The sequence below is a fragment of the Desulfobacula sp. genome, from assembly GCF_014237455.1.
In the GTDB taxonomy this organism is placed as follows: Bacteria; Desulfobacterota; Desulfobacteria; order Desulfobacterales; family Desulfobacteraceae; genus Desulfobacula.
On the sequence record NZ_JABZFL010000080.1, the window covers coordinates 1 to 52,617 of the forward strand.

Annotated in this window: 48 protein-coding genes and 1 pseudogene; 30 read left to right on the plus strand and 19 right to left on the minus strand. The window is 40.0% G+C overall.

Annotated elements, in window-relative coordinates; genetic code table 11:
- On the minus strand, positions 1 to 1,262 hold a 1,262-nt coding region (locus HGJ91_RS11710), incomplete at its 3' end, for a retention module-containing protein (RefSeq protein ID WP_291347945.1).
- A gap of 792 nt (positions 1,263 to 2,054) precedes the next feature.
- Between HGJ91_RS11710 and HGJ91_RS11715 the strand changes: the two genes are divergently transcribed.
- From HGJ91_RS11715 to HGJ91_RS11740, 6 genes are all read left to right on the plus strand, one after another.
- On the plus strand, positions 2,055 to 2,732 hold the full coding sequence (locus HGJ91_RS11715; protein WP_291347946.1) for a tetratricopeptide repeat protein: 678 nt from the start codon (positions 2,055 to 2,057) through the stop codon (positions 2,730 to 2,732).
- Entirely contained in the window at positions 2,732 to 3,871 is a 1,140-nt protein-coding gene (locus tag HGJ91_RS11720; protein WP_291347947.1) for a hypothetical protein, read from the plus strand. The genes HGJ91_RS11715 and HGJ91_RS11720 overlap by 1 nt, the downstream gene beginning before the upstream one ends.
- A gap of 195 nt (positions 3,872 to 4,066) precedes the next feature.
- Positions 4,067 to 5,392: a dissimilatory-type sulfite reductase subunit alpha gene (gene dsrA / locus HGJ91_RS11725; RefSeq protein ID WP_291347948.1), complete on the plus strand. Its 1,326-nt coding sequence runs from the start codon at positions 4,067 to 4,069 to the stop codon at positions 5,390 to 5,392.
- Positions 5,393 to 5,407: 15 nt separating this feature from the next.
- Positions 5,408 to 6,556 carry a dissimilatory-type sulfite reductase subunit beta gene (gene dsrB, locus HGJ91_RS11730; protein ID WP_367142602.1) on the plus strand — a complete coding sequence of 383 codons (1,149 nt, stop codon included), beginning with the start codon at positions 5,408 to 5,410 and terminating at the stop codon, positions 6,554 to 6,556.
- A 91-nt stretch (positions 6,557 to 6,647) separates the two neighbouring features.
- Complete coding sequence (locus tag HGJ91_RS11735; protein ID WP_291347950.1) at positions 6,648 to 6,905, plus strand: dissimilatory sulfite reductase D family protein; 258 nt, start codon at positions 6,648 to 6,650, stop codon at positions 6,903 to 6,905.
- Between the two features lie 27 nt (positions 6,906 to 6,932).
- Positions 6,933 to 8,348, plus strand: coding sequence for a cobyrinate a,c-diamide synthase (locus HGJ91_RS11740; protein ID WP_291347951.1), 1,416 nt, complete (start codon positions 6,933 to 6,935; stop codon positions 8,346 to 8,348).
- Between the two features lie 72 nt (positions 8,349 to 8,420).
- Here the strand turns inward: HGJ91_RS11740 and HGJ91_RS11745 are convergent, their stop codons facing one another.
- From HGJ91_RS11745 to HGJ91_RS11755, 3 genes are all read right to left on the minus strand, one after another.
- Positions 8,421 to 8,903, minus strand: coding sequence for a cytochrome c3 family protein (locus HGJ91_RS11745; protein WP_291347952.1), 483 nt, complete (start codon positions 8,901 to 8,903; stop codon positions 8,421 to 8,423).
- A 151-nt stretch (positions 8,904 to 9,054) separates the two neighbouring features.
- The gene (gene tatC / locus HGJ91_RS11750; RefSeq protein WP_291347953.1) at positions 9,055 to 9,858 is read right to left on the minus strand and encodes a twin-arginine translocase subunit TatC; all 804 of its coding nucleotides are present in this window, start codon (positions 9,856 to 9,858) and stop codon (positions 9,055 to 9,057) included.
- A gap of 3 nt (positions 9,859 to 9,861) precedes the next feature.
- Positions 9,862 to 10,227, minus strand: coding sequence for a twin-arginine translocase TatA/TatE family subunit (locus tag HGJ91_RS11755; RefSeq protein WP_291347954.1), 366 nt, complete (start codon positions 10,225 to 10,227; stop codon positions 9,862 to 9,864).
- A 246-nt stretch (positions 10,228 to 10,473) separates the two neighbouring features.
- Here HGJ91_RS11755 and HGJ91_RS16550 point away from each other — a divergent pair.
- Positions 10,474 to 10,548: pseudogene (locus HGJ91_RS16550) on the plus strand (phosphotransferase); the annotation flags it as partial.
- Between the two features lie 50 nt (positions 10,549 to 10,598).
- Here the strand turns inward: HGJ91_RS16550 and HGJ91_RS11760 are convergent.
- From HGJ91_RS11760 to HGJ91_RS11770, 3 genes are all read right to left on the minus strand, one after another.
- Positions 10,599 to 12,023, minus strand: a complete 1,425-nt coding sequence (locus HGJ91_RS11760) for a DEAD/DEAH box helicase (protein ID WP_291347955.1) — start codon at positions 12,021 to 12,023, stop codon at positions 10,599 to 10,601.
- Positions 12,024 to 12,128: 105 nt separating this feature from the next.
- Positions 12,129 to 12,326, minus strand: a complete 198-nt coding sequence (gene thiS / locus HGJ91_RS11765) for a sulfur carrier protein ThiS (RefSeq protein WP_291347956.1) — start codon at positions 12,324 to 12,326, stop codon at positions 12,129 to 12,131.
- A gap of 4 nt (positions 12,327 to 12,330) precedes the next feature.
- Positions 12,331 to 14,469 (minus strand): aldehyde ferredoxin oxidoreductase family protein, encoded by a 2,139-nt coding sequence (locus tag HGJ91_RS11770; protein WP_291347957.1) that lies wholly within the window; start codon positions 14,467 to 14,469, stop codon positions 12,331 to 12,333.
- A 211-nt stretch (positions 14,470 to 14,680) separates the two neighbouring features.
- Here HGJ91_RS11770 and HGJ91_RS11775 point away from each other — a divergent pair, with 211 nt between their 5' ends.
- The 8 genes from HGJ91_RS11775 to HGJ91_RS11810 all read left to right on the plus strand — a co-directional run bounded on the left by HGJ91_RS11775 (position 14,681) and on the right by HGJ91_RS11810 (position 22,434).
- A complete protein-coding gene (locus tag HGJ91_RS11775; protein ID WP_291347958.1) occupies positions 14,681 to 14,980 on the plus strand; it encodes a YggT family protein in 300 nt (99 codons plus the stop codon).
- A 19-nt stretch (positions 14,981 to 14,999) separates the two neighbouring features.
- Positions 15,000 to 15,500 (plus strand): DivIVA domain-containing protein, encoded by a 501-nt coding sequence (locus HGJ91_RS11780; RefSeq protein WP_291347959.1) that lies wholly within the window; start codon positions 15,000 to 15,002, stop codon positions 15,498 to 15,500.
- 68 nt (positions 15,501 to 15,568) lie between these two features.
- Positions 15,569 to 16,651, plus strand: coding sequence for a type IV pilus twitching motility protein PilT (locus HGJ91_RS11785; protein ID WP_291347960.1), 1,083 nt, complete (start codon positions 15,569 to 15,571; stop codon positions 16,649 to 16,651).
- A gap of 35 nt (positions 16,652 to 16,686) precedes the next feature.
- Positions 16,687 to 17,850 carry a type IV pilus twitching motility protein PilT gene (locus HGJ91_RS11790; protein ID WP_291347961.1) on the plus strand — a complete coding sequence of 388 codons (1,164 nt, stop codon included), beginning with the start codon at positions 16,687 to 16,689 and terminating at the stop codon, positions 17,848 to 17,850.
- Positions 17,851 to 17,853: 3 nt separating this feature from the next.
- The gene (locus HGJ91_RS11795) at positions 17,854 to 18,276 is read left to right on the plus strand and encodes a hypothetical protein (RefSeq protein ID WP_291347962.1); all 423 of its coding nucleotides are present in this window, start codon (positions 17,854 to 17,856) and stop codon (positions 18,274 to 18,276) included.
- A gap of 26 nt (positions 18,277 to 18,302) precedes the next feature.
- The gene (locus HGJ91_RS11800) at positions 18,303 to 19,178 is read left to right on the plus strand and encodes a hypothetical protein (protein ID WP_291347963.1); all 876 of its coding nucleotides are present in this window, start codon (positions 18,303 to 18,305) and stop codon (positions 19,176 to 19,178) included.
- Positions 19,175 to 21,175: a penicillin-binding protein 1A gene (locus HGJ91_RS11805; protein WP_291347964.1), complete on the plus strand. Its 2,001-nt coding sequence runs from the start codon at positions 19,175 to 19,177 to the stop codon at positions 21,173 to 21,175. Before HGJ91_RS11800 ends, HGJ91_RS11805 begins: the two co-directional genes overlap by 4 nt.
- Positions 21,172 to 22,434, plus strand: a complete 1,263-nt coding sequence (locus HGJ91_RS11810; RefSeq protein ID WP_291347965.1) for an SPOR domain-containing protein — start codon at positions 21,172 to 21,174, stop codon at positions 22,432 to 22,434. The genes HGJ91_RS11805 and HGJ91_RS11810 overlap by 4 nt, the downstream gene beginning before the upstream one ends.
- Before the next feature lie 76 nt (positions 22,435 to 22,510).
- On the opposite strand, the gene yedF is transcribed toward HGJ91_RS11810, so the two are convergent.
- Entirely contained in the window at positions 22,511 to 23,125 is a 615-nt protein-coding gene (gene yedF / locus HGJ91_RS11815; protein WP_291347966.1) for a sulfurtransferase-like selenium metabolism protein YedF, read from the minus strand.
- A 214-nt stretch (positions 23,126 to 23,339) separates the two neighbouring features.
- Here yedF and HGJ91_RS11820 point away from each other — a divergent pair, with 214 nt between their 5' ends.
- Entirely contained in the window at positions 23,340 to 23,636 is a 297-nt protein-coding gene (locus HGJ91_RS11820; RefSeq protein WP_291347967.1) for a hypothetical protein, read from the plus strand.
- Positions 23,637 to 23,665: 29 nt separating this feature from the next.
- Here the strand turns inward: HGJ91_RS11820 and HGJ91_RS11825 are convergent, their stop codons facing one another.
- Entirely contained in the window at positions 23,666 to 24,691 is a 1,026-nt protein-coding gene (locus tag HGJ91_RS11825; RefSeq protein WP_291347968.1) for a tRNA-dihydrouridine synthase family protein, read from the minus strand.
- A 198-nt stretch (positions 24,692 to 24,889) separates the two neighbouring features.
- Here HGJ91_RS11825 and HGJ91_RS11830 point away from each other — a divergent pair, with 198 nt between their 5' ends.
- The 4 genes from HGJ91_RS11830 to HGJ91_RS11845 all read left to right on the plus strand — a co-directional run bounded on the left by HGJ91_RS11830 (position 24,890) and on the right by HGJ91_RS11845 (position 29,279).
- Positions 24,890 to 25,864, plus strand: a complete 975-nt coding sequence (locus tag HGJ91_RS11830; protein WP_291347969.1) for a FeoA domain-containing protein — start codon at positions 24,890 to 24,892, stop codon at positions 25,862 to 25,864.
- Position 25,865: 1 nt separating this feature from the next.
- Entirely contained in the window at positions 25,866 to 28,037 is a 2,172-nt protein-coding gene (gene feoB, locus HGJ91_RS11835) for a ferrous iron transport protein B (RefSeq protein ID WP_291347970.1), read from the plus strand.
- 23 nt (positions 28,038 to 28,060) lie between these two features.
- On the plus strand, positions 28,061 to 28,519 hold the full coding sequence (locus tag HGJ91_RS11840; protein ID WP_291347971.1) for an SH3 domain-containing protein: 459 nt from the start codon (positions 28,061 to 28,063) through the stop codon (positions 28,517 to 28,519).
- Positions 28,520 to 28,589: 70 nt separating this feature from the next.
- Positions 28,590 to 29,279, plus strand: coding sequence for a tetratricopeptide repeat protein (locus tag HGJ91_RS11845; protein WP_291347972.1), 690 nt, complete (start codon positions 28,590 to 28,592; stop codon positions 29,277 to 29,279).
- A 274-nt stretch (positions 29,280 to 29,553) separates the two neighbouring features.
- On the opposite strand, the gene HGJ91_RS11850 is transcribed toward HGJ91_RS11845, so the two are convergent.
- Together HGJ91_RS11850 and HGJ91_RS11855 are read right to left on the minus strand one after the other, a co-directional pair.
- Positions 29,554 to 30,924: a sigma-54 dependent transcriptional regulator gene (locus HGJ91_RS11850; protein ID WP_291347973.1), complete on the minus strand. Its 1,371-nt coding sequence runs from the start codon at positions 30,922 to 30,924 to the stop codon at positions 29,554 to 29,556.
- A 4-nt stretch (positions 30,925 to 30,928) separates the two neighbouring features.
- A complete protein-coding gene (locus tag HGJ91_RS11855) occupies positions 30,929 to 32,353 on the minus strand; it encodes an ATP-binding protein (protein ID WP_291347974.1) in 1,425 nt (474 codons plus the stop codon).
- 200 nt (positions 32,354 to 32,553) lie between these two features.
- Here HGJ91_RS11855 and pilM point away from each other — a divergent pair, with 200 nt between their 5' ends.
- The 5 genes from pilM to pilQ are packed head-to-tail and all read left to right on the plus strand — an operon-like array spanning position 32,554 to position 37,786.
- Positions 32,554 to 33,612, plus strand: a complete 1,059-nt coding sequence (pilM, locus tag HGJ91_RS11860; RefSeq protein WP_291347975.1) for a type IV pilus assembly protein PilM — start codon at positions 32,554 to 32,556, stop codon at positions 33,610 to 33,612.
- Positions 33,609 to 34,199: a PilN domain-containing protein gene (locus tag HGJ91_RS11865; protein WP_291347976.1), complete on the plus strand. Its 591-nt coding sequence runs from the start codon at positions 33,609 to 33,611 to the stop codon at positions 34,197 to 34,199. Before pilM ends, HGJ91_RS11865 begins: the two co-directional genes overlap by 4 nt.
- Complete coding sequence (locus tag HGJ91_RS11870; protein ID WP_291347977.1) at positions 34,180 to 34,824, plus strand: type 4a pilus biogenesis protein PilO; 645 nt, start codon at positions 34,180 to 34,182, stop codon at positions 34,822 to 34,824. Before HGJ91_RS11865 ends, HGJ91_RS11870 begins: the two co-directional genes overlap by 20 nt.
- Positions 34,825 to 34,848: 24 nt before the next feature.
- Positions 34,849 to 35,508: a pilus assembly protein PilP gene (locus HGJ91_RS11875; RefSeq protein WP_291347978.1), complete on the plus strand. Its 660-nt coding sequence runs from the start codon at positions 34,849 to 34,851 to the stop codon at positions 35,506 to 35,508.
- Position 35,509: 1 nt separating this feature from the next.
- Positions 35,510 to 37,786: a type IV pilus secretin PilQ gene (gene pilQ, locus HGJ91_RS11880; protein WP_291347979.1), complete on the plus strand. Its 2,277-nt coding sequence runs from the start codon at positions 35,510 to 35,512 to the stop codon at positions 37,784 to 37,786.
- Here pilQ and HGJ91_RS11885 read toward each other — a convergent pair.
- The 4 genes from HGJ91_RS11885 to serS are packed head-to-tail and all read right to left on the minus strand — an operon-like array spanning position 37,783 to position 42,817.
- Positions 37,783 to 38,538, minus strand: a complete 756-nt coding sequence (locus tag HGJ91_RS11885) for a tetratricopeptide repeat protein (RefSeq protein WP_291347980.1) — start codon at positions 38,536 to 38,538, stop codon at positions 37,783 to 37,785. The genes pilQ and HGJ91_RS11885 overlap by 4 nt on opposite strands.
- Positions 38,539 to 38,556: 18 nt before the next feature.
- The gene (locus HGJ91_RS11890; RefSeq protein ID WP_291347981.1) at positions 38,557 to 40,026 is read right to left on the minus strand and encodes a hypothetical protein; all 1,470 of its coding nucleotides are present in this window, start codon (positions 40,024 to 40,026) and stop codon (positions 38,557 to 38,559) included.
- Between the two features lie 3 nt (positions 40,027 to 40,029).
- Positions 40,030 to 41,535: a threonine synthase gene (gene thrC, locus HGJ91_RS11895; protein WP_291347982.1), complete on the minus strand. Its 1,506-nt coding sequence runs from the start codon at positions 41,533 to 41,535 to the stop codon at positions 40,030 to 40,032.
- Positions 41,525 to 42,817 carry a serine--tRNA ligase gene (gene serS, locus HGJ91_RS11900; RefSeq protein WP_291347983.1) on the minus strand — a complete coding sequence of 431 codons (1,293 nt, stop codon included), beginning with the start codon at positions 42,815 to 42,817 and terminating at the stop codon, positions 41,525 to 41,527. The genes thrC and serS overlap by 11 nt, the downstream gene beginning before the upstream one ends.
- A 180-nt stretch (positions 42,818 to 42,997) precedes the next feature.
- Here serS and HGJ91_RS11905 point away from each other — a divergent pair, with 180 nt between their 5' ends.
- Positions 42,998 to 43,585 carry a 5-formyltetrahydrofolate cyclo-ligase gene (locus tag HGJ91_RS11905; RefSeq protein WP_291347984.1) on the plus strand — a complete coding sequence of 196 codons (588 nt, stop codon included), beginning with the start codon at positions 42,998 to 43,000 and terminating at the stop codon, positions 43,583 to 43,585.
- Between the two features lie 5 nt (positions 43,586 to 43,590).
- Here HGJ91_RS11905 and HGJ91_RS11910 read toward each other — a convergent pair whose 3' ends face one another.
- On the minus strand, positions 43,591 to 44,598 hold the full coding sequence (locus tag HGJ91_RS11910; RefSeq protein ID WP_291347985.1) for a TrkA family potassium uptake protein: 1,008 nt from the start codon (positions 44,596 to 44,598) through the stop codon (positions 43,591 to 43,593).
- Between the two features lie 107 nt (positions 44,599 to 44,705).
- Between HGJ91_RS11910 and HGJ91_RS11915 the strand changes: the two genes are divergently transcribed.
- Positions 44,706 to 45,362, plus strand: coding sequence for a protein-L-isoaspartate(D-aspartate) O-methyltransferase (locus HGJ91_RS11915; protein ID WP_291347986.1), 657 nt, complete (start codon positions 44,706 to 44,708; stop codon positions 45,360 to 45,362).
- A gap of 15 nt (positions 45,363 to 45,377) precedes the next feature.
- A complete protein-coding gene (locus HGJ91_RS11920; protein ID WP_291347987.1) occupies positions 45,378 to 46,490 on the plus strand; it encodes a DUF368 domain-containing protein in 1,113 nt (370 codons plus the stop codon).
- A 9-nt stretch (positions 46,491 to 46,499) separates the two neighbouring features.
- On the opposite strand, the gene epmA is transcribed toward HGJ91_RS11920, so the two are convergent.
- The 3 genes from epmA to HGJ91_RS11935 are packed head-to-tail and all read right to left on the minus strand — an operon-like array spanning position 46,500 to position 50,410.
- Positions 46,500 to 47,408: an EF-P lysine aminoacylase EpmA gene (gene epmA / locus HGJ91_RS11925; protein WP_291347988.1), complete on the minus strand. Its 909-nt coding sequence runs from the start codon at positions 47,406 to 47,408 to the stop codon at positions 46,500 to 46,502.
- Between the two features lie 2 nt (positions 47,409 to 47,410).
- Complete coding sequence (locus tag HGJ91_RS11930) at positions 47,411 to 48,721, minus strand: histone deacetylase (protein WP_291347989.1); 1,311 nt, start codon at positions 48,719 to 48,721, stop codon at positions 47,411 to 47,413.
- A 15-nt stretch (positions 48,722 to 48,736) separates the two neighbouring features.
- Entirely contained in the window at positions 48,737 to 50,410 is a 1,674-nt protein-coding gene (locus tag HGJ91_RS11935; RefSeq protein WP_291347990.1) for a hydantoinase/oxoprolinase family protein, read from the minus strand.
- A 224-nt stretch (positions 50,411 to 50,634) separates the two neighbouring features.
- On the opposite strand from HGJ91_RS11935, the gene HGJ91_RS11940 reads away from it, so the two are divergent.
- Both HGJ91_RS11940 and HGJ91_RS11945 read left to right on the plus strand, forming a co-directional pair.
- Positions 50,635 to 51,357: an enoyl-CoA hydratase/isomerase family protein gene (locus tag HGJ91_RS11940; RefSeq protein ID WP_291347991.1), complete on the plus strand. Its 723-nt coding sequence runs from the start codon at positions 50,635 to 50,637 to the stop codon at positions 51,355 to 51,357.
- 582 nt (positions 51,358 to 51,939) lie between these two features.
- Complete coding sequence (locus HGJ91_RS11945; RefSeq protein ID WP_291347992.1) at positions 51,940 to 52,428, plus strand: nuclear transport factor 2 family protein; 489 nt, start codon at positions 51,940 to 51,942, stop codon at positions 52,426 to 52,428.
- Positions 52,429 to 52,617 lie beyond the last annotated feature (189 nt).

Here is a 52,617-nt window from a genome sequence, read left to right on the forward strand (position 1 = left end):
AGATTAACGGTAACGGTTGTGTCAGAATCACTTATAGCATCCTGAGTAACAACAAAGTTAACCGTATCGCCTTCGGTTACACCACCGACATCCGCCTCTGCGACAGCGATATGAACCTGCGGCTCTGCATCATTGTCTAAGATCGTTCCAATACCCTGTCCGTCTGCGATGGTGGCGTTTGCAGGGTTGGTCAGGTTCATCTGAAAGGTTTCAGTAGGCTCTGCAATGTCATCATCGGTTATATCAACTGTGATTGTGGTTGTTGTTGAACCGGCAGTTATGGTTCCCGTACCAGATACAGCGGTATAATCCGAACCGTCTAAGGCTGTCACGTCAGCACTTGCATAATCAAAGGTCACATCCTGTGAACTTGGATTACTCAAGGTGACTGTAAATGTCATGGTTCCGGCATCTTCGTTCACTGTCTGATCATCAATGGTTAGGGTGGGCAGTTCAGGTTCGTCATTATCCAGAATGGTTCCAATACCCTGTCCGTCTGCGATGGTGGCGTTTGCAGGGTTGGTCAGGTTCATCTGAAAGGTTTCAGTTGGCTCTGCAATGTCATCATCGGTTATATCAACTGTGATGGTGGTTGTTGTTGAACCGGCAGTTATGGTTCCCGTACCAGATACAGCGGTATAATCCGAACCGTCTAAGGCTGTCACGTCAGCACTTGCATAGTCAAAGGTTACATCCTGTGAACTTGGATTGCTCAATGTGACTGTAAATGTCATGGTTCCGGCATCTTCATTTACAGTCTGATCATCAATGGTTAGGATGGGTAGAATTTCAACAATCTCTTCGGGTTCGATTTCACCGGTCTCTTCGGGTATGACTTCTTCGGGCAAGGCATATTCAGTGCCGAACAGGTAACTGCCGACTTCCCCTCTTGCCTGATCCCCTGGAAGGTATGCAAGATCGTAATCATGGGCTTCATCTTCTTCGCCTGCGGCTGTAGCTTCTTCATCTCCGATTTCTTCGCCGGCTTCCAATGCGGCCTGTAGGCTCTCCACTTCACTGACCACTGCATCACGGGCGTCAACTACGCCGGTGACGGATTCATCAATGAGGACCTGAGCATTTTCAGACAGGTTGATTGTTTTTCCGTTGTCCAGTTCAATGGTGACCCGGGAGCCGTTGGATGTTACAATCAGTTCATTTTCATAAACCATGTCCCCGACGTTAAGTTCTCTAACCTGCCCTGTGGATGTCTGGGCGCTTACCGAACCTGAAATTGCTTTTATGCTTCCTGCTTGTGCCATGATTGGCCTCCAAAAATTTTATATTATTGATAAAGTAATGGCAATTAAACTATTATATTATCCGTTATTATAGTCATCCGGATAAAAAAAGATATTGTACCAAGGTCTAATTTTAAATATTTTCACTCACCCGTGCCGATCCAGGCTGTCTTATCCGTTCTAGTGCCTGAATAATTTTTGAAAGTTTTCAAAGACCTTTCATTGAACGGCAAAAATTCACTCGTTCCTCACTCAAACAATTTGCTATGCTGGTTGGTAGAAGGCTGATTGCCTTACGGGAGCGTTATGGATCCTTGCTTACAAAATCTTGATGGCTTGCGCGTTAAGACCGCCTGGTGTTTGAGCGCCTATGAGAAAGTAAGTCAATAAAAAATAGTTATCCATTAACAAAAAAAATGTTTTTTTGCTTACGGTCTCCTCCTGCTGGTCATCAGTAAACATGTTTTTTCTTACCCAATTAAATCAATTAACACATTTGAGGTTCTACCTCAAAGGAGACCATCTTTCTCATTTTATCGAGGAATGAGTGAGTTCAGGCGGTTAGCGCAAGACATCTTAGAGATTGTTGCAATGGCCATCCAGCGGACGTAAGGTGATCAGCCTGTGACAAACGTGGAGTAATTCAGTTTGGAACATGAGCAGATTAAGGGATATTTCTTATGGCAAATATCCAGTTGTTTTTGAATGGGTCTTGACACAAAGTCGTGTCGGAAATAGTATATTAAGGTTAAAATCAAGGATTTGAAACGGCTGTAAATATTAAAGCTGTAAATATTAAAAAGGATATGAATAATGACAGATGTTGATCAGGGGAAAAATCTTCCAAAAGATGCAGATGAGTATATTGCAAAATTAAAAACCGCGCTTGTTCATAATGATGAATGCGGTACAACCCATTACAATCTTGGGGTAGCCCTTATGGGAAAGCAGGAGTTTGTTGAGGCTGAAAAGGCACTCCATGATGCTATCGACCGCAGCCCGTCGCTTGCTGAGGCCTATGTCCTTTTAGGCGGTATCTGTCTTCAGAGAAATGATTTTGAAGGGTGCTACCGGTTCAACCAGAACGCCACAAAAGCAAGAGCCGGTTTTGCAGAAGGATATGCCAACATGGCATTTGTCCTGCTTCAGCTGATTGACGGCAAAGATCCCAAGGAAGATGAAGAAAAAATGGATAAGGCCATAAAAAATCTTAAAAAAGCCATTATTCATAATAAAAATTTTGTTCAGGCCTTTGCCACCCTGGGGACGGCGTATTTTATGAAAGGGCTTGTAAAAGAAGGGATCAAGGCAAATCTTGAGGCCATTAAAGTGCAGCCTGAATTCCCGGTGGCCCATAATAATCTTGCCGTGGGCTATCTTGAAATCAATGAATTTGACAAAGCCATTGCCCATTGTGATAAAGCTGAAGAATTAGGCTTTCAAGTGGCTCAGAAGCTGAAAGACGAGCTTGCGCCGCACAGAAAGGCATAATGCAGTCCCGTCTTTTCCGGTTTTTTATATCGGGTGAAGAAAAAGAGATTTTCCCTGGCTCTCGATTATGGAAATTTGCCTTGTCAGGGAAAAACACCGAAGATTTTGTTCTAACGATCGGGGATTATTTTTCAGCCGCCCGGCAATTTTTATTAAAAAATGATGTTGCACTATTGAAATCAGGTCTTGAATCTGTTTTCAATGCACCTGTTCAAACGGATCAGATCAGTAAAATTGTGGTTTTTCTTGAAAAGCACGGTGCTTTATATCACCCTTTAAAAATTCAGGTTGCTGTCAGTGAGAGCCAAACCTGTTCTTTTGTCCTGAATGGTGCGGTGTCAAATCCGGGCCTGTCTTTGATTGGAAATGAGCATGACCTGATATCCCGGTTGAATCAGGCGTATTCAAAACACTATCTTCCCCGGGTCTTTGGGATTGATTTCATAAAAACAGACAACGGCAGGGTCGGGTTTTTTTTAGGGGAATGGTTTGACGGCTACAAAGAATTCCATGTTACTGAAAACCAGGATAGAAGACAAATTGTCATATGGGAAGCTGACGGCAGCTGCCACTATATCCTGGAAACAGACGCGCTTGACATTTATCAGGAAATCTCCCGGATTTTGACGTATTATTATGATCTTGAAACCTTTGAGCAGATTTTTCCCTGGCATCATGCTGCCGGAGATTTTATTGTCAGGCAGGAGGGAGGCAGCACACATGTCCGGCTGATTACGGTGAGAGGATATGCTTCTTTAACTGAATTTGCCGATGGAGAAGCAGATAAAAAAGTGCATATCCTGCCATCCCTGATGTTTTTCTTTTTGAATCTGACCTTAAGAATGCGCCTTGATCGGTTGAATGGCACAGGAAAGACAGTGATGCTCGGCGAAGGGGTAATAAAGGCAACTATTGAAGGTTTTTTAAAAGGTTTGGATGAAAAATCCACAGCGTATGATTTTGGAGATTTAAGATCAGTTTTTATTGAGTTCTTTTGGCAATTCAAGTTGGAACAGATCATTGGAATTATGGAAAATATTTTAGAATCCTGTCATCCTGAGTCATCTGAAATTAATTTATTAGAACAACATCTTGAATCTCATTGCAGGATTCTGCAGTCAATTTTCAAAAACTTGTAAAAAAAACCTTTTTTATTGACAAGTTGAAACCAAAATTTTATATCTGCAATGTTATTTTGCTTAAGTTGTTCCTAAGAAAAATATGGCGGTTTTATAACCCTTTGGAATAACGATAGATTAGACTATTGAATGAAAAGTTTGAGAACTTTTTCATTATTGATTGAATGTAAATTAACTTTTAACGGAGGTAAGTAAATGGCTAAACATGAGACTCCTTTACTGGACCAGCTGGAAACTGGCCCATGGCCGAGTTTTGTCTCTGATCTGAAACAACAGGCTGAAGTCAGAGCCAAGAATGAAGAAGGTGTTGAATTCCAGATCCCCCAGGATTGTGTAGACGATCTTTTGGGAGTTTTGGAGCTTTCTTACAAGCATGGTAGAACTCACTGGAAACACGGTGGAATCGTAGGTGTTTTTGGTTATGGCGGCGGTGTTATCGGAAGATATTGTGACCAGCCCAAGATGTTCCCCGGTGTTGAACATTTCCATACAATGCGTGTAGCCCAGCCTGCTGGTAAATACTATACAACTGATTATCTCAAAAAACTTACAAAACTTTGGGATTTCAGAGGTTCCGGTGTTACCAATATGCATGGCGCAACCGGTGATATCATTCTTCTGGGTACCACCACTCCTCAGCTTGAAGAAGTATTCTGGACAATGACGCATGATTATAATCAGGATCTTGGCGGGTCAGGCTCCAACCTGAGAACACCTGCTGACTGTCTGGGTCAGTCCAGATGTGAATATGCCTGTTATGATTCCCAGGCATTGTGTCACTTTTTGACTAACGAATACCAGGATGAGCTTCATCGCCCGGCCTTCCCCTATAAATTCAAATTTAAATTTGATGCATGTCCGAACTGCTGTGTTGCTTCTATTGCACGGTCTGACATGTCTTTTATCGGTACCTGGAAGGACGATATCCGTATTGATCAGGATGCCGTTAATAAATATGTTGAAAATGATACGGCTTATCCTTCCAACGCAGGTGCACATAAAGGCCGCGACTGGGGACCGTTTGACATTGAAAAAGAAGTGGTTGCTCTGTGCCCCACAGACTGCATGAAGTTTGAAAATAAAAAATTGACCATTGATACTCCAAATTGTACCCGTTGCATGCATTGTATCAATGTAATGCCAAGAGCCCTTAAAATCGGTAAAGATACAGGTTGTTCCATTCTTTGCGGTGCCAAGGCGCCTATTCTTGATGGTGCCCAGATGGGGTCTTTACTTGTACCATTTGTCGAAGTTAATGCTGACAATGATTATGAAAAAATTACAGAAGTCATTGAAAATATTTGGGACTGGTGGATGGAAGAAGGTAAAAACCGTGAAAGACTTGGTGAACTGATCATGCGTCAGGGATTCCAGAAACTTCTTGAAGTAACTGGAATTGAAGCAGTGCCGCAGCATGTTTCATATCCGAGAAGTAATCCATACATCTTCTGGAAAGAGGATGAGGTTGAAGGCGGTTGGGACCGTGACGTTGAAGAATACAGAAAACACCATCTTAGATAGAAAGGGAGAATTATAATGGCATTTATTTCTACTGGTTATAATCCAGCAAAACCGATGGAAAATAGAATCTCAGACATCGGTCCTAGAGACTATAATGAGTTTTATCCTCCTGTGATTGCTAAAAATAAAGGCAAATGGTCTCACCATGAAATTCTTGAACCGGGTGTACTGGTTCATGTGGGTGAATCAGGAGACGAAGTATATACAGTAAGAGTTGGCGGCTGTCGTTTGATGAGTACCACTCATATTAATGAAATCTGTGAAATTGCTGATAAACATTGTGACGGGCATGTTCGTTTTACCACCCGTAATAATATCGAGTTCATGGTTGATTCAAAAGATAAGCTAGAGCCCCTGAAAAACGATCTGGCCTCCAGAAAATTTGAAGGCGGTTCTACTAAATTTCCCATTGGCGGCACCGGAGCCGGTGTGACCAATATCGTTCATACCCAGGGCTGGATTCACTGCCACACTCCGGCAACAGATGCCTCGGGTACTGTAAAAGCCACCATGGATGAGCTGTTTGATGAGTTCACGGATATGAAACTTCCTGCACATCTCAGAGTTTCCATGGCCTGCTGCCTGAACATGTGCGGCGCGGTTCATTGTTCTGATATTGCCATCCTGGGATATCACAGAAAACCGCCTATGCTGGATCATGAATATCTTGATAAATATTGTGAAATTCCTCTGGCGGTTGCAGCCTGTCCGACTGCAGCAATTAAACCTTCCAAGATTAAACTTCCCGATGGTACGGAAGTTAAATCTGTTGCTGTTAAAGATGAAAGATGCATGTATTGTGGTAACTGCTATACTATGTGTCCTTCCATGCCTCTGGCTGATACAGAAGGTGATGGTATTGTTCTCATGGCGGGTGGCAAGGTTTCCAACAGAATTTCCGAACCTAAATTCTCTAAAGTTGTTGTGGGTTTTATTCCCAATGAAATGCCAAGATGGCCATCCATGACAAAGACCATCAGGACTATGGTTAACGCATATTCCAATGGTGCTAACAAGTATGAACGTCTGGGTGAATGGGCTGAGAGAATCGGATGGGAAAAATTCTTTGAGGCTTGTGAACTTGAGTTTACCCATCATCTCATTGATGATTTCCGTCAGCAGGCATACATGAGCTGGCGTCAGACAAGTCAGTTCAAATTCTAATAAGAGTTTGACCATACCTGTTTTTAAAATTGTTTAAGCCGGAGTGTAGTTGCACTCCGGCTGACACATTTCATTTCAAAGGAGTATGACAATGAGTGAACTTCTTGACAATAAAGAAGCTGCAACCAAAGCAGTGGTGGATTGGATGACAAAAAAATCCAAGACCAAAACCAAGTTTTATTTCAAAGATTTCTATAAAGTTTTCCCGGATGACAAACCCAGATTAATTAAAAAAGTTATCACTAAAATGGTTCAGGACGAAGTGCTTGAATACTGGTCTTCCGGAAGTACAACCATGTATGGGCTCAAAGGCGGTGGTATCCAACACTCGTCTGAAGGCGAAGAATAAGAATTAAGATAAGTTCTATATTTATCCATGCAAAAGGGTGGTAAAAAGATTCCGGGAATAGTCATTGCCGGCCTTAGTGGTGGATCAGGCAAGACGATCATCTCTTTAGGGATTACTGCCGCATGGAAAGAAAAAGGCTTTAAGGTCTCTTCATTTAAAAAGGGACCTGACTATATTGACGCCGGCTGGCTTTCAAAGGCAGCCGGTCTTCCTTGCTATAATCTTGACACTTTTCTATGCCCTCCTCCAATTGTTAAACAATCCTATCAGGAACATTCAAAACATTGCGATATTGCTGTTATTGAAGGCAATCGGGGCCTTTATGACGGTATTGATACCGACGGCTCCACTTCGACCGCCGAACTTGCAAAGCTTTTAAATTTGCCGATTCTACTGGTTCTGGACTGTACCAAAAGTACCCGTACAATGGCAGCATTGCTTATGGGATGCATGAAGTTTGATCCTGAAATTAAAATTTGTGGTGTTATCCTCAACCGGATAGCCGGCAAAAGACATGAAGGAAAGGTGAGTGCAAATATAGAGAAATTTTGTAATATCCCTGTTTTCGGAGCTGTTCCAAAATTAAAGGCCAAAGATTTCCCTGAAAGACACATGGGATTGGTTACGTCTGAGGAACACACCTTTTCTGATCAGGCCATCAAGGCCACTTTAAAAGTTGCCAAAGACACCATTGATTTAGATGACCTCTATAAAACGGTAACCGGTGAAGACTATAGGACTGAGTCCGAAACTATCAGTCAAATCAATTTTTCAGAAGCGACACCGGCCAAACCTGAACCGGTTACAATTGGAATCGTAAGAGATTCGGCGTTTCAATTTTATTATCCCGACAATATTGACGCATTAAAAAATCTGGGCGCTGACATTGTTTTTATCAGTCCTTTGATAGAAGAGAGCATACCCACTGTTCACGCCATCTATATGGGAGGCGGTTTCCCTGAAACCCATGCGCCACAGCTTGCCAAGAATAAAGCCTTCCGGGAAAATTTAAGAAACTTATCTCAAAACGGGCTCCCCATTTATGCGGAATGCGGGGGGCTCATATTCTTAGGTCAAAGTATCCGGTTGAATGACAGGGAATATCCCATGTCCGGGATCCTCCCTATCAAATTCGGGCTGTCCAAACGGCCACAGGGTCATGGATATACCAAGGTGGAAGTTGTCAATGAAAACCCGTTTTTTAAAAAGGGTGAGGTTTTAAAGGGCCATGAATTCAGGTATTCCAGTATTCTGAATATTGATTACCAGGATCATGAAATGGCCTTTAAAATGGAACGGGGCAAAGGTATCCTTGATAAAAAGGACGGTTTTTTTAAAAATAATACCTTTGGAACTTATACTCATATTCATGCCCTGGGCAGCCCTTCCTGGGCATCTTCCCTGGTCAAAAAAGCAAGAGCATTCAAAGCCGCGCAAGCCTGATTCCATAAAAAAAGAGGCTTTCCATATTCTGGAAAACCTCTTTTAAACTGAAATAATATTTTTATGAAACGATTATTTTTTTGCCTTTAAATGACATTTAGTGCAGGAAGCAGGCGCAGGGCCTTTCTTTCCTTTAGGATCGCCAGCTTTTATGTTGACCTCTTTATGGCAATCAATGCAATTTCCATGCATGGCGGTTTCAAGAACCATGATGTCTTTTTTCGCCTTTTTTTCGCCTTTCTTCTTTTTTGGTTTTGCCATTTTTGTATGACATTCAACACATTTCTGGACGTCATCCCCTATTTTAAGGTCATTTAAGGGTTTGTTGTCCGCATCATGATGGCAGTCACCGCAGGAAATTTTATACTCTACATTGTGTTTCATGTGGGTGAATACTATGAATTTTGTTTTGGGTGGTTTTTTTGTTCGTTTTTTGTATTGATTGTAGTCCATTGTAATTGTGTCAGGAACATCTGTCCCGGCATAAAGACCTGTCGCGACAAAAATCACAGCAAGACCTGCCGTCAAAAGCAGAGTCAGTAATTTTTTGTTCATAATTTGTTTTACTCCTTTAATAATTAACAATTTATTTTGCCTTTTTACCAGCGGTATTTCCATACCCCCGATTGTTTCCTTAATATTTTACTTAAGTTTTTACACCCAAGACAATTGAAAAGTCAATACTAAAAACTTGTTCGGTTTATGACTAATCCTCTTGATTTTCTGTGTCTGCCTGTGATTTGATATCTGGGTCCTCTTCCGGGTCATCATCAATTTCTTCATCCTTTTTTTTCCCGAATATTTTAGCGCCGATAATGCTGATTTCATAAAGAAGCATCAAGGGCAGGGCCATCATAATCTGGGTGACGACATCCGGTGGTGTGATAAGCGCTGCGCCAACAAAAAACAATAATAGAGCATATTTTCTGTTCTTTTTTAAAAATGGTACGGTGACAAGTCCCATTCTGGCCATAAACGTTAACACCAGCGGCAGTTCAAAAACAAAGCCGAATGCCAGGAGCATCTTTGAAGCAAAAGAGAGATATTCCTTCATGGATGGCATGGCATGGATGGTTTGATTGGCAAATCCTAAAAAGAATTTAAATCCGTATGGGAAAACAATGAAATATCCAAAGGAAGAGCCAAGAGCAAAGAAGAAAACAGAGAGGAATACAATGGGTAAAAAGTATTTTTTTTCAGCCCTGTAAAGGCCGGGAGATACAAACATCCAGAATTCATAAAAAAGGACCGGGGTGGCCAGAATAATTCCAGTGAGCAGGGCGACTTTAAGGTAAGTAAAAAACGCTTCGGGAAGTCCTGTGAAAATCATCTGAGCGTTTCCATTTTCACCCATGGCAGTGACAAGGGGGGCTGTCAGAATTTCAAATAATTTCTCTTTAAAAAAATAAGCGGCCACAAAGCCAATGCCAACGGCAATAAAGGAACGGACCAGCCTGTCTCGCAGTTCTCCTAAATGCTCTGTAAAAGGGCTTTTTTCTTCTTTGTTCATATGTTAATCGGTTTTATCCGGTTCTTTGTCTACAGGAGTATCGTCTGTATTATTATCCGGAACTTCTTTGCTATGGCCATCCTGTGAGTCCTGCGAGCTGGAATCTTCCCTGGAAGTGGCAGTTGTTTCATCTTTAATATTAGCGTCTTTTATAATTTCCTTAAGATCTGTTTCAGGGTCTGCAATATCCTTAATATCTTTAACAGTGGTTTCCACATCAATGCTGCGTTTAAAATCCTGGGCCGATCGTTTGAACTCTCCCAGGGCGCGACCTAATGTTTTGGCCAGTTCCGGCAGCTTTTTAGGCCCTATGACAATGAGTGCTATGGCCAGAATCATTAAAATTTCAGGCATTCCAAGACCAAACATTTTTTATTTTAACTCCTTTAATGGAAATTACTGATTAACAGGACTGTAGTTTTACACTGAATGCTTACTTAGTGTCAAGAAAGGATAAATAGTCAGTCATCATAATACTTGATCAAACGGGTTTTATTCGGTATGACGAACCTGGAAAAATCGGAGAACCTTAAGATCATACTCTCAACCATTGAACAAATTCTATATGCTTTTACTTTTGGTGTGCAGGGGTGTGAATACAAGGACCTGGTTCATATGGTGATTCATTGTGATTTTCATCCCGGGAATTTAAAATTTCAAAATAATGCCATAACCGGGTTGTTTGATTTTGACTGGTCAAAGGTTGATGCCCGCTGTTTTGATGTTGCCCTTGCCATAACTTATTTTTGCCTGTACCTGTCGGGCTTTCGTTTTCCCCTGAACGGTTTCCTTTTTTTATACTTTGGTTTTGAACAATATTTTTTCTTTGGCTTGGGAAGGGGTTTGTCCAATTCCTCAGACGGATATTCACATTCAATTTTATTTCCCAGCATCTCTTCGATTTTAGGGATAAAAAAAGAACTCATTTCATCAGCGAAACTGATGGATATCCCTGTTGCGCCGGCCCTTCCGGTTCTACCGATTCTATGGATATAGTGTTCAGGCTCATGGGGAAGATCATAGTTGATAACATGGCTGATATCTTCAACATGTAATCCGCGGGCAGCGACATCTGTTGCAACTAAAAGGTTGATTCTGCCAAGTTTAAAATTATTTAAGACTTTAAACCGTTTGTCCTGTGAGATATCCCCCGAGAGCACACTGCATTTCTGACCGTATCTTTCAAATTTTGTTGACAGGATTCTTGCGGTATCTTTACGGTTCACAAATAAAAGGACGCGTTTTAACTGTTCATTATTGATCAGGTTATAGACATGTTTAAATTTGTCTTTTTCAGTTGAAATATAGATGATCTGATGAATACTGTCGGCGGCAGCCTGCTCAGGATCTATTTCTATTTGAACCGCGCTATGGGTTGTCCAGCTTTCTGCCAGCCTTAAAACATCCGATGTTAAAGTGGCAGAAAAGAACAGGGTTTGTCGCTTGTTTTTATGGGGTGTTTTTAAAATGATTCTGCGGACATCCGGAATAAATCCCATATCCAGCATGCGATCCGCTTCGTCTATGACAACAATTTCAACCTTGGAGAGGTTGATCAATTTCTTATTCATGAAATCTATGAGCCGGCCGGGTGTTGCAACAATGATATCAACGGGTCTTTCTCTCAGCATGATCTGTTGCTGTTTATAGCCGGTTCCGCCAAAGATGGATAGAATTCTTAAATTGGTATACTTGGCAAGTTCCTTGAAATCCTTTTCAATCTGATAAACAAGCTCCCTTGTGGGTGCGAGGATTAACGCTCTTGGGGCTCCCTTCCTGTTTTTAAAAGCTTTTTTTATAAATGCTGTTAAAATAGTGATAATAAAGCTGGCACTTTTACCTGTGCCTGTCTGGGCCTTGGCAGTGGCATCCTTTCCTTCCAGCGTATGGGACAAAAGTTTTGCCTGTATAGGGGTGCAATAGTTGAATTTTAAATCTGAAATAGCATGCATGACACTCAATGGCAGATCAAAGTCGTGAAATCTTGTTTCCCCTTCTTTGGGTTCCACAGCAAAATCATTGATGGACCATTTTTTCTTCTCAGGCTTTGGGCGGCGGCTTTTTTGTGTTTTTGCTTTGGGCCTGGAAGGGGGTGGGACAAAAGATGATTCTGTCTGGTGCTTTTTGTTAAAAAGCGTTTTTAAAAATAGAAAAAATTGTTTCAATCGTATCTTTCTTTTATGGGTTAGAATGTTAACTGCCTGTCTGTTACCAGTGGTTTTTAACAGACAGGCAGGTATTTGTGAAGTTAAAATTGTTAAAAAATGATTTTATCCTCCGGCAACCAGAGGCAATATTTGAATTTTTGAGTTGTCCGGGATCTTTGTTTCAGCAAATTTGGGGCTTGAAACAAGCTTGCCGTTTAAACGGACAACCGAACAGAATTCAACATTGTCAAGAGTTTCTAAAAGAGATGCCATGGTCATATTTTCAGACCATGGCAGTGGTTTTTCATCAACTTCTATCAAAAGATTATACTACACCATTTTTCTTTAAAACTTCCATGACTTCAGGGAAATCAATACCCAGGCGTTTGACGGTTGCAACGGTGGGGATTCCGTTTTGGGTCCATCCGCGGCGCTCATAGACAGCATCTTTGAGAAGTTCATATTGCTCTTCTCTTTTTTGTTTTAAAGCAGCTACTTTTTCTTTGGAAGTCATGCTGCTGATATCCAATCCGTATTTTTCTTTGAGCTGCTCATCATATCGTTTTTGCCGTGATTCATATTCCTCCACGGTCACGGGACCAACAGCCCTGTAAGGCACAGTATCATGCTCTCTTGTACCAAAACCCATTTTCAGATTGAAAATTCTCTGGAAATTATAAACCGCCTCACTCATGGTAATGATATCATCAGGTCCTGTTTTCCTGCCGGTAACAGCAGAGAAGAAATCTGCATACCAGCCGATATGTTTCATTACCTTGGCAGGCTCGGGTGTGTCTTTATTGTCTTCAGGCACAATATCGTTCCAGGGAAGTTTGCAAAGGCCGCAAAGACCGAACCAGGTTCTGAACATGGGGAACCAGTGAAGGGCTTCTGCCTTGTCTTCAAAAGTCGGCATGAAATTGTGAACCATATCAAGGAAGATGAGCCAGGCTTCATCATGCTGGGGGCCTTTCAGGGCAAGGCCATACCCCCCCTGCTGGGCAAGAGATTCTTTGGTGATGTATTCGGAAAATTCAAGACCCTTGGATTCCATACCAATGTCCTGCATAAATGCCATGTCAGCACCGAAGTCTTTTGCAAACATTTTTTTCATGTTTCTGATCCCTTTGCCGACAATGGCACCAAACCCTTCGCCTTTTGCCATTTGGTGGATGATCTCCAGAGCGTTAAACCGGTTGCCAAAGTTTAAATCCATCCCACCGGTATGATCAGTGGTGATCAGATGGTTCTCAAAACATTCCATGACAAATGCAATGGAGGTCCCAACAGAGATAGTGTCCAGGCCATAGGCATCGCAATAAAAATTAATTTCAAGGATGGTATGGGCATCAAAAATACCCAGGCTGGAACCACAGCCGGCTATAGTTTCATATTCAGGTCCGTCAACAAACACTTTTCCCCCCCTATAGGGGCCTGTAAACGGTGAAAAGTCTTTCACCCCGTGGGCGCAGGCAACAGTACAGCCTCTCCAGCACCCATCAAATCCTTTGTCAAAGATATGTTCATAGACTTCTTCCCCGATGACTTTACTTTCAGGATGGGAACCAAACTTGAAGTTATGAACCGGCAGACAGTCATGATCATTCATAATGGGCACAAGGTGGGTGGTTCCCACAAGGGCCATCCTGTTCTGTTTGGGATCAAGTTCATTGATTTCTTTTGCATGGGTTTTGGTGACAAGTTTAAGTGCGTCAAAATCCGCAGGGTTATTGGATTTCATTGAAATGGCACCGAATCTCGCCACAATGGCTTTAACTTTTTTATCGGCAAAGACGGTTCCGATACCGCCGCGCCCGGCCTGTTTGTACCTGACTCTTTTACGCCCGGCATCCCACCAGGAAAAATTCAGGCATCCGAAAAATGTGTGTTCTGCACCCGGCCCTGCTGTTACAACAGAAACATTGACAGGCTTGTCCTTGTCAAAATGCCGGGTTAAGGTATCTGAAAGCTCATAGGAATCGGTTGGAAGGTTTTCTGCTTCAAATATTTTGATTTTGCTTTCAATCCCATCAATGAAAATAACGGTATCTTCTTTAGCTTTCCCGTCAACCTGTATCACATCAAACCCGGAAAATTTTTTATAAGGTCCAAAATATCCCCCTACATTTGAATCAATAGGGGCACCGGTTAAAGGCGAAATGGATGTCACAATACTTTTTCCGCCACCGGGATATCCCGGGGTTCCGCCAAGGGGGCCCGAAGAAATACAAATAGTATTTTCAGGGTCATTCCACTTGGTATCACCTGAAACTGCATTCCACATCAGCCAGAGATCATACCCTTTTCCGCCAATAAACTTGTTTTTTATTTTTTTTTCAATATTATTGATAATAATATCGGATGAATCAAGATTGACGCGAAGGGATTGATTCGTATACCCTTTTTTTATTTCTGCTTTTTCATAAGATATGGTTTTTATCTCTTTAAGACTGATTTGACCCATTTTATGACTCCTTAAGTATAGATACGTCCATGTAATTAATATTGATTTGAAATGGTTAAACCATTATTATTATATTTGCTGTTGGTTGTCAACCAGCGAAAGCAAATATTTAATCCGGCTAAATACGTAAAAAAACTTGACTTTTTACGGTATTCGTAGTTAACCAGAAAACTAAAAGGGATGCAATTATTTTCGGGAAAAGGGTGTATAAATGCTCATATTAGCCAATTTTTTTGAAGCCATAGCCGTTGTTCTGGATTATGGCCTTACATTTTATATGTGGATCGTTGTTGCAGGCGCGGTTTTGTCATGGGTGAGCCCTGATCCCTACAATCCCATTGTACGGTTTATTAATAATGTAACCGAGCCTGTTTTTTATCAAATCAGAAAGAGGCTTCCCGTGAATTTCGGGGGGCTTGATATATCTCCTGTTATCGTTATTTTAGCAATTATTTTTCTTCAGACATTTGTTGTGAACAGCCTTCACGGGCTGGCACGCACAATAGCATAATAAAAAGTGAGGTATTCTTATGGGTATAACACCACTGGTTGTTAAGCAAAAAGAGTTCACGACAAGATTCAGAGGGTTTGATGTTCAGGAAGTGGATTATTTTCTTGAAGATGTGGTAAAAGAACTTGAAAACCTGAATCATTCCATTCAAAGTCTTCACGAAGAAAATCATCGGATGAACCTGGAGAATCAGGGCTATAGAAAGAGAGAAAATTCTATGAAAAATGCCATGATTCAGTCCCATAAAGTCCTGGATCAAATGAAAGAAAATGCTAAGAAATCTTCACAGGTGATCATTGCCAATGCTGAAGTTGAAGCGGAAAAAATGCTGAACAGGGCGCATAATCGGCTTTCACAACTTCACAGTGATATTATTGAGCTGAAACGTCAAAGAATTCAGCTTGAAATGCAAATAAGTGCCGTACTCGAATCCCACGCAAAACTGCTTGAGATGACAAAGGAAGAAAATAAGACTGCCGATGAGACCGATTCTACCTTAAAATTTATCAAACAAGCATAATTTATTAATACTTCGCTCCCGCACGTGTGCAGGGGACGAGAGAACCATTAGCAAAAAAGGTATGGGAAATGGCTGAAATTGATGCTTTTTTTAAATTGATGCATGAGCAGGGTGCTTCCGATCTCCACCTGGCCTCAGGCCAGCAACCTGCATTAAGGCTTCATGGCGATATTGAACGGATAAAATATGATATTCTGACCAGCGATAAATTACGGAAACTTTTATATGAAATAACCTCCCAGGAGAAGATCAAGGCTTTTGAAGAGACCGGGGATGTGGATTTTGGTTATGAAATTCCGGGACTTGCCAGGTACAGGGCAAATTATTTTATGCAGAAAAATGGTATTTCAGCAGTTTTCCGTGAGATCCCTTCCGAAATAATGACAGCAGAACAGCTGGGGCTTCCGCCTGTTATTTCAAAACTGGCTGATCTTCCAAGGGGGCTTGTCCTGGTCACAGGTCCGACAGGCTCCGGTAAATCAACTACTCTGGCAGCCATTATTGATCAGGCAAACCGAAATAGAAAAGATCACATTATTACCGTAGAAGATCCCATTGAGTTTGTGCACAGAAGTCAGAGTGCTATTGTGAGCCACAGGGAAGTGGGATCACATACACAAACTTTTTCATCGGCACTAAGGGGGGCTTTACGTGAAGACCCTGACATTATTCTTGTGGGGGAGTTAAGGGATCTTGAAACCATTTCTCTTGCCATAGAAGCTGCCGCTACCGGCCATCTGGTGTTTGGCACCCTGCATACCTCCAGTGCAGCCAAAACCGTTGACAGAATTATTGAAGTCTTCCCCTCCACTGAACAGGCCCAGATACGGTCTACATTGTCTGATGGCCTGAGAGCTATTGTAGCTCAGGTATTGTTTAAAAGGGTGGATCAAAAAGGCAGATGTGTGGCTTTGGAAATTCTTGTGGGAACGCCTGCTGTGCGAAATCTTATCCGGGAAGCCAAAACGCACCAGATCCCATCCATGATTCAGACAGGAAAACAATACGGGATGCAATTGCTGGATGATGCCATTATGCAACTGTATAAAAAAGGATGGATCAGCCCGGATGAGGCATATGGAAAGGCGAATAATAAATCCTTATTCAGGCCGTTCCTGAAAAAACCGCCGGCTGATTTTACAGAAGCTTAACGGTTTATTTAAATTAAAAATAAGAGGAAGAAGGCATGAAAAAACAGCAGATGGACCATATTCTTTCCAAAATGCTGGATTCCTATGACAATGTTTCAGACTTGAACTTTACGCCGGACAAACCGCTGCAGGTTGAAAGTTCCGGTGAGCTGGTTGCGGTGAATATAGATCCGGACTTTAAACTGCTGACTCCGTTTCAAACTGAAATATTTGCATTGAACTTGATTAATAATAATCGGAAATTAACAGAGATGCTGATTAGAGAAGGATCTTGCGATCTTTCCTATCAACTGGGCAATAAAGCACGGTTCAGAGTGAATATATTTTCAAGATCAGGCAAGTATTCCATTGTTCTAAGAAAGCTTGAGACAAAAATTCCCACCATTGAGGAGTTGAATCTGCCCCGTGCATTTCATACAATGGCAGAAGAGAGAAACGGTATTATCTTTGTCACCGGGGCAACCGGTTCTGGAAAGTCAACATCCCTTGCAGCGCTATTGGATAAAATCAATAAAACAAAATCCGTTCACGTGATTACCCTTGAAGACCCGATTGAATATCAGCACCCCCAGAAAAAATCCACCTTTAATCAGCGGGAACTGGGAGCTGATTTTGATACCTTTGCAAATGGTTTGAGGGCTGCCCTGCGTCAGGCCCCAAAAGTGATCCTGGTGGGTGAAATGCGTGACAGGGAGACAGTGGAAATCGGTCTTTCTGCGGCTGAAACAGGTCACCTTGTCCTGTCAACATTGCATACCGTAGACGCCGGACAAACCATTAATCGTGTTCTGGGCATGTTTTCCACTGAAGAAGAAAAACAGATCAGAATTCGTCTGGCAGATACCATCAGATGGGTTGTCTCTCAGAGATTATTGCCAAAAATCGGCGGCGGAAGGGTGGCTGCCTTTGAAGTTATGGGGTCGAATTTGAGGGTGAAAGATTCTATCCTCAATGGAGAGTCCGAGGGAAAGACATTCAATGATATCATTACCGCAGGCAAGGCCCAGGACATGGTTTCTTTTGATGAATATATCATTTCTCTTTATGAAGAGGGAAATATCAGTGAGGATATTGCATCCTCCTATGCATCAAGGAAAGATATTGTGGGTCGAGGCCTTGATTCGATAAAAAGTTCCCGTGGCGAAACCACAACAAATATTGATGCATTGGAAATTGATCGTGGATATAAAGGAAGGTAAGCTATGAATGCCCTTGTATGTATTGATGGGGATGAGTTGAAAAAAAAGGTGTATTCACTTGTTAAACAAATGGGGCTGAATGCAGAGGCAGTCACAGATACCAAAGCGGCTTTGAAAAAACTTGAATACCATATTTATCATCTGGTGATTATGGATGACGCTTTTGATCAGAATAAGGGGTTTTCGGGCATTCTTGACAGGATGAATACCATGGATATGTCTTTAAGGCGCAGGATTTGCCTTGTCTGGGTCAGCAATAAACTCAATACCAATGATAACATGGCTGCCCTGCATTCCAGTGTGAATACTATTATTCACCAGGATGACATTATTCATCTGAAAGCATTTTTATCCAGAGCGTTAACGGGGCATAAAAATTTTTACACGGTCTATAATGAGTCCTTGAAACAGGCCGGAAAAGCGTAAAGGAACGGTGTGCATAAGAATTTTTTATGATCCAGCAGTGGTATGAACCTTTAAATTTTTCTGAATGGCTGAGAAGAGCCTTTTCTTTTCTGAATATCGCAGTCTTTATCATTACGGCCATTTTTATTTTTTCTGAATTCAGGTTTAACTGGGTTGAAAATCTTGTTGGCTCTTATCTTACCTCCACAAATGAGTTTCGTCCTGAAACAGGCGCTATCTGGGAGACGGGAAAACAAACCTCCAATGCCCATGAGTACCTTAATAAAATTATCAGTAAAAAAGAGGATACCCGGAAAAATGTTTATCAGGCATCCACTTTTTCCGGTCTTGCTTCAGGTATTTTGCCGGGGGAGTGGGTTACATTGGAGAAACAGCAGTTTAAAACACTTTATCTGACCCTTGAAAAATCAACAGCTTTAAAAATTATCGAACCGGCGCAACTGGTATGGTTGTTGAATGGCAGCTCTCTGGACAGGATATTTTGCGAAGGTATCACAGGAGGGATCAAGATTTATTTTATTGATTCTGAAAACAGAGTGATCAAACAGATTGATCTTAGAAAAGAAGATATCCTTGATATTGAAAACGGTGACCGGCCGGTGCCGGGAGAACTTGCGGATATGGAGGGATTTTCGGGGCGTATATATCCGGCCCGGTTTTTTTTTGATACGCTGTTTAAACTGCCTGCTGATATTATTCCCGATCTGATAGTGAATCCTGAAAGCTTACTGAAACAGGAGGGGAAGATTATTAATATTGGTATCTGGAATGAGGCAGAAAACGGTTATATTAAACTCGGGTTTGAGTTTGAAGAGACAGGGGGCAAGCAGGTTGTCTTTATAAAAGGTCGCGAATGGGCTGTCTGGCAGCTGAGCCTGAACCTTAGAGGAGAGGGGAATTGAATCTGGCTTTAAGATTCATAAAACTGATCCGGTTCTGCCTGTTTTTCGGGTTAATTCTTGTTTCACTGGGATGCCTTTGCGGGATGTTTCTGGTATTTTTTGTGGCAAAAGATCTTCCAAAGCTTCCGTCTCCTTTAAGCCGGATCATTGAAAGGCCTCAAACCCAGGTTTTTGCCTCAAACGGACAAGTGCTGATGAGTCTTGGAGAGAGAAAAACCATTCCCTTGAACATGGTTTCCCAGGATTTCATTAATGCGATCCTTGCAACAGAAGATCACAGGTTTTTTGAACACCACGGAATCAATAAGCTTCGAACTTTAAAAGGGCTTTATATTACGATTTTTAAATCAGGCAGGGTCCAGGGGGCATCCACCATTACCCAGCAGCTTGCAAAAAATCTGTTTTTCACTTTTGAAAAAACATATAAACGTAAATTCAAAGAACTGCTTGTGGCATTACAGATTGAGACGTCCAATACAAAACAAGAAATTTTACATGCCTATATCAATCAAATTTATTTTGGCGCAGGTGCCCAGGGTATTGAAAAAGCGTCAAGAGTATTTTTCGGTAAACCTGCTCTGGATTTAAACCTGGCTGAGGCAGCACTTCTTGCGGGGCTGCCCAAATCTCCTACAAATTATAACCCCTACCGGCACTATGACCGGGCGTTAAAAAGGCGCGAGGTTGTTATAAAAAGAATGGTACAGGTTGGGTTTATATCTGATCTTGAAGCACAGCAGGTCCTGTTGACAAAACCTGAACTTTATCATGAACAATCCGACTCAAGAACCGGAAGTTATTTTTTAGATGCGCTGATAAATGAGCTGGTCCAGAAGTATGGAGAAGATGTTGTTTATCATGGCGGCATTAAGGTGTTTGCCACGATTGATACAAGACTGCAAACGTATGCCCGGCAGTCTTTAAAAAAAGGTCTTGAAAGGCTTGACACCATGATGGGTATTAAAGAGGAGAATGCGGATTATCCCCAGGGGGCGCTCGTGGCCATCGATACAGGGTCCGGTGCTGTGAAAGCCCTTGTCGGGGGCCGCGATTATTACAAAAGTGAATTCAACCGGGCCATAAAAAGTCTTCGGCAGCCGGGAAGCGGTTTTAAGCCTTTTCTTTATTATACGGCATTTAAAAACTTAGGATTTCATCCTGGGACCATCCTGACGGATAAACCTGTTATCATCCCGGTAAAAGGAGCACCAGACTGGGAACCAAAAAATTTCAGCAAAACCTTTTCAGGTAATATGATTTTAAAAAAGGCGTTAATCAACTCTGTTAATACGATTGCAGCCCAGCTTGTAGAAAAAACCGGCCCAGGGGCGGTTAACAGAACTGCCAGAACCTGTGGCATTCAGAGTCCATTAAAAGAGGTGTATTCTGTGGCTCTCGGAACCTCAGGTGTGACACCCTTTGAAATGGCCTCGGCATATACGGTTTTTGCCACCCTTGGAGTCCTGCATGACCCCTTTCTTTTCTGGCGGGTGGAAGATGCATTCGGCAGGGTTATTTTTGAGCACATCGTCCAGGAAAAAAGAGTGCTTGATCCCTCCACCACTTATCAGGTGGTGGATATGATGAAATCAGTCATTGAAACGGGGTCGGGACGATCCATCCGGCAACTGGGATTCAACCGTGCTGCTGCCGGAAAAACCGGCACCGCAGACAGCTATAATGATGCCTGGTTTACAGGATTTACACCAACACTCAGCACATCGGTCTGGGCTGGTTTTGATAAGAAAAAGAAATTGATGGATATCAATAAGGTGGGTATCACAGGTGGTAAAATCGCTGCACCGATCTGGGCTGAATTTATGATAAATGCTCTCAAATCAGAGCCTGAAAGAGATTTCCCGATTCCTGATAATATCCGGTTTGAAACTGTGGATACAACGACAGGGTGTAACCCTAAAGAGGGGAAAGAGATTTTTGAAGTTTTGAAAGTCCCTTTAAAATCTGAACAACATTTGTGTGTGGAAGAGGAACAATGATCTGGATTTTAAGAAACATCAGTGTACATTTGTGGATTACCACTCTGTTTACCATACCGCTGACGTTTTATATCATGCCGGGGCTCACAAGGTTTTTTCCCGGGATCAGCCCTTTAACCACCGGGCTTGTGGCCATTACAGGCTTAGTCGTTGTGATCGGTTTTTTAATGGATATGACCGCCAAGAAAGCTGTGATGAATTTGATTAAAGAAGGGCAGGCCTGGGAGAGGTCGGGGATTTTGAATAAGGCTGAGAAAAATTATATAAAAGCGTTAAGAATTTATGATACGTTTCTTCTCTGGCCTTTTTCTGCAAAAAAGATAGCTCAAAAAATATCCGGTGCCGTTGCAAAATTTAAATTAAATACGTCCGTTAAAAATCAAAATTTTAAACTGGGCACTATGGTTTATCTGAAGATGAACCCGGAGGATGAGGATATCGCCCGACTGTGGCTTTCCCATCTTCGGCAGTCAACTGTTGTGACATCATTTGAGCAGGAAGTACTGTCTGTCCTTGCTGAAAAGCATTATGCCAATAAACTTCTGGCAGGTTTAATGATTGATATTTTCCTTGGATTGGAAAGAAAGGATTTTATTGCAAAAAAACTTTATCAGCATGTACTTCAAGATCCTGTATTTAAAAAGAGGTATTCAGAAAGAATCGAGGATGCCATTGGTAAAACTGATAAAACCCTTCAACAGGAAGTCTCCTTTCTGCTGCCTGAAAAAAAGCCTGGAAAGAAGATTGAGATTGGAAAAAAGATAGGATCGATAATGGAGAGGGGTGTTTCTTCTCTGAAAAACGCAGGGGCGTTCATTGGATCTGTTGTAAGTTTTTTGATTTTATCTGTGGGCAGGGCAACCGCATATATAAAAAAACATGAAAAGACACAATTTTATTTAAAGGCGGGTTTTCTTTCGATTGTTTCGATCTGGCTCGGGTTTTTTATAATAAGTACCATGTCCCATATGTTTAAATCAAAAACAGTTGAAAAACAAAAAGTGAAAATTCAAATTCAGGTACCCAGGCCGTTTACGATCCAGGTGGCAGCATATTTAAATGAGAAACATGCTGTCAGGTATATTGACATTTTAAAGAAAAAAGGAATTGATGCCATCGTCAAAAAGGTGGATGGTGGCGGGAAAACCTGGTTTGTGGTCCGGGTTTCCGAATTTGCGGATAAGAAAAGTGCGACAGCTTACGGCCAGAAATTAAAGCAGCAAAGAATCATTGATGATTTTTTTGTCAACAATAAATAAATTAGTATTTGACCGAAAACCTGAAAATTTTGGAAGCATACGCCCCACTTCGAACCGAGGACAAGGCGGGCTCAAATCATAGATTAATGATTTTATCGGCTAACTGCATTGATGTCACTACATCAAGCATGTTGGTTGTTTCACCGATAATTTTTTCATTCATTAATCCCAAGTGAGTTAAGCATGCCCCGCAAACAAGGATGTCTACGCCTGATTGTTCAAGCTCTTTGAGTTCTTCAAGAATTTTGGAATCTTTGGTGGAAAATTTTACACCATGGTTTAAAAGTACCAGCCGCCAGAGGTCATTATCCAGTTCTTTCAAGGTTTTAACAAAATTGATCATCAATTTCTGGCCCAGCGCATCATCCCCTTTTCCAATCTGCTGTGAAGAGAGTATGACTAAAATTTTCTGGCTGTCAGATTCCTTTTTTGTTTTAACGGGGCTGGAATCAGATTCCAGTTTTTTAGATTTTTCAGGATCTCTTCGGCCCGATACCGTGGAGGAGATGCCGTCTGAATCGACAGATACTTCAAATCCCTGGAAATTTAAGAATCGGGTTACATTCTCCACAGCAGCATCATTGTCAACAATAACATCAATTTTTGTGGCTGCCTCCTGTTCAAGAAATTCCTTTGTTTCCAGTACAGGTGCCGGACATTCAAGTGTTCTGCAGTCAATTTTTTTTGTCATTATACAGTTCCTTTCCTTTTCTTTTTTTACCTGTTAATTTTAAGAAGCCTTCAATCCTCTGTCAAATTGGTATATCCAATACGAATTCCAATTGTCATTGAAAATGCTGATAAAATATTGGGGAATTAAAAAGATTTGACAGCCAAGGCCTTATATGACCATACTTTTACTAAATTGATGTAACTGCAATTGTTTAAAAAAAAGGAGAAAAAACATGATCATTATTTCAAATGTCACTTACCCCCCTGAAAGCACTAAGGAAATTGCGAAACGATACCTTAAGGCACCGGTCCTGCCGGAGTTTATCAATAAAAAAGGGCCATATGTTTCAGCCAGTAAAATTAATGGCATGAACTCGATCACCTATTATGAACTGGATAATAACAGGCTTGCAGAAGGGCTGCAGGCTGTCGCTGAAAGCCTGGCCATCTATTTTGGTGTGCCGGGATATAAATATAATCTCAAACCTTATTTTGAACTTGAAGAAGGGCTGAATATCCTTGGTTTGTAGCCATTGATAATTTTTTATAGGGCCGAATATTACAAGAATAAATTTTGGTTTGGCCTTGAAAGGGTTTCAGGGTTTGTTTCAAAAATCGAATCAAGGTTGGTTCTGATATCATCCATGGTTTGTGCACGGACCAGCTTTTTTAAGATGTGATGGCCGAATTTAAAATTCGCACAAAAATACGGAGAAAACTTTTTAAACAGCTTGACGGAAAAATGATCATCATAATGATCTAAAAGAATCTGTGTCATTCTCATGGCAGAGGTAAAAAAAATGTCATCTCCCGGAGAAAAATCTTTTGTCCACTGTGCAAACAGCCAGGGCCGCGCAACTGCCATGCGGCCCACAGACAGTCCCTGGCAGGATGTCTGCTCGATCATTTTGACACCATCTTCTGCCTGGAAAAGGTTCCCATTACCAAAAACAGGGATGCCCACAGCCTGTTTGACAAGTTTTATCACATCCCATCGGGGAGGCCGGTTCCTTCTGTCAGGCGCAACCCTTGGATGGAAGGTGAGCGCATCAGCCCCGGCATCTTCAAACCTCCTTGCCATATCCACAGCAAATTGAGGATTGTTATCCCACCCGGTCCTGAATTTTACAAAAACAGGGATGGATACGGATTTTCTCACAGCTTTCACGATTTTTGATGAAAGATCAGGGTTTTTTAAAAGAGCGGCCCCGCATCCTTTTTTGCAGATCGTTGCCACAGAACACCCGAAATTAAGATCAACCCCGAAAAAGCCTTCTTTTTCTATTCGTTCAGCAGCTCTTGCCATACTTTCCGGATCAGGCCCAAAGATCTGGCAGACAAGGCATTCAAGTTCTTCCTTCCGCCATTTAAACACCAGGGAGGTATCAGGATTTTCATGGGGGACGGCCTTTGCGCTGCACATTCCTGTAAACAGCAGACCAAACCCACCAAATTCACAGATGAGCTGCCTTAAGGCAATATGGCCAAGGCCTGCCATGGGCGCAAGCACAATCCTGTTATGGATGACACGATCCTTTATGGTCAGGTCTTGTAAAAGATAGTGGGAGAGTGTCCGGATTTTCATTTTTTATTCGCTAAAAAAGATTCCTTAAATGGTGTTAACTAACCAGGAACACCGTGCCTTGTCAATGTCTTGTTTTATTTTTTCAATTGGTTTTGTCGCAATGGCGTTGAATCCGTATTCCCGAAAATAGGCTGTCATTTGCTTGACATAAACAGCCGGCTATAATATCTTAGAACGTTATTTTAAGGGAAAAAAGCAATGATTGATACGCATGAGCAGGAAAAAAAGCAGTTTAAAAGATTATTTCAGCAACAGGGTGTTGACCGGTTTGACTTCAGGTTCCAGGTTCTGGAAGCTTTTTTAAAACTTGAACACCATGTAACTATCAAAGATATTCAGGCCCAGCTTAAAGCGGACGGGGTCGAGCTTGATGCAGGGTTTGTATTAAACAGTATGAGGCTTTTGCACAGGTTTGGATTTGCATCCAAAATAGAGTTTGATAACAAGGAAACACAATATGAGCATCGACACCTTGGATTACACCATGATCATATGGTCTGTATAAAATGCGGCAGCATACTGGAATTCAAGGATGAGGCCATAGAGAAACAGCAGCTCAAGCTTGCAGATGCTTATGGGTTCCATATGCTTCAGCATAAAATGGAAATATACGGTCTTTGCTCCAAGTGTATGGAGCATCGCAGTACAATTGTATCTCTTGGCAAGGCAAAACAGGGAGAAAAGCTGATTGTAAAAGAGTTTGATGCCGGTAAGAATATGCAGCTTCGTATCTCCTCAATGGGACTTAAAATCGGGGATTTGATTGAAATTGTTTCTGCCGGGTTTGGCGGGCAGATGGTGATTGCCACAGGAGAAAATCGTTTAGTCCTGGGCAAGGGAATGGCAGAGAAAATAAGGGTTCAACCCTTTGACCAGGCAAAAATATCTGATCATGAAAGCGATAAAGAATCCCGGGACACCTTTTCATCCCCCATGTTGCTCAGTCAGATGAAAACCGGTCAGGAAGGCGTGATTCGAAAGATTTCTGGAGAAAGTGTGGTAAGGCGAAGACTGCTTGAAATGGGAATTAACAGGGGATCAACGATATATGTCGAAAAATATGCGCCACTCAAAGATCCTATTGAACTTGTTATCAAAGGATACCATATATCACTCCGGGTTCATGAAGCTGCAAATATTTTTGTTGAAAACATAAAATTTAAAAAAAGGTAATATGAGTAAAGAATTGACCATTGCCCTTGCAGGGAACCCTAACAGTGGCAAGACAACCATATTTAACAACCTTACAGGCGCCAGGCAGAAAGTTGGAAACTGGCCAGGTGTCACTGTGGAGAAAAAAGAAGGCAGATTAAGGCATAAAGAATATGATTTGAAGATTGTTGATCTTCCAGGCACCTATAGCCTTACGCCATTCTCAATTGAAGAAATCACAGCAAGGGATTTTATTTTAAATGAAAATCCGGATATTGTTGTTAATATTATTGATGCCTCCAATCTTGAAAGAAGTCTTTTTTTGGCCATTCAAATCCTTGAACTTGGGCGGCCTGCTTTATTTGTACTGAATATGGCAGATGTTGCAGAAGCAAAAGGGATTAAGATTAATGAGAAAAAATTATCCCAGTTACTGGGATTGCCCGTTGTCTTTACCATTGGAAATAAAAATAAAGGTATTGATACTCTTGTTGAGGCAGCTATTGAAGAAGTCAGCCGGTTTAGTGAAGGAAAAGAAAGCCGGGATATCAGATACGGCCTGGAGATCGAAGGGTGTATTTCAAAAGTTGAAACTGAGATTCTTGAAAGCGAAATAAATATTGACGGTGTCCTTAGATGGAATGCCATTAAAATTCTTGAAGATGATAAAATCGTTAAAAAGAAATTTCAGGATTTGTCATCCGCGGCAGCAAAAAAAGTTTTTCAGACATCAGAGGCATGCCGCAAAAGAGTCTATGATCTGTTTGAAGATGATTTTGAGATTGTACTGACCGATGACCGGTATGGGGTTATTGCAGGTATTGTAAAAGAAACCATAACCAACCTTGCCAGCAAGCGGATCGATATGTCACGAAGTATTGATCTTGTACTGACAGATAGATTTTTTGGAATCCCCGTATTTATTTTTTTTATCTGGGCCATGTTTCAAGTGACATTCTCCCTTGGCGCATATCCTATGGAATGGATAGATATGACGGTTTCAGCGCTTTCCGGCAGCCTTGATAGAGTTATGCCGCCATCTATGTTAAAAGATCTTCTATTAAATGGTGTCATCGCTGGGATCGGCAGTGTTATCATTTTTCTTCCCAATATTCTCATCCTGTTTTTCTGCATTGCTCTTTTTGAGGATACCGGGTATATGGCAAGGGCGGCCTTCTTAATGGACAGGGTGATGCATACATCGGGGCTTCATGGAAAATCCTTTATTCCTATGTTAATGGGATTTGGCTGTACTGTGCCTGCGATTATGGCTACACGAACTCTGGAGAGCGATAAAGACCGGATTTTAACGATTCTGATGACACCATTTATGTCCTGTTCGGCAAGGCTTCCGGTTTATATTGTACTGGCCGGCAGTTTTTTTGCGGAAAAAGCGGGTACTGTTATCTTCGGCCTGTATTTTACAGGTATTATTATTGCAATTTTGTCCGGCAGATTTTTAAGGGCTGTTTTGTTTAAAGGAGAAGAAGCCCCGTTTATTATGGAGCTGCCGCCATACAGAATGCCAATGTTAAAAAGTCTTTTGATCCATATGTGGGACAGAAGCAAGATGTTTTTAAAAAAAATGGGCGGGGTTATTCTTATCGGGTCGATAATTATCTGGGCGCTTTCAAGTTTTCCAAGATCAATTTCCTATTCTGTGGATTACGATAAAAAGATCAATGCGTTAAACTCTGATTATTCCCAGATGATTGCTTCGGCTGCGGATCAAGAGGCAGAAGAATTAAACCGGCAGTTAAGTTTAGAACTTGAGGATATTGAAAACAGAAAAGAACAGGAACGGGTGTCTAATTCTTATATCGGTAGAATCGGAAAAGGGCTGGAACCAATATTTAAACCGATTGGAATAGGCTGGCAGGCAAGTGTTGCACTTGTTACAGGCTTTGTTGCCAAAGAGGTTGTTGTCAGTACAATGGGGGTGTTATATGGTGTGGGTACCAGCGAGGGTGAAGCCCTTGAAAAAGCGCTTAAAAAATCCGGTATGACGGCGCTTTCTGCACTCTCAATGATGATTTTTGTTTTGTTATATGTGCCTTGTTTTGCCACTGTTTTAGCTATTTACAGGGAAACTTCAGCAAAATGGGCTGGTTTTAACCTGATATATACAACTATGGTTGCATGGGGCATGTCTTTTTTGGTATACCGGACAGGAATGATGTTAGGTTTGAGTTAGAAGAAATAATACGGAGGCTTTTTATGAAGTGGTTGAATATAGAAGTCATTGTTAAAACCATGTCGGCTGTTATGGCAGTTTTATTGATTTTGCCGGGTTTGGCCTTTGCACAGGAAAGATTTTCTGTTACGGCTACTATAGCCAATATGCGGTCAGGTTCTGGAACAAAATATGATGTATTGTGGCAGGTTGAGCAATATCATCCTGTCAGAATTGTCGAAAAGAAAGGCGACTGGTATAAAATAAAGGATTTTGAAAATGATGTGGCGTGGCTTCATAAATCTCTTTTAGGCAAGACGAAAAGTGTGATCACAATAAAAGATAAATGCAATGTCCGGTCCAAGCCAGACACCAAAAGTCAAGTTTTGTTTACAGTTGAAAAAGGTGTGCCGTTTAAGGTTCTTGCGCGAAAGGGTAACTGGATTAACATTGAGCATGCTGACGGGGACGTCGGCTGGATTTATAAAACACTCGTGTGGTAAAAACCGGGGTCAGGCTTGGCTTATTTGAATAATAAGCCAAGCCTGACCTCATATACTAAGGAACAGCAGAATGGCAGAGCAGAAAGTCTCAAATGAACGGAGAAAGGAACTTGAACAATTAGACCCTTTTCAGGAAAATCTTTTAAAGGTACTAACCTATGGTAAAGAATATAAAAAACAATTGATCCTGATTGTGGGAGCCCTCGTTTTGGTAGCGGTGGTTTTTTCAGGGGTTATGTATAGTTTTCAAAAAGCTGAAAACACTGCTGCCATACTTGTGAGTCAGGCATTAACCCAGTATGCAAAAGCCAGTGATCCCGATAAGGGTTATCTGGAAATTAAAGATGGCTTTAAAACCATTTTTACGGAGTATGCCAATACCACTGCGGGTAAGCAGGCTAAGGTTAAATTTGCCAAAATATGTTATGAGGCTTCAGAATTTGATCAAAGCTATAAATATTATAAAGAATCCCTTGAAATATTTAAAAACGATGCGTTGATGGAAAATTTTCTTCTGGCATCATTGGGACATGTAAGCCTTGCCAGAAAAGAATTTGAAGAGGCTAAAAAATATTTTCTTCAAATCGAAAAAGGGGAAACGGATCTATTGAAGGATGAAGCAAGATTTTCACTGGCCATGTTGTATGAAGCCGATAATAATGTGGCTGAGAGCAAAAAAATGTATGATAAAATTGTGACGGAATATGAAAGTTCAATGTACAAGCCGATTGCTAAAAGTAAACTTGATGAAATGAAGTGATATAAACTTAAAAAGGCTGCTTGGCTTTGCCGCCGCAGCCTTTTTAAGAAAAGGAAAAAAAGATGAAAAAACTAACATTCTGTTAGTAAAATAATATTGCAATTTCCTTGCCATAATATGCAAAATAATTCTTATTTTCAAAAATTTGTTTAACCACTTGAAATTATAATTGTTTTAATTTTTGATAGAAGTCGAAAATCGTACTTTCCCACAGCTGAATTAAAAAAGGATGACAAAGAGTTCAAGATTTTGAACTCTTTTTTATTTTTTTAAACTAATTGTCTATGTTAAACTTTTTTAGTTTTTGGTTCAAACCGCTTTTTCCTATTCCCAGAAGTTGAGCTGCTTTTGTTTGTACATTTCCTGAAAGTTTCATTGCTCTTTGTATCATTCTTTTCTCGACTGCTGCCAGAGTCTCCACAAGGCCCACACCCTCTGGAATCCCATCCAGGTCGAGCGGGGGGGACATATCTTGCCGGGTCTGTAAGGGAAGGTCGGATGGGGTAATTATATTACCGCTGCCAAGGATAACAGAACGTTCTATCGTGTTTTCAAGTTCCCTTACGTTCCCTTGCCATTGATAATCACATAAAATCTTGATAGCTTCCGGGTTGATCCCGGATACGTTGCTGCCGGCGTGCTGTTCTCTGGTATATTTGTCAATAAAATGTTTAATTAACAAAGGGATATCCTCGGATCGCTCTCGAAGGGGGGGGATAACAACCTTGACAACATTGAGCCTGTAGTAGAGATCTTCTCTGAAATGCCCTTTTTTTACCTCATCTTCAAGATTTTTGTTGGTGGCGGCAATGAGGCGAAAGTCAACAGGTATAGGCTGTGTTCCTCCAACTCGTTCAATCGTTTTCTCCTGGAGAACCCTTAATAATTTTACCTGTAGAGATATGGGCAATTCACCAATTTCATCAAGAAAGAGAGTTCCTTTGTCTGAAATTTCAAATCGCCCTTTTTTCATAGTGCCTGCCCCGGTGAAGGCCCCTTTTTCATGGCCAAACAACTCACTTTCCAAAAGCGTTTCAACAAATGCAGAGCAGTTTACAACAACCAGAGGTTTGTTTTTTCTTAGACTGTTATAATGGATTGATTTAGCCACCAGCTCTTTTCCGGTACCGCTTTCACCTTCAATAAGAGCACTGGCATTTGAAGGCGCCACTTTTTTAATAATTTCATAAATTTCCTGCATGGGTTTGCTTTTTCCGATGATATTATCAAAGCTGTACCGTGAGCTGATGGCGTTCCTGAGCATGCTGTTTTCCTGAACAATTCTGTAAACTGAGATAGCCTTGGCAATGTGTGCAATAAGCGTCTGGTTCTCAAAAGGTTTGAGGATAAACGTGTATGCACCTTTGTGCATTGCTCCCACGGCCTTTTCAACACTGCCGTAAGCAGTCATGATGATGACAGGGATGTCTGGATTGATTTCCTTAATCTTTTCAAGTAATTGGATGCCGCTCATCCCGGGCATTTTTACATCGGTCAAAACCAGATCTATGAGTTCATTGTTTAAAATATCCAATGCTTCCATTCCACTGGAAGCTGTTAAGGATGTATAGCCTTCTTCCTGAAGAATTTCGCCTATTATCCTGGGATAATTTTTTTCATCATCAACAATCAGAATATTTTCCATGCAGTTAAGTCTCCTGAACCGGAAGTGTAATTTCTACGTTCGCGCCCTTTGTTTCCATATTTGTGATTATAATTGCTCCGCTGTGGGCTTCAATCATATTTTTTACGATACCAAGACCTAATCCTGTTCCGGTATCCTTTGTAGTGAAAAACGGTGTCCATATTTTTTTTAAGATCTCTTTTTCGATTCCTTCCCCGTTATCAATAAAATTGATAACGATACTGCCGGAATCATATTTTATTTGGATGGTGATACAGCCATTGTCTTTCAAGGACTGGAATGCATTGATCATTATATTTAGAAACGCCTGATAAAGCATGGCACTGTCAGCCATTATTTCAGGCAGATGTTCTGATATTTCTTTGATAATTTTAAAATTGTTATCCTCGATCTGGGGAGTAAGATAGGCGATATTTTTTTCTATAATATTTTCAATTCTACAGGGATGAAGGTCCGGGGCTTTAGGTCTGGCAAAATTGAGAAAATCCGTAATAATATTATCAAGCCTGACAGACTCTTCAACAATAATATCAGGGATGCTGGTTTTGGCACCTAATTTTGTCATTTTTTGTTTCAATAATTGAGCACTGCTTTTGATAATGCCAAGTGGATTCCTGATTTCATGTGATATTCCAGCTGTCATTTCACCAATGGCTGACAGGTGTTCGGCCTGCTGTAGTTTTTCTTCAAGCTTAATCCTTTCCTCAGCCCTTTTTTCTATGATTTTTTCTCCATGCTTAACGACAAACAGAAGCACAAAAAAAAGTATTCCCATGACAATAAAACAGGAGCCAACAGTAAGTCCCTGGAGTTTAACCACTTTTTTATAATCATCGGAAACATCCCGGACAATTTCAATAACGCCCAGTACAGGTCCTGCCAGTGTTGGTGATACCCGTTTTTCAGCCCTTAAGGGCGCAAAGGTGATGATTTTTGTTTCCTGGGGGAACCAGAACAGCAGTTCCAGAAAGCTGCCATGTTGTATAAGCCTTGATGTCGCTTCTTCCTTCATTGCTTTTTCATAATGGACACCGCCGGCGTTTTTCTGCCCTATTTCAGTCTGATCAAAGCTATAGGAGATGATATTTTTTTCATCATAGATGGTAACCATCTCGACATTAAAGCTGTGAAGGGTCGATCGGACAACTTTGTCCATCAGAAGAAATTGTTCTTTTTCGCGTAATCTGATCTCTCCATATCGTACTAATACAGGGATCATAAATCTGGAAATAATCTGATGGTTGAGATTTTCAACAAGCACGGAAGCGTATTCTTCACTCTTTTCGAGAAGAATATTCCTTACCCAGTGTGCATTCAGAGCTGATATGACAATCGTTGCTGTGAACATAATCACCAGGGACGAAAATGTGAAAAATTTGACCAGCCTGAAGGGTTTGACACTTTGTGAACCATCTGTTTTTTTTAACATTTATTTTATTATTTTATTATTTTTAAAAGTTATAAGTGTTTTTATTTTTTGCTGTTAAATTGCAAAAACCATGATAGTGCTTGACTTTACAGCAATTTAGCATCAAAGTATAGTAATATTGACGTTACAGATCAATATAAAAGATTGTAAGTCGTATAGGCCCGAGTGGTATTAGTTTTACCTTATTATTGTGAAAGTATATGGTTTTTGGAAAAAAAGATCATCTTGTCGGTCTGGATATCGGCTCTTCTTTTATTAAAGTTGCTGAGATCAAAGCAACCGGAAAAGGGCTTGTCTTAGAAAAATTTGGTTATACCCGAATTGCGCCGGGTACCATTGTTGAAGGCAGGGTTATTGATATGGAGAGCCTTGCTGATAATATCCAAACTCTTTTTAAATCTCAGAAAATCCGTGAAAAAAATGTTGCCATTTCGACAGGCGGTCATTCGGTTGTAATAAAAACAATCAATACATCAAACAGACCTGAGAAGGCGCTTCATGATACAATATATTCTGAAGCGGAACAATATATCCCTTATGATATTGATGATGTCAATATTGATTATCAAGTTCTGGGAGAAAGTGAGTTTTCTTCTGATCAGATAAACATGTTGTTGGTTGCGGTTAAAAAAAATTTGGTGGCTGAGTATATTGATTTGATTCATCTGGCCGGGCTTAATCCTAAAATAATTGATGTTGATACCTTTGCACTGCAAAATGCGCATGAAAGGCTTCCATATGAAAACAAAGAAAAAATAATCTTGTTGATTGATGTCGGGGCTTCAAAAACTTCTTTGAATATATTGAAGGAAAATTCATCATTAATGATGAGGGATACTGTATCGGGAACAAATCAGATTTTAGAAGAGATCTGTGATCAATTTGATATAACGCTTGATGAAGCGGAACAAGCAGTGAATGGAAAGACAAATGATATTGTCAGCCAAGATAGAATTCAGGAGATAAGTTTGAAAGTTGCACGGTCATGGTGCTCTGAGATTTGTGAAGTGGTTAATGCGTATCAATCCTCGGTCAATGATGAGAAAGTTGAAAAAATTATACTGAGTGGCGGCGGTGTTTTCACTGAAGGATTTCAAGAGCTCCTTTTATCTGAGCTTGATGCAGATGTGTCAATCATTAATCCGTTTGAAGGTTTGATTGTAGATGAAAAGAAATTTTCAGACTCTTTTATAACCAAGGCAGGTCCCCTGGCATCGATAGCCATAGGCCTTGCGTTACGAAGAATAGATGACAAATGATAAGAATTAATCTTTTACCATTTAGAGTTGCCAGAAAAAAAGAGAATATCAGAAGACAGATATCTGTCTTTTTATTGTTGATTCTTTTAACCGCTGTAGCGCTTGTCTGGTATACTCAGGTCATTAATAAACAAATCATAATTATAAAAGCAAAAACAGAACAGGTCAATTCTCAAATTTTAAAATATAAAGCAAAAGCTGATCAAGTAGCCAGAATTAAAAAGAATCTGAAAATCCTTAAAGAAAAGCTTGAAATCGTATCGTTGTTGGAAAAACAGAGAGAAAAACAGCTGGTTTTGTTTGACGGTATGACGGACATTATTGTTCCCGGTCGAATGTGGCTTGAAAGCTTTAAAATAGATAATAATACGGTTACTATCAAAGGGATTGCATTTGACAATCCCACAATTGCCGATTTCATGGAAAAACTTGAAAAATCTCTACTTTTTGGAAAAGTTGATCTAAAAACAGCAAAAATGAAAAAATTCAAAGATGGTTTGATGTTAAAATCATTTGAATTGCTTTGTAGAAAAGAAATTCCCAAAGAAGAGAAAAATAAGGCAGGAAATGAGCAAGGAAAAAAATAAATTTAACTCAATAAAAGAAAAGCTGACCGTCTTTTCTGAAAAAGTCGGGGCGCTTACAAAAGGACAGCGTCTGCTTATATGTTTCTTGACTTTCGCTGTCATTGGCGGCGCTTATTATTACTTTATTTTTATGCCAAAGCATGATGAATTAAAAAAAGTCAAAAAAAATTATCAAAGCCAGTTAAATACACTTTCAATATATAAGAAAAGAGCAGCGGAGATTGTAAAATATAAAAAATTGATGGCTGAAGCTCAGGAGGAATTTAACCGGGCAATGGAAGTCCTTCCTGATAAACGTGAACTTCCGTCCTTATTGACAGGCATTTCCAAAGCAGGAAGTGATGCAGGTCTGGAGTTTTATCTGTTTCAGCCTGGCAATGAAGTCAATAAGGAGTTTTATAAAGAGATTCCTGTTTCCATAAAGGTTGAAGGACGATATCATCAGATTACGGATTTTTTCTTTCAAATTATAAGGCTTAACAGGATTGTGAATATCACTAATGTTGATGTGAAAAGCAAGAAAGGCGGTAAAATATTGGGAATGAGCTGCAAGGCAGTTACCTATATGTTTGTTGAAAAAAAAGAACCGGTTGATAAAAATAAACGAAAAAGAAAAAAGAAATAAGGATAGATAAAAAAAGAATTCATAATGGTGTCCAAGTCAAACATAATTTTATTAACATTTGCAGTCTGTTTTATTTTTTTGATTGCTGCATGTGATGATCAGCCACATGCAATCAAGAAATTACCACCCAATCTGGTCTCCGGGAAAATAATCCAACCTGTTATTCAAAATAAACCGGGAAAGCCGGAAAAGATTGCTAAAAAAATTAAATTAAATCCAAAAAATGATCAAATATCTGAAAAAGAACCCAAGGGTGAAGACGGAGTAGAAAGCGGTCATCAGGTTTCAGAACAAAAACCAGATAGGCAAGAGAAAGAACATTATGATCCCCAAGGTAAAATCGATCCGTTCAAACCGCTAATCCAAGACAAACCGGAAGAAAGCAGGGTTGTTGTTGATGAGGGACCCAAAAGAATTCTAACTCCCCTTGAAAAAATTGATCTAAGCCAAATTCGTCTGGTCGCAGTTATTATTATGAAAAATAAGCGAATTGCTATGGTAGAGGAAGCGAATGGCAAAGGCTATGAGGTCGGCATTGGTACCTATATTGGAAAAAATCGGGGAAAAGTATCAGAAATTAAAAAGAGCAGTATTGTCATTACAGAGCTTGTCAAAGATTTTAAAGGAAGGTTTGCAGAGCAAGCTCAGGAAATAAAACTTCATAAAATTGATAATGAGGAGTAATATGCCTTTTTTTCAAATGGAAAAAATAAAAAATATGATTAAAATATTTAGTTTTCTTTTGGTTGTATTTATTGTTGTCGGGTGTGTTGCCCAGAAAACTGAAAATGCTCAAACCGCCGAACAAGCACAGATGCAACAGGGAATATCAGATAAAAGTGCTGTTGTTCCGGGTGACAGACAGATAAGTGCCGTCAGTGTTGAGCTGCAGGATCAGATTATTGAGATCAGAATTCAGGGAAATCAAAAATTAGTCTATACATCCATAAAACAATCCTTTCCTTTTGGGATTGCCATTTATCTTCCGGAAACCGTAATTGCTGACAGTTTTAAAACGACCCTGCCTGAAAATGAAAGTATTGGTGATTTGATTGTAACGTATGCGGATGAAGAAAAGACAACCGTAAAAGTAGAGATTTTGTTAAAAGAGGATCTTAACTATGAAGTGACTGAAAATAATAATACGTTGAAATTGGTGCTTTCTGGAGGTATGGAGAAAGATGAAAGCCTGGTATCTGAAGAGAATATTATCATTCCGGATAAAACAGCGACAATGACCCATATTGAGTTTAATACAATGGAGGATGGGAAATCCGACATTGTTGTTCAAACAAACCACCCGGTGAAGTATGATATCACTCAGGCGGGTAACGATAAATTATATTTGAATCTTTATAATACAATTATTCCGGATTACCATAGACGTCCTTTCTTAACTCAATATTTTAAATCTGCGGTGGAAAGTTTAATGCCGATACAGGTTCCAGGGGAAAAGAAGAATTCGAAAATTGAGATAAAAATAAGGGAACAGGTCCCCTATCGGATTGTTCGGAATCAAAATATTATCTCAATATTTTTTGAGCCGTCTATGGTAGAACCACCTGTCTTCACTAAAGCCACAAAAAAAGTAATCAGCGGGTCTCAAACTCAAACGGTTGAGGCCGTTAAAGAGGGGACAGACCTGTCTGAAGAGCCGGAAGTGTCAGTCGCTGAAAAGCAAACCATGGAAGAACTGATTTTTGGCCCGAAAAAAAAATATACGGGTGAAAAAATCAAGCTGGATTTTTATGAAACTGATATTAAGAATGTATTCAGAATCCTTAGAAGTGTGGGAAAACGTAATTTTGCCATTGATAATAATGTTGAAGGAAAGGTGACCCTGACCCTTGAAAATCCGGTTCCGTGGGATCAGGTGCTGGATCTTGTATTAAAGATGAACAATCTTGGCATGGAAAAAGAAGGGGATGTTACCCGGATTGCAACTCTGGATACACTGACAAAAGAAGAAAATATTTTGCAAGAAGTCACTGCTGCCAGAAAAAAATCCCTGGAACAGAAAAAGAGTTTAGAACCACTGGACACAAAGTATTTATCAATAAACTATTCAGATGCAGAAACTGAAATCAAACCTCATATAGATCAAATTCTCACTAAAGACAGGGGTAATGTTACTGTGGATAAGCGGACCAATACGATTGTTATTACGGATACTCAGCCAAAGATTGATCAGGCCAAGAAGATTATTGACGAATTGGATCAAGTTATCCCGCAAATCATGATTGAAGCAAGAATTGTGGAGGTAACAAAGGAATTTTCTAGGGAGCTTGGGATTGGATTAAGCTTGAGTGACTCTTCAACAAGTGGTAGTACGGTGAGAAGTATGGACTTCACTATGGCATTAGATGAATCAGTTGGAGCGGCACTAAACACAGGCTCTGTTAATTTTTCTAGAATTGTGGGGGCTGATCTTTTAAATTTGAAAGCTAAAATTGCAGCATCAGAAACAAAAGGTGACGTAAAAGTTGTGTCTTCACCCAGCATTCTTATAATGGATAATGAGGAAGCTAACATAACACAGGGGGTTCAATGGCCATATACATTGCTGGATGATAAAGGTAATACAGTCGTTAATTTTTTAGATATTGATTTGCAATTGAAAGTAACACCCCATGTTTCGCCAGATAAAAGAATTTTAATGGATATTTTTGTTACAAAAAAGGAAATTGATACTATTACTGGGGGTATCCCTTCTTTGTTAAACACGTCGGCTATGACTAAATTGTTAGTGAACAATAATGATACTATTGTGATTGCCGGAATTATAAAAACAACGGAACGTAAAGAAAAGTATGGTACTCCTCTTCTTTCCGATATCCCTGTTTTAGGAAGGCTTTTTAGAACTGATACTAATTTCGATAGAAGAAATGAACTTTTGATATTTATAACACCTTCGATTGTTCAGTTGGATCAGAAAAAAAATGCATTTACAATAGCAGATTAATTTAGATTGAAAAGTTTTTTTTGTGCTTCCCTTGCCAAGGCAGAGGTTTCAGGAACAAGTTTTTGTACCAGCCCCCATGATTTTTTTGCCTTTTCAAACTCTTTTAAAGCCTCATAAACCTTTGCAAGATCAGAATGAAGAATGGCAGCTCCCGGGTTTTTTTCCAGTGCATGATGGAGAAATTTAATCGCATCGGGATAGTACTCTGTTTCAATATATATCGACGCAAGCCCATGGACAGCAATTAAAAAATCAGGCCGGATCTCCAGGGATTTTTCAAAGTATGTTTTGGCAGTTTTATACATTTTTTGATGAAAATAGGCCCATCCAAGATTTGATAAGGGTATTTCAGGCGTGGCATATAAAAGGTTTCCGGAAATTTCCTCAAAACAGTGAATCGCAAGGCTCCATTTTTTTTGTTTCAGATATGTTGCACCCAGATTGTTTTTTGCCTGAGTATAGTCTGATTTCAAGTCTAATGCCTTTTTAAAATGGGTTTCAGCAAGATCAGGTCGATCTTTTGCCAGATAAACAAGGCCGAGGCTGTTATTCAGCCAGGGATCATCCGGAAGGGTTTTATGGGCTTCAAGAAGATTTCTTAATGCTACAGTATATCGGCCGGCATTATAGTATTCTTGACCAAGCTTCTGGGTTGCAATGGCAATCTTTCTTTTTTTCTCTGTATTTATATTTTTAGATGCACAGGATGTCAGGAAAAGGAAGGCAAAAAACAGATAAATAAGATTTTTCATATGGAGAATTTCCCTTTATTAAGGTAATGTTTTGTTTTTTGTGGATAAAATTTTTATACTTTCTTTTTTCAGGTAATCTATAGCATCAGTGTTCAGTGGTTTGACAGGAATAAATAATTTATCCTGTTTTTTAACTGCGTAAAGGCCATCAATGCTTTTGATGGTTTCTTCAGTAGAAAAAGAAGGGTTCACCCATGTGGCATATCCAAGATGAGAGAATAATTTTTGGGTCAGTTCAAGCGGGGTCAATTGGGGCGTTATTGTGATAATCTCAAATTCTTTTTCCCCCAGAACCTCTAAAGCGGCTCCATAAACATTTCCAAAATTGATCAACAGGTCTGTTGTGTCTTTGCTTATAACTCGGCCGAATGATGCCTCGAGGTTAATATTATTGAGCATAAAAGGGATTTTCGCATCCGGGATGTAGTCATAATCTGTTTGGGACAGGAGTATCCCAACCATTTTTTTATATTCCGTGGTGATGTTTTTTTGAGGGATTGTTTTACTGCTGGTTTTTAGTTTTTCAATGGCTTGCGCTATTAATTGAGTTTTTAGATCCTTCCAATACGTTTTTACGTATTCAAGCAGCTCATCGTTTACATTCTCGCCTGATATAATCAGTATTTTAGAACCGTCATCGGTTTCAATAACTGGGGTTGATGATAAATCGAGAACCTGGCTTGAATTGTTTTTCCCTGGAAAGTACATTTTGCCGTGGCTTAAAAGGGTGCCGCCAATAAGTGAGGCATATTTTTTCAATTGTGCCAGTTTATAGGTCTCTCCTTTATATTGTTTAGCCCCCTGCTTTTTTTTATGGGTTTCATTTTCTGTTTTTTTTCTTGATAAAAGAGACTTAAACCACGGCTGCGCTTTTATCGAAGGATCAGGCAAGTAAACATCAGTTCCTTCATATATAATATTGATATTTTTTATATTGGGGTTTGCTAACCCAAATGCTTTTAGTCCCTCTTCCGATATGACACCTTCTTTTTTTAAGAAACCCTTATCAATCAGGTTTAAAACAGTTTCCCCTTTTTCAATCTTATGCTTTTGTATGAAAGGTTTCATATCTAAATCTTCCGGGATCGTTGAAAACTCAATCACTGGAATATCAACATTCCCCGATGTGCTCTGATAATAATCTCCTTGTTTTACTCTTTTTAACGGAATAAGGATATGGATACCCGGGTTAATTGCATCAATGTTGCTGATTTGGGGATTAATTTTTTTAAAGATGATGATGAAATGAGGAAAGTCTTTTTCAGAGATTTCTCCTTTTTTCCTGAAGATTTTATATAACCAGTCATCTTTGTTGACAGTATAAGGTTCACAAAGGACATCTTCGTTTTCATAGTTAAAAATTGAATATCGTTTATAAGACGTCTTAACTCCCTTGGTTTTTGAATGAGATGAAAAGGGGATCGTAACAGAAGCATAGAGAGCTAAAACGGTGAAAATGAATATTTTAAAAAAAATATGTTTTTTCATAAATTATAAAGACACTTTTAAATTCAACCTTTCGGCTATTTTATTGGAAATATCTTTTACAAACTTTTGAAAATCTTTTTCTTTTAGTCGTTTTGTTTGTGATGGTACTATATCAGAATTATCAGGTAGAATCAAAGACGGGAGATTGATATTTCCCGGATCAGGGTCTATCTTATAATCTTCCGGCATTTCTGATTTGAAATAGAGATTTTGAAATTCTGAAAATTTAATGGCATGTGCTGTTGCATCAAGAATGGCCGTGTCTTTATTTGTAACAATGTTTTGTTTAAACGCCTGCACAAGTCCTGCAAGGCATTCTCCTCCCTGGGTACACGCAATATGTCCGTTTTTATTGGCGGCAAGCTGCCAGTCCATGATAGACTGCTCTGTTACTTGAACAAAGAATACATGCCGGCGGCCGGCAAGGGCATTATATTTCTTTGCAATCTGTATGACTCTGGGCATGGAAACCGGATTCCCAATCATTGCAGCCTGGGCAACACTTGGTTTCGTGTCCACAGGTATAAATTTTCTTTTGGTTTCGTCGGGTTCAAGATAGTATTGATAGACAGGGTCAGCATGTTCTGACTGAACACCAATAATCTTTGGCAGGCAATCAATAATATCGGCTTCATAAAATTTAATAAATCCGTTCATCACGGCTGTTATATTCCCAGCGTTGCCAATTGGGACAACCACAGCTTTGTCTTTCATATCCCATTCAAAATCCTGGGCAATTTCATAGGAATATGATTCCTGGCCGAGAATTCGCCATGCATTTTTTGAATTTAAGAGTACAACCGAATATTTAGTTGACAAGTGTTCTACGATTTTCATGCAGTCATCGAAAACACCGGGAATTTCAAAGACTTGCGCACCACTTCCCAAGGGTTGCGAAAGCTGTTGAGAGGTGACCTTTTTATGGGGTAAAAGAACAGCAGATTTGATTAGAGGACCCAGATAAGATGCATAGAGTGCCGCAGAAGCAGACGTATCACCTGTAGATGCGCAGACCGCGATAACATCGGATATAAGGTTCTGGTCAATCAGATATTTGATGCTTGACAATGCACTGGCCATACCCCGATCTTTAAAAGACGCACTGGGGTTTTGTCCGTCATTTTTGTAGAAAAATGAAAGCCCTACCTTTTCTTTCAGGCTTTCATTGGCTTCAATAACAGGGGTGTGGCCTTCACCAAGATAAAGAATAGACTCTAAAGGAATGCTGGGCCCAATAAATTCATGATACCTGTATATTCCCTTGAGTGCCGGTATTTTCAGCATTTTTCTGAAATCAAAAATTTTCTGCCAGACAACTCCCGGGATTTTTTTTAAAGATGGGGCATTGTGATCATGAATAAGCAGCACCTGATGGCATTGGGGGCATACATATAACAGTTTTTCAATGGGGTATTCAGCCGAACACTCAAGGCATTTATAAAATTGTTCTCCTTTGACTTCTGGTATTATATAAGGTTTTATATCCTCAGGGAAGAAATCAAGTATCATGATGAATTACCTTTTGTCCTCCCATGTAAGGTACCAGTGCATCAGGGATAATGACTGATCCGTCAGCCTGCTGACAGTTTTCCAGTATGGCTGCAAATGTCCTTCCTACAGCCAGTCCGGAACCATTTAACGTATGAACATATTCCGGTTTTTTCTTATCCTTTTTTCTAAATCGTATGTTGGCACGCCTGGCCTGGAAATCCAGGCAATTACTGCAGGAAGAGATTTCCCTGTATTTGCCCCGGCCACCGTCCTGTCCGGGCATCCATACTTCGATATCAAAGGTTTTTGTTGCTGAAAAACCTAAATCCCCGGTGCAAAGTGTGACAACCTGGTAGGGCAGTTCAAGAAGCTGTAGGATTTTTTCAGCATTGGAAAGCAGAGATGCAAGCTCATCAAACGAGGTTTCCGGGGTTGTCAATTTGACCAATTCTACTTTGTTAAACTGGTGCTGCCGGATTAACCCCCTGGTGTCCCTGCCGTATGAACCGGCCTCTGACCTGAAACAGGGAGTATAAGCTGTAAATTTGCAGGGCAGCATTGATTCATCAATGATTTCGTTGGCATAAATATTGGTCATGGGGACTTCAGATGTCGGGATCAGGTAGTAATCCCAGCCTTCGAGTTTAAAAAGATCTTCTTCAAACTTGGGCAATTGTCCTGTTCCGGTCATGGTGGCCCTGTTCACGATAAAGGGTGGCAGGGTTTCTGTGTAACCGTGTTGTGAAATATGGATATCCAGCATAAAATTGATGAGTGCTCTTTCAAGCCTTGCACCACTTCCGAAATAAAGAGGGAATCTGGCACCTGTCAATTTAGCAGCCCGTGTAAAATCAAGAATACCTAAATTTTCACCAATCTCCCAATGGGCCTTTACTTTAAAATCAAATTTGGGGGGGCTGCCATGGGTTTTCTCAAGTCTGTTTTCAGTATCATCTTCACCTATAGGGACATCTTCATGGGGAATATTCGGAAGGGAGATAAGAAAATCATGTATGGTTTCTTCTATTGTTGAAAGCGTTTTATCAAGTTTTTTTATTGTTTCAGACACGTCTCTCATTTGTTCAATCAGGGATTCCGCGTCTTGACCGGACCTTTTAATTTTTGCAATGTCATCGGTAACAACATTTCTTTTATGTCTGAGTTCTTCTATTTCTAAAAGTAGTGCTTTTCTTTTATCATCATTATTTAACAGAGAGGAGAAGTCTATTTTAGCTTTTCTTTTTTCCATTCCATTTTTAACAACTTCCAGATTGTTTTTTAGTAATTTTAAGTCCAGCATTTTTTCTTTATTTTACCTCTTTTATAATGCTTTAAGTTCTTATTTTAAAAGATTTTTTAATAGTTGTAACCTGATACCACGAGGTGTGTAAACAGTCAATGATTATTGCAGGTTGACAATTGCTGACATGTGTATAATATTTGCTAAAAACTTTTTTTCGAATAATTAGGAAGGAAAGCTATGGATGAAATAAAAAATGGGAAAAATAATAATTTAACATTGGTAGCCGAAAGGCTGGAAAACTTTACAAAAGAAGAGCTTTTGGAGAAATATGAAGAGATTGAGACCAAGCTTTTTAAGTTTGCCAATTTTCTGGAAGCCCAGTTGATTTTTTTATATACTCCGACAAGTAATGAAATCCCCACAGAAAGAATTATTAAAAAAGCATTACAGATAGAAAAGGGAGTTGTCCTGCCGGTCTTTACCGATGCAAAAAATGCCATTAAACTTTATAAAATCAATAAGTATAACAAAGATCTTGTAACAAGTGCCAATGATATCCTTGAGCCTGATATTGAAAAGTGCAAAAAGATATTAGTGGAAGATATTGATATCGCAATTATTCCAGGGCTTGCATTTGATGACAAGGGCGGCAGGATAGGGTTTGGGAATAATTTTTATACTAAGTTGATTACAAAACTTCCCGAAACTTGTAGAAAAGTAGCCCTTGCATATGAGGACCAGATTGTAGATCAGATCCAAATGGAATCAAGAAAATTTACTGTTGATATTATTATTACAGACAAACGGGTGATTTATAAAATATAATTCGTTTAATTTTTTTCAGGGTTGATCGCTTTGGTGAATTTTTTTAAATCAAGCGTTTTCCCCATAACAATGACAGTATCCCCGGGTTCAATCAACGTTTCAAAGTGGGGATTAAATAGCATTTCTCCAGATGCCTTTTTTATGGAGATAATGATGAGATTGAAATCCTGCCTGATTCCGGAATCTTTCAGCGCGACATTGGTATATTGGGAGCTTTTCGGTACAAAAATTTCATCAATCTGAATGGCCTCTTTTTTTCTGGATAACGCAACTGCAAGAAAGTTGCTGACACTCGGTCTTAACAACTTTAATCCCATGGATATGGCTCCGATATCATATGGGGACTCAACGAAATTGGCCCCGGCAATCAGGAGTTTGTTTTTGACATCAGGGTTGCTGGCACGTGCCATAATATAAATATCAGGATTTAACTGTCTTGCGGTTAAGACAAGGAAAACATTTGCTGTATCAGTTCCAAGTGCAGCAATCAGAGAGGACGCCTTTTTAATCCCCGCTTTTGCCAAAAGATCTTCGTCAGAGGCATCCCCATGAAGATAATGTATGTTGTCTTTTTCTAATGTGTCAACAAGATTTTCATCCTTTTCGATTACAACAATATCCCCTGTCTCTTCTTTTATCAGCTGAGACAATACTTTTCCAATACGGCCATATCCACAGACAATATAATGATTTTTCAATTTACTGATTTTTTTATCCAACCTTTTTCTCCCCAAAATTGATTGTATTTCCCCTTCAACAATTGATTGTATGATAAGCCCTGCAATGTAGAAAAAATAGCCGACACCTGCGATCAGGATGATGCTGGTAAATATCCTTCCGGCAGAACTCATCTCGTGCACCTCCATAAATCCTGCAGTAGTCACGGTTATGGCAGTCATGTATACAGCATCAAGAAAATTCCATTTTTCAATCACCATATATCCGGTCACACCGATGAAAAAAAGAATCCAGGAAAGGATAAAGGCCCTGATGATTTGTTGAAGTCTGTTCATGAGGGTATAAATACAGATCTTAAGGACAAAAATCAAGGTAAGATTATAGGATACAAAAGCAGCGAAGCTTCTTGACGGACGTATTGGTTGCTGGTATTAAGGTGGACATGAAAAATGAACTTAAAAAATTTGCTCACTTTCGTCGTGAAATGGTCGAAAAGCAGATTGTTTCTCGGGGTGTAACCGATCCATTGGTTCTTGAGGCAATGTCCAAAGTGCCAAGGCATTTATTTGTCAGTGAGGCCCTTGGTGACAGTGCATATGGAGATTTTCCGCTTCCCATTGGCGAGGGACAGACGATTTCACAACCCTATATTATTGCAGAGATGACTCAAAGCCTTGAGCTAAAAGGCCATGAAAGAGTCCTCGAGATCGGTACCGGATCAGGGTATCAGGCAGCTGTTCTGGCCCGGATCGTCTATAAAGTATATACCATAGAAAGAAATAATTCCCTGTTTTTACAAACAAGAAAGCTTTTTGATACTCTAAAATACCATAATATTGTCACCCGATATTCTGACGGGACCCAGGGCTGGAAACAGGAAAGTCCTTTTGATGCCATTATCGTCACCGCAGGCGGACAGCAAATTCCTGCGCCGTTGATTGAACAGCTTGCAATCGGTGGACGGCTTGTCATGCCGGTTGGGGGTAACTTTTCCCAGGAGTTGATAAGGCTTGAAAAGACCGAAGACGGAATAAAAACAACCAACCTTGGCGGCTGTCGATTTGTAAAATTGATTGGCCAAAATGGCTGGGATGAGTAGGGCCTTAAAAAATTGATGGGAAAAGATATTGAGCAACCTTCATTAATCAAAGAGCTTCTTATCGGATTTTGCCTGGGAACGGCAAATATTATCCCCGGAGTTTCCGGCGGCACATTCCTTCTTGTTTTTAAAATTTATGAGCGGTTTTTTTCTATTCTAAACAATATTAATAAAGCCAGTATCCTTGAATTTTCAGCTTGTATTATCAAAATTATTTTTAAAGCGGAGAAAGCGCACTCATTCAAAGCTTTTATTAATTTTTTAAAAAAGAATGATTTTATTTTCCTTTTTAAATTGGTTGTGGGAGCTGTGGCGGCCATTATTTCTCTTTCAAGTTTGATGAAATATTTGATTATTTATCATTTTGCGGTTACCTATGCATTATTTTTCGGTTTGATTCTGGTTTCGATTGCCATCCCTGTAAAAATGTTGAGGGATAAAAAAATCTATCTGATCTTGTTTATTGTTTTGGGAGCTGTTTCCACAATTTATGTGACACATGCAGTTAATCCTTATGAAAAAGTAAAAATGAAATCTGAATCTTATGGAGGCCAGTATTTGAAAATTCAGGAAATTAAACAGGAAAAATCAGATATCAAAGCCTTTTCTTTTATAGGGAAATATACACTGGATGAATATATATATGCTTCAATTTGTGGAGCCATCGCAATTTCAGCGATGGTTCTGCCCGGAATAAGCGGATCTTTGGTACTTATTTTGATGGGAGAATATTTTGAAGTTGTTTCTGCAATTTCAGGGTTAAAGACGTTGAATTTGGATAATGTGGTTTTTTTAGGATGTTTTGCAATCGGTATCATTCTGGGTGGCCTTTTATTTGCAAAGCTGGTCAATGCTGTTTTGAAAAGATATTACAATGCCACCATGGCGTTTCTCATCGGATTGATGGCAGGGTCTTTATATGCCCTGTGGCCGTTTAAAAAAAGCATTATCATGGCACAGCAATATATCAAAAAAGATGGTGTGATATGCATTGCTCAAGATGTGAGGATCTACACAAATATAAATGAAATTCCCCAGATCGGGACCGAATTTTATGTTTCACTGGTTTCCTTTATTACAGGGTGCCTCATCATGTTTTTTTTCATGGGAAAAGAATTTCGGAAGTGAGTAGAAGTTTTATAGAATTTCCGGTGTAAAAGCCACCACATCATCAATGGATGTAGTATCACAGAAAATCATGACAAGCCTGTCAATCCCCAGGGCAATACCTGCTGCATCCGGTATTTTTCCAAGGTCTTTCAGAAATTTGTCAGGCATGGGGATGGGGGCCTTGTTGTGGGAACTCCGAATTCGATTTTCTTTTTCAAATCTTAGTTTTTGCTCAACAGGATCAGTCAGTTCGGTGAATCCGTTGGCAAGCTCAATACCGGCTAAATAAAATTCAAATCGCTGGGCATACTGAGGGTTGTCCGGTATAAGTTTTGCCAGCGATGCAAGGCTTGCCGGGTAATCATATAAAAAGGCAGGTGTTGTATTGCCAAGGTGGGGCTCTATCTGGAAACTTAGGATTTCATCAAAGCTGTTATCATTCAAAGCGTCATTTAAAGATTTTTCAGCATAGCGGTCAAAAGCCTGCTGAACAGTAAGTTTCTGCCAGGGGTGATTTAAGCTGATCGTTTTATCCTGATATCTGATCTGGTTTTCAAGGTTGAGTCTTGCCGCAATAAATTTTATCAACCCCTGACATTGATCCATTAAATCAAGATAGGTATCACCTTTTGCATACCATTCCAGCAGGGTTAATTCCGGCAGGTGCTGTGGTCCTCTTTCGTTTTTTCTGAAGCATTTACAGATTTGGAAAATGTTATCAAATCCCTTTGATAACATCCGTTTCATGCAAAGTTCAGGAGAAGCCTGCAGGTAAAAATTTTCTGAGGTGACAGGGTTAATCTGGGCTTCGGGAATAATACAGGGGCATCGGATGGGAGTATCTATTTCAAGATAAAGGTTGTTGGTAAAAAAATCCCTTATGGCTTGAATCACAAGGGATCTTATTTCAAGGTGTCTGTAGCTTTTTGTATCCAAGGTTACTTTATTTCATAGGTATCTTTTGTTCTGTCCTGCAAAAAAATTTTATCAAATTTATTTTTATCTGCCTGATCAAAAAATTTATATCCTGCTTCAATACATGATTTACAGGCATTGATGGGAATATGGACAGCAAGAATATGATATCCGGGTGTTGCCGTGGAATCAATTTCAAAACAGCCGCCACAATCCCTGCAAACCCTTACCTTTTCTTTTTGTCGTTCAAAGATATTGTCGGTATCATAAAATACCTCCCGGTGCCTGACCGCAAGATCCCCGACAGATCCAGCCTTTTGTCTTAACCTGTCTCTTTGATTCCAATAGGAGTTGATCAGGTCGGTGGTCTTTTTGATTTTGTCTGTAATACTCACGGATTGTTTCAGGCGTTCAGGATTGTAATCCGGTTCAATTACACCTGAATAATCAAGGCCTGCCATAGCAAGGATGATCCCTAAGTTTACATAGGGCAGGGCATCCTCAATGGAATATCCCCCTTCAAGAACAGCTATATCAGCTTTAAGAAGGGAGGTCAGCTTTGCATACCCCTGTGCTGAAAAATTCATATTGGTGAGAGGATCGGTATAATGATTGTCCTGTCCGGCAGAGTTGACAATAAGATCCGGTTTAAATTCTTCTAAAACAGGTAGCACACAATTTTTGATGACATAAAGATATCCTTCGGTGGATGTGCCCGGTGGCAACGGTATGTTCAGGTTCGAGCCTTTTGCGTTGGGACCCCCCAGTTCATCTGGAAATCCTGAACCGGGATACATGGTTCTTCCATCCTGGTGCAGGGAAATAAACAATATATCGGGATCATGCCAGAAGATATCATTGGTTCCGTCCCCATGATGGCAGTCGGTATCAATTATGGCAATTTTTTTGATACCGTACCGGGACCTGATATATTCCACCATGATGGCTTCCATATTGATGTGGCAAAAGCCTCTGCCGCCGTGGGAAACCCTCATGGAATGATGCCCCGGAGGTCGAACCAGTGCAAATCCGTTTTTTACTTCTTTGTTTAAAACTGCATCTGCAATGGCTTTTGCTCCTCCTGCGCTGATGAGATGGGATTCGGTTGTAATGGTTTTTTCATCCGGTACGCAGAAATGTGTCCGCTGGATATCCCGGGCTGTCACAATGTCAGGTTTATATTCAATAATACCACTAATATCGAAAATACCTTCCTCTGTCACTTGATCCTGGGTATATAGAAGTCTTTCTTCCCTTTCGGGATGAGTAGGATCTATAGCCCAGTCAAATGCGGGGAAGAATACAAGACCTGTCTTATGGTGTGCCTTTAACATTATTACCTCATAAAATTATTGCAAAACCTTTTCAAATCCTTTGATAAGGCCTGGTTTGAGCTGCATTTTTGTTCTGAATATTTTGCCTCTGGGTGAGAAATTTCGAACAATATTAAATTTTTGGAATTCAATTACTTCCACTTCGTCCAGATTGTCCGGATCTGCACCTGAACTAATGGCTTTCTCCTTTAAAAGTGTGTGTGCGGTTTTAATTAAATCATCGTCGGAATAAGTTTTTGAGATGGGTTCTGCAAAATCTTCTTCATGGGCGGTCATAATCCCCTGTTCCGTATCGGCATTTAAGGAAACTTCACAGGTGGTTCTGGCAAGGGCTGCACCAATGGCATTTGCCACGGAAAATTCAGGGACCACATCGGTTTCAATATGATAAAGTTCTTTTATCTTTTTTGCAAAATAGGGGGCAGGCCCTCCAAGAAGCAGTATTTTTCTTGGGCTGATTTTATATCCTTCAAGAAATTCATGAACCGTATATACAGGTTTGGAATTAAGCTTATCTATCATTTCAAAGGTTTTTTTCAAAATAACAGTGCAGCATTTTTTAAATATTTGATCAGCCGCCTCTTTATCTGTCAATTCCAGTTTCCGGGCAATTTTTTCAATTCCTTTTTGGGCATTTTCTTGATCTCCACCCTTCATTAATCCCAGTACAAACAGAGCGTCTGTCGGAGTCGGGTCAGGCCCGCCAAAGGCCATGGCAGGACCATGACGGTCGGGACCAATGACCAGCTCTTTACCTATTACCCTGATTACGCTGTCCCCCCCAATTCCTTTTGATTCGGTCCGCAAAGATCTGATCAGGCTTTTGTACTGCCCTCGTCGGATTCCCACAGGTTCTAATAACGGTGCTTTGTCAACCAGGATGGCAATATCTGTGGTTGTGCCACCGATATCAAGTACAATGGCATCCTGTTTTTCAGTGGCATAGGGGATCGCTCCCATAATACTTGCAGCAGGCCCGGACAGCACAGTTTGACCTGGAAAAGACATGGAAGATTCAAGGCTCATGGTGCCGCCATCCGCTTTCAGGATTTGAATAGGAATGGTAAGCCCTTTTTTCTCAAGGGATTGTTTGACCGCCTCGAAAAATGATTTATGGAGGGAAAACACCGCCGCATTTAAATGGGTTGTGGCAATTCGGCGGGGAAAATTAAGATTTCCCGAGACCCGGTAGCCTAAAAACACTTTTTTAAAATATTTATTTAAAATTCTTTTAATAAGTATTTCATGGCTGGGGTTTCGAACACAGAATTTGCCGACAACGCCCACATATTCAATGCCGGCTTTTTTTAGTTTTTTGGCAATATCTTCGATTTCCATTGTGTTTACCGGTGCTTTCTCTCTGCCCCTGTGGTTGATCGAGCCTGTAACACAATAATAGTGCTCACCGGTTCTGAAAACTTCGGGGTCAATCCCGGGGCCGGCTGAAACAATCATTCCAATCGGATCCATATTTTTCTGGACAATCGCATTGGTTGTCAGTGTCGTTGAAATGACAACCCGTTTAACTTTTTTGGGGTCGATATTATCCAGAAGCTGGGTAAAACTTGAGAGAATCGTATTGAAAAGATCTACAGAATCTGTGGGCACTTTAATCTTTTTTTCAATACCATTGCTGCTTAAAAGGACAGCATCCGTGTTCGTGCCGCCAACATCCAGTCCAATAATCATGGCGAATTCCTGATTTTTAAATATATTACAGTCTATAATTTGCCGTTATACCATTGCGGAGCTTGTCAGAAAAAATAAGGCTTGTCAATCAGATTTTCTGTCGAAATCCATCCTTTATTTGTTTGTGAAATAGGTTTTAACCTTGAATTATTAAAATATTTAATTTATTTATAAATAACGCCGTTTACTTTGAAGAATGGACATTAGTTTGCAAGGAGTGATTTATGGCAATCATTGAATGGGGGAAAAATGAATCTGTGGCGATTATTAATATGTGCAACGGTCCTAACAAACAGAACCCGGCATTTGTGGACGAAATGAATCAATGTTTTGATGAAATACTGGAAGATAAAGAAATTTATTCTATTATTTTAACCTCCACAGATGAGAAAAATTTTTGCCAGGGGATTGATATTGAATGGCTGGGGCAGAAAATGAAAGATCAGGATTTTGACAGTATAAAATCATTTTTACACGGAGTTAATACGATCTTTAAAAGAGTTTTATTAATGCCTGTCCCTGTGATTGCCGCCATTAACGGTCATGCCTTTGGAAATGGTGCCATGCTGGCCTGCACTTGTGATTTCAGATTTATGACAAAAGACAAAGGCTTTTTTTGTTTTCCGGAAGTGGACATCAGCATACCGTTTCTTCCAGGCATGATTGAGTTTGTCCGCAAAGCCATAGTTGAATATAAATTCAATGAGATGATTCTTTCAGGAAAGCGTGTTGGTGCTCAGGAACTTCAGGACAGCCATGTGATCGTTAAAGCAAGTGAAAATAAAGAAGCGCTTCTCAAAGATGCTTTGGCGTTTGCCGGAACATTCATGAAAAAAAGAGAAATTTTTGGCGAATTGAAAAAAAGGATGCACAAAGATATCATCAAGGTTATGGAGACTGAAGATATAGAACAGATTGATTCCTTGAATCTTTTTATCCAGGAATAGTCAATTTTTAAATTTAAAAAGGGGTGTGTTGTCTTATACCCGGTAGTCCGGTTGGGGCATGGGTTGCGACTCATCTGATTGGTCCTCTTACAGGCTCTAAACTCCGTTCCGCTGACCGCCAAAACTCGCTTCGCTCAGACACTTGCCGTTCTTAACGCTCCACTACGTCAAGAACCTGTACAGAAGACCAATCAATTATTCCCTGCAACCCATACCCCAACCTCCTCGGCTCAACACAGAGTCAAATCCTATATTTATGGTAAATGTAATTTTGCTCACAATCTCAGAAATTATAGCAGGCAATATTAGAATCTGCTTACTCTCCAATATACAGTAATGGCATCATAATTAAATTGAGCCATGCATTTTCTATATATTTGAATTTTATTCATGAAGATTAATTTCACTTGTACTCCCATATACGGTATGTTATTTTTCATACAATTGAGTGATTTTTTATATTGTAAATTTCCCAATCAAGTGGAAAACAATCTGGTATAATCCTCAACATCCTATTCATATCTATTTTGATTGGTTTAAGGCACGCCACTATTTTTATAAATTTAAAATATGGAGGGAAGGATGAAATCTTTAATGATGATTGTTATCGCAGTTAGTACAGTGTTTATTATTCAAGTAGCTTCTTTAGAAGCAGCATTACTACCCAATGAAATAGCGATACGAAAGAGCAGTTTAAAACAGGGCACTAAGTTCGGAGAGGGGTGGTCAAAGGAACAAAAAATGGTTTGGAATAAGACACAGGAATTTTTTCAATTCAGGGTGGTATTAGACTGGGACAATCTAAACAAATTATTTCATAAAGACGCAATTATATACACAGTTTCTCGTAAAGTTCCATACGATTTTCTTGAATTAGAAGAAGTGTTAAAAGGAAGGGTGCCGGCAGTTTTTTATTGCACAGTTCATGAAATAAGAATAATTGAAAATGTTGCTATAGTAATGTTGAATTATGAGGTAGAATTTCCGGTTCCGCCAGGATGCCTGACCTTTGTATGGATGCGGCAAGGCGCTGATTGGAAAATAATAACCTTAACGGGTAAGAAAGAATGATTCTATGGTATATCCAAAAAATAGTAATTTACATTCAAATATATGAACCAGAGTATTAACACGGGTAATTTTCCCATATTCCAGTTAATAATAGAATTTACAACCCAAAAATGACCCCCTTTTATAACCCAATTTTGACCCACCTTGATTAAAAAAAATACCCTTAAAAACTTTTTCACCACCTAAAAT

Bases quoted from the DNA above. Each gene is read 5' to 3' on its own strand.
- HGJ91_RS11715 (WP_291347946.1), top strand. From the start codon at position 2,055: ATGACAGATGTTGATCAGGGGAAAAATCTTCCAAAAGATGCAGATGAG.
- HGJ91_RS11720 (WP_291347947.1), top strand. From the start codon at position 2,732: ATGCAGTCCCGTCTTTTCCGGTTTTTTATATCGGGTGAAGAAAAAGAG.
- dsrA (WP_291347948.1), top strand. From the start codon at position 4,067: ATGGCTAAACATGAGACTCCTTTACTGGACCAGCTGGAAACTGGCCCA.
- dsrB (WP_367142602.1), top strand. From the start codon at position 5,408: ATGGCATTTATTTCTACTGGTTATAATCCAGCAAAACCGATGGAAAAT.
- HGJ91_RS11735 (WP_291347950.1), top strand. From the start codon at position 6,648: ATGAGTGAACTTCTTGACAATAAAGAAGCTGCAACCAAAGCAGTGGTG.
- HGJ91_RS11740 (WP_291347951.1), top strand. From the start codon at position 6,933: ATGCAAAAGGGTGGTAAAAAGATTCCGGGAATAGTCATTGCCGGCCTT.
- HGJ91_RS11745 (WP_291347952.1), bottom strand. From the start codon at position 8,903: ATGAACAAAAAATTACTGACTCTGCTTTTGACGGCAGGTCTTGCTGTG.
- tatC (WP_291347953.1), bottom strand. From the start codon at position 9,858: ATGAACAAAGAAGAAAAAAGCCCTTTTACAGAGCATTTAGGAGAACTG.
- HGJ91_RS11755 (WP_291347954.1), bottom strand. From the start codon at position 10,227: ATGTTTGGTCTTGGAATGCCTGAAATTTTAATGATTCTGGCCATAGCA.
- HGJ91_RS11770 (WP_291347957.1), bottom strand. From the start codon at position 14,469: ATGGGTCAAATCAGTCTTAAAGAGATAAAAACCATATCTTATGAAAAA.
- HGJ91_RS11775 (WP_291347958.1), top strand. From the start codon at position 14,681: ATGCTCATATTAGCCAATTTTTTTGAAGCCATAGCCGTTGTTCTGGAT.
- HGJ91_RS11780 (WP_291347959.1), top strand. From the start codon at position 15,000: ATGGGTATAACACCACTGGTTGTTAAGCAAAAAGAGTTCACGACAAGA.
- HGJ91_RS11785 (WP_291347960.1), top strand. From the start codon at position 15,569: ATGGCTGAAATTGATGCTTTTTTTAAATTGATGCATGAGCAGGGTGCT.
- HGJ91_RS11790 (WP_291347961.1), top strand. From the start codon at position 16,687: ATGAAAAAACAGCAGATGGACCATATTCTTTCCAAAATGCTGGATTCC.
- HGJ91_RS11795 (WP_291347962.1), top strand. From the start codon at position 17,854: ATGAATGCCCTTGTATGTATTGATGGGGATGAGTTGAAAAAAAAGGTG.
- HGJ91_RS11800 (WP_291347963.1), top strand. From the start codon at position 18,303: ATGATCCAGCAGTGGTATGAACCTTTAAATTTTTCTGAATGGCTGAGA.
- HGJ91_RS11810 (WP_291347965.1), top strand. From the start codon at position 21,172: ATGATCTGGATTTTAAGAAACATCAGTGTACATTTGTGGATTACCACT.
- yedF (WP_291347966.1), bottom strand. From the start codon at position 23,125: ATGACAAAAAAAATTGACTGCAGAACACTTGAATGTCCGGCACCTGTA.
- HGJ91_RS11820 (WP_291347967.1), top strand. From the start codon at position 23,340: ATGATCATTATTTCAAATGTCACTTACCCCCCTGAAAGCACTAAGGAA.
- HGJ91_RS11825 (WP_291347968.1), bottom strand. From the start codon at position 24,691: ATGAAAATCCGGACACTCTCCCACTATCTTTTACAAGACCTGACCATA.
- HGJ91_RS11830 (WP_291347969.1), top strand. From the start codon at position 24,890: ATGATTGATACGCATGAGCAGGAAAAAAAGCAGTTTAAAAGATTATTT.
- feoB (WP_291347970.1), top strand. From the start codon at position 25,866: ATGAGTAAAGAATTGACCATTGCCCTTGCAGGGAACCCTAACAGTGGC.
- HGJ91_RS11840 (WP_291347971.1), top strand. From the start codon at position 28,061: ATGAAGTGGTTGAATATAGAAGTCATTGTTAAAACCATGTCGGCTGTT.
- HGJ91_RS11845 (WP_291347972.1), top strand. From the start codon at position 28,590: ATGGCAGAGCAGAAAGTCTCAAATGAACGGAGAAAGGAACTTGAACAA.
- HGJ91_RS11850 (WP_291347973.1), bottom strand. From the start codon at position 30,924: ATGGAAAATATTCTGATTGTTGATGATGAAAAAAATTATCCCAGGATA.
- HGJ91_RS11855 (WP_291347974.1), bottom strand. From the start codon at position 32,353: ATGTTAAAAAAAACAGATGGTTCACAAAGTGTCAAACCCTTCAGGCTG.
- pilM (WP_291347975.1), top strand. From the start codon at position 32,554: ATGGTTTTTGGAAAAAAAGATCATCTTGTCGGTCTGGATATCGGCTCT.
- HGJ91_RS11865 (WP_291347976.1), top strand. From the start codon at position 33,609: ATGATAAGAATTAATCTTTTACCATTTAGAGTTGCCAGAAAAAAAGAG.
- HGJ91_RS11870 (WP_291347977.1), top strand. From the start codon at position 34,180: ATGAGCAAGGAAAAAAATAAATTTAACTCAATAAAAGAAAAGCTGACC.
- HGJ91_RS11875 (WP_291347978.1), top strand. From the start codon at position 34,849: ATGGTGTCCAAGTCAAACATAATTTTATTAACATTTGCAGTCTGTTTT.
- pilQ (WP_291347979.1), top strand. From the start codon at position 35,510: ATGCCTTTTTTTCAAATGGAAAAAATAAAAAATATGATTAAAATATTT.
- HGJ91_RS11885 (WP_291347980.1), bottom strand. From the start codon at position 38,538: ATGAAAAATCTTATTTATCTGTTTTTTGCCTTCCTTTTCCTGACATCC.
- HGJ91_RS11890 (WP_291347981.1), bottom strand. From the start codon at position 40,026: ATGAAAAAACATATTTTTTTTAAAATATTCATTTTCACCGTTTTAGCT.
- thrC (WP_291347982.1), bottom strand. From the start codon at position 41,535: ATGATACTTGATTTCTTCCCTGAGGATATAAAACCTTATATAATACCA.
- serS (WP_291347983.1), bottom strand. From the start codon at position 42,817: ATGCTGGACTTAAAATTACTAAAAAACAATCTGGAAGTTGTTAAAAAT.
- HGJ91_RS11905 (WP_291347984.1), top strand. From the start codon at position 42,998: ATGGATGAAATAAAAAATGGGAAAAATAATAATTTAACATTGGTAGCC.
- HGJ91_RS11910 (WP_291347985.1), bottom strand. From the start codon at position 44,598: ATGAACAGACTTCAACAAATCATCAGGGCCTTTATCCTTTCCTGGATT.
- HGJ91_RS11915 (WP_291347986.1), top strand. From the start codon at position 44,706: ATGAAAAATGAACTTAAAAAATTTGCTCACTTTCGTCGTGAAATGGTC.
- HGJ91_RS11920 (WP_291347987.1), top strand. From the start codon at position 45,378: ATGGGAAAAGATATTGAGCAACCTTCATTAATCAAAGAGCTTCTTATC.
- HGJ91_RS11930 (WP_291347989.1), bottom strand. From the start codon at position 48,721: ATGTTAAAGGCACACCATAAGACAGGTCTTGTATTCTTCCCCGCATTT.
- HGJ91_RS11935 (WP_291347990.1), bottom strand. From the start codon at position 50,410: ATGATTATTGGACTGGATGTTGGCGGCACGAACACGGATGCTGTCCTT.
- HGJ91_RS11940 (WP_291347991.1), top strand. From the start codon at position 50,635: ATGGCAATCATTGAATGGGGGAAAAATGAATCTGTGGCGATTATTAAT.
- HGJ91_RS11945 (WP_291347992.1), top strand. From the start codon at position 51,940: ATGAAATCTTTAATGATGATTGTTATCGCAGTTAGTACAGTGTTTATT.